49 protein-coding genes and 1 riboswitch (2 of these 50 cut by a window edge) are annotated in these 55,831 nt (G+C 67.7%); of the genes, 33 read left to right on the top strand and 16 right to left on the bottom strand.

Features of this window, described 5'->3' with window-relative positions; translation table 11 throughout:
• Positions 1–2,153 carry the 3' portion of a penicillin-binding protein 1A gene (locus ACT54L_RS11470; protein WP_476085698.1) on the top strand. Its footprint begins 298 nt before the window's first position, so the window shows 2,153 of its 2,451 coding nt (coding positions 299–2,451); its start codon lies beyond the left edge, outside the window; the stop codon is at positions 2,151–2,153.
• A gap of 121 nt (positions 2,154–2,274) precedes the next feature.
• On the top strand, positions 2,275–3,405 hold the full coding sequence (prfB, locus tag ACT54L_RS11475) for a peptide chain release factor 2 (protein WP_476085699.1): 1,131 nt from the start codon (positions 2,275–2,277) through the stop codon (positions 3,403–3,405).
• Positions 3,406–3,621: 216 nt separating this feature from the next.
• Here prfB and ACT54L_RS11480 read toward each other — a convergent pair whose 3' ends face one another.
• Complete coding sequence (locus ACT54L_RS11480; RefSeq protein WP_476085700.1) at positions 3,622–4,092, bottom strand: peroxiredoxin; 471 nt, start codon at positions 4,090–4,092, stop codon at positions 3,622–3,624.
• Positions 4,093–4,256: 164 nt separating this feature from the next.
• Between ACT54L_RS11480 and ACT54L_RS11485 the strand changes: the two genes are divergently transcribed.
• On the top strand, positions 4,257–7,796 hold the full coding sequence (locus tag ACT54L_RS11485; RefSeq protein ID WP_476085701.1) for a YhdP family protein: 3,540 nt from the start codon (positions 4,257–4,259) through the stop codon (positions 7,794–7,796).
• Between the two features lie 240 nt (positions 7,797–8,036).
• A complete protein-coding gene (locus ACT54L_RS11490; RefSeq protein ID WP_476085702.1) occupies positions 8,037–8,435 on the top strand; it encodes a PRC-barrel domain-containing protein in 399 nt (132 codons plus the stop codon).
• Between the two features lie 85 nt (positions 8,436–8,520).
• On the opposite strand, the gene tyrS is transcribed toward ACT54L_RS11490, so the two are convergent.
• A complete protein-coding gene (gene tyrS, locus ACT54L_RS11495) occupies positions 8,521–9,765 on the bottom strand; it encodes a tyrosine--tRNA ligase (RefSeq protein ID WP_476085703.1) in 1,245 nt (414 codons plus the stop codon).
• 87 nt (positions 9,766–9,852) lie between these two features.
• On the opposite strand from tyrS, the gene ACT54L_RS11500 reads away from it, so the two are divergent.
• Both ACT54L_RS11500 and ACT54L_RS11505 read left to right on the top strand, forming a co-directional pair.
• Positions 9,853–10,965 carry an anhydro-N-acetylmuramic acid kinase gene (locus ACT54L_RS11500; RefSeq protein ID WP_476085704.1) on the top strand — a complete coding sequence of 371 codons (1,113 nt, stop codon included), beginning with the start codon at positions 9,853–9,855 and terminating at the stop codon, positions 10,963–10,965.
• 153 nt (positions 10,966–11,118) lie between these two features.
• The gene (locus tag ACT54L_RS11505) at positions 11,119–12,732 is read left to right on the top strand and encodes an APC family permease (RefSeq protein WP_476085705.1); all 1,614 of its coding nucleotides are present in this window, start codon (positions 11,119–11,121) and stop codon (positions 12,730–12,732) included.
• A gap of 104 nt (positions 12,733–12,836) precedes the next feature.
• On the opposite strand, the gene ACT54L_RS11510 is transcribed toward ACT54L_RS11505, so the two are convergent.
• Together ACT54L_RS11510 and ACT54L_RS11515 are read right to left on the bottom strand one after the other, a co-directional pair.
• Positions 12,837–14,162 carry a class I SAM-dependent methyltransferase gene (locus ACT54L_RS11510; protein WP_476085706.1) on the bottom strand — a complete coding sequence of 442 codons (1,326 nt, stop codon included), beginning with the start codon at positions 14,160–14,162 and terminating at the stop codon, positions 12,837–12,839.
• Positions 14,163–14,423: 261 nt separating this feature from the next.
• Positions 14,424–15,086: an alpha/beta hydrolase gene (locus ACT54L_RS11515; protein ID WP_209102391.1), complete on the bottom strand. Its 663-nt coding sequence runs from the start codon at positions 15,084–15,086 to the stop codon at positions 14,424–14,426.
• Between the two features lie 310 nt (positions 15,087–15,396).
• On the opposite strand from ACT54L_RS11515, the gene ACT54L_RS11520 reads away from it, so the two are divergent.
• The 6 genes from ACT54L_RS11520 to ACT54L_RS11545 all read left to right on the top strand — a co-directional run bounded on the left by ACT54L_RS11520 (position 15,397) and on the right by ACT54L_RS11545 (position 22,144).
• Positions 15,397–16,605, top strand: coding sequence for a cysteine desulfurase family protein (locus ACT54L_RS11520; protein ID WP_476085707.1), 1,209 nt, complete (start codon positions 15,397–15,399; stop codon positions 16,603–16,605).
• 48 nt (positions 16,606–16,653) lie between these two features.
• The gene (sufB, locus tag ACT54L_RS11525; protein WP_476085708.1) at positions 16,654–18,123 is read left to right on the top strand and encodes a Fe-S cluster assembly protein SufB; all 1,470 of its coding nucleotides are present in this window, start codon (positions 16,654–16,656) and stop codon (positions 18,121–18,123) included.
• A gap of 115 nt (positions 18,124–18,238) precedes the next feature.
• Positions 18,239–18,994, top strand: a complete 756-nt coding sequence (sufC, locus tag ACT54L_RS11530) for a Fe-S cluster assembly ATPase SufC (protein WP_476085709.1) — start codon at positions 18,239–18,241, stop codon at positions 18,992–18,994.
• Between the two features lie 10 nt (positions 18,995–19,004).
• A complete protein-coding gene (gene sufD / locus ACT54L_RS11535) occupies positions 19,005–20,345 on the top strand; it encodes a Fe-S cluster assembly protein SufD (RefSeq protein ID WP_476085710.1) in 1,341 nt (446 codons plus the stop codon).
• Between the two features lie 174 nt (positions 20,346–20,519).
• Positions 20,520–21,773 (top strand): cysteine desulfurase, encoded by a 1,254-nt coding sequence (locus ACT54L_RS11540; RefSeq protein WP_476085711.1) that lies wholly within the window; start codon positions 20,520–20,522, stop codon positions 21,771–21,773.
• On the top strand, positions 21,770–22,144 hold the full coding sequence (locus ACT54L_RS11545; protein WP_209102379.1) for an SUF system Fe-S cluster assembly protein: 375 nt from the start codon (positions 21,770–21,772) through the stop codon (positions 22,142–22,144). The genes ACT54L_RS11540 and ACT54L_RS11545 overlap by 4 nt, the downstream gene beginning before the upstream one ends.
• Before the next feature lie 1,179 nt (positions 22,145–23,323).
• Here ACT54L_RS11545 and ACT54L_RS11550 read toward each other — a convergent pair.
• Both ACT54L_RS11550 and ACT54L_RS11555 read right to left on the bottom strand, forming a co-directional pair.
• Positions 23,324–23,767: an NUDIX domain-containing protein gene (locus ACT54L_RS11550; RefSeq protein WP_476085712.1), complete on the bottom strand. Its 444-nt coding sequence runs from the start codon at positions 23,765–23,767 to the stop codon at positions 23,324–23,326.
• Between the two features lie 45 nt (positions 23,768–23,812).
• Entirely contained in the window at positions 23,813–24,439 is a 627-nt protein-coding gene (locus ACT54L_RS11555) for a glutathione S-transferase family protein (protein WP_476085713.1), read from the bottom strand.
• A gap of 191 nt (positions 24,440–24,630) precedes the next feature.
• Positions 24,631–24,730: riboswitch (TPP riboswitch) on the top strand.
• On the opposite strand from ACT54L_RS11555, the gene thiO reads away from it, so the two are divergent.
• The 4 genes from thiO (at position 24,719) to ACT54L_RS11575 (ending at position 27,561) form a co-directional block, all read left to right on the top strand.
• Positions 24,719–25,888 carry a glycine oxidase ThiO gene (gene thiO / locus ACT54L_RS11560; RefSeq protein WP_476085714.1) on the top strand — a complete coding sequence of 390 codons (1,170 nt, stop codon included), beginning with the start codon at positions 24,719–24,721 and terminating at the stop codon, positions 25,886–25,888. It overlaps the preceding riboswitch by 12 nt.
• 2 nt (positions 25,889–25,890) lie before the next feature.
• Positions 25,891–26,112, top strand: a complete 222-nt coding sequence (gene thiS / locus ACT54L_RS11565; protein WP_476085715.1) for a sulfur carrier protein ThiS — start codon at positions 25,891–25,893, stop codon at positions 26,110–26,112.
• Between the two features lie 21 nt (positions 26,113–26,133).
• Positions 26,134–26,913 (top strand): thiazole synthase, encoded by a 780-nt coding sequence (gene thiG / locus ACT54L_RS11570; protein ID WP_476085716.1) that lies wholly within the window; start codon positions 26,134–26,136, stop codon positions 26,911–26,913.
• A 3-nt stretch (positions 26,914–26,916) separates the two neighbouring features.
• Positions 26,917–27,561, top strand: coding sequence for a thiamine phosphate synthase (locus ACT54L_RS11575; protein ID WP_476085717.1), 645 nt, complete (start codon positions 26,917–26,919; stop codon positions 27,559–27,561).
• Positions 27,562–27,567: 6 nt separating this feature from the next.
• Here ACT54L_RS11575 and ACT54L_RS11580 read toward each other — a convergent pair whose 3' ends face one another.
• From ACT54L_RS11580 to ACT54L_RS11590, 3 genes are all read right to left on the bottom strand, one after another.
• On the bottom strand, positions 27,568–29,250 hold the full coding sequence (locus tag ACT54L_RS11580; RefSeq protein ID WP_476085718.1) for a thiamine pyrophosphate-binding protein: 1,683 nt from the start codon (positions 29,248–29,250) through the stop codon (positions 27,568–27,570).
• Positions 29,251–29,326: 76 nt separating this feature from the next.
• Positions 29,327–30,502, bottom strand: coding sequence for a CaiB/BaiF CoA transferase family protein (locus ACT54L_RS11585; protein WP_476085719.1), 1,176 nt, complete (start codon positions 30,500–30,502; stop codon positions 29,327–29,329).
• A 71-nt stretch (positions 30,503–30,573) separates the two neighbouring features.
• A complete protein-coding gene (locus tag ACT54L_RS11590) occupies positions 30,574–31,773 on the bottom strand; it encodes an acyl-CoA dehydrogenase (RefSeq protein WP_476085720.1) in 1,200 nt (399 codons plus the stop codon).
• 101 nt (positions 31,774–31,874) lie between these two features.
• Between ACT54L_RS11590 and ACT54L_RS11595 the strand changes: the two genes are divergently transcribed.
• The 3 genes from ACT54L_RS11595 (at position 31,875) to eutC (ending at position 34,808) form a co-directional block, all read left to right on the top strand.
• Positions 31,875–32,555 carry a TetR/AcrR family transcriptional regulator gene (locus tag ACT54L_RS11595; protein ID WP_476085721.1) on the top strand — a complete coding sequence of 227 codons (681 nt, stop codon included), beginning with the start codon at positions 31,875–31,877 and terminating at the stop codon, positions 32,553–32,555.
• Between the two features lie 88 nt (positions 32,556–32,643).
• Positions 32,644–34,032, top strand: a complete 1,389-nt coding sequence (locus tag ACT54L_RS11600) for an ethanolamine ammonia-lyase subunit EutB (protein WP_476085722.1) — start codon at positions 32,644–32,646, stop codon at positions 34,030–34,032.
• On the top strand, positions 34,029–34,808 hold the full coding sequence (eutC, locus tag ACT54L_RS11605) for an ethanolamine ammonia-lyase subunit EutC (RefSeq protein ID WP_476085723.1): 780 nt from the start codon (positions 34,029–34,031) through the stop codon (positions 34,806–34,808). Before ACT54L_RS11600 ends, eutC begins: the two co-directional genes overlap by 4 nt.
• Before the next feature lie 15 nt (positions 34,809–34,823).
• Here eutC and ACT54L_RS11610 read toward each other — a convergent pair whose 3' ends face one another.
• Entirely contained in the window at positions 34,824–35,204 is a 381-nt protein-coding gene (locus ACT54L_RS11610; RefSeq protein ID WP_476085724.1) for a hypothetical protein, read from the bottom strand.
• Positions 35,205–35,420: 216 nt separating this feature from the next.
• Here ACT54L_RS11610 and ACT54L_RS11615 point away from each other — a divergent pair, with 216 nt between their 5' ends.
• Positions 35,421–35,813, top strand: coding sequence for a hypothetical protein (locus tag ACT54L_RS11615; RefSeq protein WP_476085725.1), 393 nt, complete (start codon positions 35,421–35,423; stop codon positions 35,811–35,813).
• A gap of 14 nt (positions 35,814–35,827) precedes the next feature.
• Here the strand turns inward: ACT54L_RS11615 and ACT54L_RS11620 are convergent, their stop codons facing one another.
• The gene (locus ACT54L_RS11620; RefSeq protein ID WP_476085726.1) at positions 35,828–36,709 is read right to left on the bottom strand and encodes an EamA family transporter; all 882 of its coding nucleotides are present in this window, start codon (positions 36,707–36,709) and stop codon (positions 35,828–35,830) included.
• Between the two features lie 121 nt (positions 36,710–36,830).
• Positions 36,831–37,751, bottom strand: coding sequence for a LysR substrate-binding domain-containing protein (locus tag ACT54L_RS11625; protein ID WP_476085727.1), 921 nt, complete (start codon positions 37,749–37,751; stop codon positions 36,831–36,833).
• 203 nt (positions 37,752–37,954) lie between these two features.
• Here ACT54L_RS11625 and ACT54L_RS11630 point away from each other — a divergent pair, with 203 nt between their 5' ends.
• The 6 genes from ACT54L_RS11630 to ACT54L_RS11655 all read left to right on the top strand — a co-directional run bounded on the left by ACT54L_RS11630 (position 37,955) and on the right by ACT54L_RS11655 (position 43,074).
• On the top strand, positions 37,955–38,635 hold the full coding sequence (locus ACT54L_RS11630; RefSeq protein WP_476085728.1) for an orotate phosphoribosyltransferase: 681 nt from the start codon (positions 37,955–37,957) through the stop codon (positions 38,633–38,635).
• Complete coding sequence (locus tag ACT54L_RS11635; RefSeq protein WP_476085729.1) at positions 38,632–39,882, top strand: hydantoinase/carbamoylase family amidase; 1,251 nt, start codon at positions 38,632–38,634, stop codon at positions 39,880–39,882. The genes ACT54L_RS11630 and ACT54L_RS11635 overlap by 4 nt, the downstream gene beginning before the upstream one ends.
• A gap of 146 nt (positions 39,883–40,028) precedes the next feature.
• Positions 40,029–40,820, top strand: a complete 792-nt coding sequence (locus ACT54L_RS11640; protein WP_476085730.1) for a transporter substrate-binding domain-containing protein — start codon at positions 40,029–40,031, stop codon at positions 40,818–40,820.
• A 142-nt stretch (positions 40,821–40,962) separates the two neighbouring features.
• Positions 40,963–41,625, top strand: a complete 663-nt coding sequence (locus ACT54L_RS11645; protein ID WP_476085731.1) for an amino acid ABC transporter permease — start codon at positions 40,963–40,965, stop codon at positions 41,623–41,625.
• An 11-nt stretch (positions 41,626–41,636) separates the two neighbouring features.
• Complete coding sequence (locus ACT54L_RS11650) at positions 41,637–42,290, top strand: amino acid ABC transporter permease (protein WP_476085732.1); 654 nt, start codon at positions 41,637–41,639, stop codon at positions 42,288–42,290.
• Positions 42,274–43,074, top strand: coding sequence for an amino acid ABC transporter ATP-binding protein (locus ACT54L_RS11655; RefSeq protein ID WP_476085733.1), 801 nt, complete (start codon positions 42,274–42,276; stop codon positions 43,072–43,074). Before ACT54L_RS11650 ends, ACT54L_RS11655 begins: the two co-directional genes overlap by 17 nt.
• A 109-nt stretch (positions 43,075–43,183) precedes the next feature.
• Here the strand turns inward: ACT54L_RS11655 and ACT54L_RS11660 are convergent, their stop codons facing one another.
• The 4 genes from ACT54L_RS11660 to ACT54L_RS11675 all read right to left on the bottom strand — a co-directional run bounded on the left by ACT54L_RS11660 (position 43,184) and on the right by ACT54L_RS11675 (position 50,054).
• Complete coding sequence (locus tag ACT54L_RS11660) at positions 43,184–43,444, bottom strand: hypothetical protein (RefSeq protein WP_476085734.1); 261 nt, start codon at positions 43,442–43,444, stop codon at positions 43,184–43,186.
• A gap of 343 nt (positions 43,445–43,787) precedes the next feature.
• Entirely contained in the window at positions 43,788–46,646 is a 2,859-nt protein-coding gene (locus ACT54L_RS11665) for an NHLP bacteriocin export ABC transporter permease/ATPase subunit (RefSeq protein WP_476085735.1), read from the bottom strand.
• Complete coding sequence (locus ACT54L_RS11670) at positions 46,636–48,810, bottom strand: NHLP family bacteriocin export ABC transporter peptidase/permease/ATPase subunit (protein ID WP_476085736.1); 2,175 nt, start codon at positions 48,808–48,810, stop codon at positions 46,636–46,638. Before ACT54L_RS11670 ends, ACT54L_RS11665 begins: the two co-directional genes overlap by 11 nt.
• A complete protein-coding gene (locus tag ACT54L_RS11675) occupies positions 48,807–50,054 on the bottom strand; it encodes an NHLP bacteriocin system secretion protein (RefSeq protein WP_476085737.1) in 1,248 nt (415 codons plus the stop codon). The genes ACT54L_RS11670 and ACT54L_RS11675 overlap by 4 nt, the downstream gene beginning before the upstream one ends.
• 334 nt (positions 50,055–50,388) lie before the next feature.
• Between ACT54L_RS11675 and hydA the strand changes: the two genes are divergently transcribed.
• From hydA to ACT54L_RS11710, 7 genes are all read left to right on the top strand, one after another.
• Positions 50,389–51,816 carry a dihydropyrimidinase gene (hydA, locus tag ACT54L_RS11680; protein ID WP_476085738.1) on the top strand — a complete coding sequence of 476 codons (1,428 nt, stop codon included), beginning with the start codon at positions 50,389–50,391 and terminating at the stop codon, positions 51,814–51,816.
• Positions 51,817–51,831: 15 nt separating this feature from the next.
• Entirely contained in the window at positions 51,832–52,509 is a 678-nt protein-coding gene (locus ACT54L_RS11685; RefSeq protein WP_476085739.1) for a GntR family transcriptional regulator, read from the top strand.
• A 259-nt stretch (positions 52,510–52,768) separates the two neighbouring features.
• Positions 52,769–52,981 carry a cold-shock protein gene (locus ACT54L_RS11690; RefSeq protein WP_476085740.1) on the top strand — a complete coding sequence of 71 codons (213 nt, stop codon included), beginning with the start codon at positions 52,769–52,771 and terminating at the stop codon, positions 52,979–52,981.
• A 302-nt stretch (positions 52,982–53,283) separates the two neighbouring features.
• Positions 53,284–53,574, top strand: coding sequence for a 30S ribosomal protein S21 (rpsU, locus tag ACT54L_RS11695; protein ID WP_476085741.1), 291 nt, complete (start codon positions 53,284–53,286; stop codon positions 53,572–53,574).
• 436 nt (positions 53,575–54,010) lie between these two features.
• Positions 54,011–55,426, top strand: coding sequence for a tyrosine-type recombinase/integrase (locus ACT54L_RS11700; protein ID WP_476085742.1), 1,416 nt, complete (start codon positions 54,011–54,013; stop codon positions 55,424–55,426).
• Positions 55,419–55,721: a helix-turn-helix domain-containing protein gene (locus ACT54L_RS11705; protein ID WP_476085743.1), complete on the top strand. Its 303-nt coding sequence runs from the start codon at positions 55,419–55,421 to the stop codon at positions 55,719–55,721. The genes ACT54L_RS11700 and ACT54L_RS11705 overlap by 8 nt, the downstream gene beginning before the upstream one ends.
• Before the next feature lie 12 nt (positions 55,722–55,733).
• Positions 55,734–55,831 carry the 5' portion of a type II toxin-antitoxin system RelE/ParE family toxin gene (locus tag ACT54L_RS11710; protein ID WP_476085744.1) on the top strand. It continues 271 nt past the right edge of the window, so 98 of the gene's 369 nt are visible here — the first part of the coding sequence; its start codon is at positions 55,734–55,736; its stop codon lies beyond the right edge, outside the window.

Here is a 55,831-nt window from a genome sequence, read left to right on the forward strand (position 1 = left end):
TCGATCCGTCCGGCATTTTCCGCGCGGCCATGCTCTATGCGCAGAATTTCGGCTCCAACCGCCGCCCCCAGGGTGCCTCCACCATCACCCAGCAGGTGGCCAAGAACTTCCTGCTCACCAATGAGGTGTCCTTCGATCGCAAGATCAAGGAGGCGCTCCTGGCCCTGCGCATCGAGCGCGCCTATTCCAAAGACCGCATCCTCGAACTCTATCTGAACGAGATCTATCTCGGCATGGGCGCCTACGGCATCGCCGCCGCCGCCCTGGTCTATTTCGACAAGTCCGTCGACGAATTGACCATTCCCGAGGTGGCGTACCTGGCCGCTTTGCCCAAGGCGCCGTCATCCTACAATCCCTTCCGCGACCGCGAGCGCGCCACCGACCGGCGCAACTGGGTCATCGACCGCATGGCCGAGAACGGCTTCATCACCGCCGCCCAGGCCGAGGCCGCCAAGAAGACCCCCCTGGAGGTCACCCCCCGGCCCACCGGCGCGCAGATCTTCGCCGCCGAATATTTCGCCGAGGAAGTGCGCCGCCAGATCATCGACCGCTATGGCGAGAACAAGCTCTACGAAGGCGGCCTGTCGGTGCGCACCGCCCTCAACCCCAAGCTCCAGCGGTTCGCCAAGAAGGCGCTGACCGACGGTCTGATGCGGTTCGACGAGCAGCGCGGCTGGCGCGGCCCGGTCACCAAGATCGAACTCGGCCCCGACTGGGGCGCCAAGCTGGCCGAGATCAAGGCCTATTCGGACATCCCCTGGAAGCTGGCGGTGGTGCTGGATTCCAGCAAGGACAACGCCCGCATCGGCCTGCAGCCGCCCCGCGAGAAGGGCGGCATCATCTCCACCCAGCGTGACGTGGGCCTCATTACGCTCGATGGCGTCAAATGGGCGCGCTGGATCAAGGGACCGGACGCGGGCCGCGCCGTCACCTCGGTGTCGCAGGTGCTCAAGCCCGGCGACGTGATCTATGTGGAGCCCATCGCCAACAAGGACGGCCAGTACCGCCTGCACCAGATCCCGGACGTGGAAGGCGCCATGGTGGTCATGGAGCCGCTCACCGGGCGCGTGCTCGCCCTGGTCGGTGGCTTCTCCTATGACGAGAGCCAGTTCAACCGCGCCACCCAGGCGCTGCGCCAGCCCGGCTCGTCCTTCAAGCCGTTCGTCTATTCGGCGGCCCTCGACAATGGCTACACGCCCTCCACCGTGGTGCTGGACGCCCCCATCGAGATCGACCAGGGCCCGGGCATGCCGGTCTGGGCGCCGGAAAACTACGCCAAGAAGTTCTACGGCCCGCAGACCCTGCGCTTCGGCCTGGAGCAGTCGCGCAACGTGATGACCGTTCGCCTTGCCCAGGACATCGGCATGCCGCTGGTGGCCGATTACGCCAAGAAGTTCGGCATCTATGACGACATGCTGCCCGTGCTGTCCATGTCGCTGGGCGCGGGCGAAACCACGCTCATGCGCATGGTCAGCGCCTATGCCATGATCGCCAATGGCGGGCGCAAGGTGACGCCCTCGCTCATCGACCGCATCCAGGACCGCTACGGCCACACCATCTATCGCCATGACGAGCGCGAGTGCCGCGGCTGCGAGGCCGACAAGTGGGAGAACCAGTCCGAGCCCTCGCTCATCGACCGGCGGCCGGTGGTGCTCGATCCCATGACCTCCTACCAGATCACCTCCATGATGGAGGGCGTGGTCCAGCGCGGCACCGGCACGGCCCTGAAGGAACTGGGCCGGCCCATCGCCGGCAAGACCGGCACCACCAATGACGAGAAGGACGCCTGGTTCGTGGGCTTCACGCCCCAGCTCGTGGTGGGCGTCTATCTGGGCTATGACCGGCCGCGCGCCATGGGCAAGGGCGCCACCGGCGGCGTCCTGTCCGCGCCCATCGTGCGCGACTTCTTCAAGGATGCGCTGGCCGACCAGCCGGCCATTCCGTTCCGCGTGCCCGCCGGCATGAAGCTGGTGCGCATCAATCCCAAGAGCGGCATGCGCGTCGGCACGGGCGAATCGTCCATCCTGGAAGCCTTCAAGCCGGGCACCGCGCCGCCCGACAGCTATTCCGTGGTGGGGGCGTCCGATTCGAGCGTGGGCGTCACGCCCGAGGCCGACCGGGCGGTTCGCTCCGGCACCGGCGGACTTTATTAGCCGCGATCTGACCTGTTGCGCCCCTGGCGTGCGGGCCGGGCTCCTCCGGGAGGCCGGCCCCGTTTACACCCGGGGCACCCCCCGCTATTTTCCGCGGCCTTTCATCGGAGCTCAGTGAACCATGCGTGCGGAACTCGCCGCGAAAGTCGACGAGGTCAACAAGTCCGTTGAGCTGCTGCGCCAGCACCTCAACGTGGACCGCTCGCGCCGTCGCCTCGCGGAGCTCAATGCCATCGCCGAGGACCCCAAGCTGTGGGACGATCCCGAGCGGGCGCAGAAGATCATGCAGGAGCGCACCTCGCTGGAGGATGCGCTGGGGGCCATCGACCGGGTGACCCAGGACCTGGCTGATAACATCGAGCTGATCGAGCTCGGCGAGATGGAAGGTGACGAGGGCGTCATCACGGAAGCCTCCGCCGCGCTCGACGCGCTGAAGGTGGAGCTGGCCCGCCGCGAACTGGACGCGCTGCTCTCGGGTGAGGCGGATTCCAACGACACCTATCTGGAAGTCCATGCGGGCGCCGGCGGCACCGACAGCCAGGACTGGGCCGAGATGCTGCTGCGCATGTACCGGCGCTGGTGCGAGCGGCATGGCTTCAAGGTGGAACTGGTGGACGAGTCCGCCGGCGAGCAGGCGGGCCTGAAGTCAGCCACCATCATCGTCAAGGGCCACAATGCCTATGGCTGGCTGAAGACGGAGGCCGGGGTGCACCGCCTGGTGCGCATCTCGCCCTTCGATTCCAACGCCCGCCGCCAGACCTCCTTTGCCTCCATCGACGTCTACCCGGTCATCGACGACCGCATCGTGGTGGATATCAACGAGAGCGACGTGCGCGTGGACACCATGCGCTCGGGCGGCGCCGGCGGCCAGCACGTGAACAAGACGGAATCGGCCGTTCGCCTCACCCACATTCCCACCGGCATCGCCGTGGTCTCCCAGGGCGACCGCTCCCAGCACAAGAACCGGGCCACCGCCTGGAACATGCTGCGCGCCAAGCTGTTCGAGATGGAGCTGAAGAAGCGCGAGGAAGCCGCCGCCGCCGAGCAGGCCGCCCGCACCGATATCGGCTGGGGCCACCAGATCCGCTCCTATGTGCTCCAGCCCTATCAGTTGGTGAAGGACCTGCGCACCGGCGTCACCTCCGGCACCCCCCAGGAGGTGTTGGACGGCGACCTCGATCCCTTCATGGAAGCCGCCCTCGCCCAGCGCGCCTATGGCGGCGGCCCGGCGCAGGTGGAGGACGTGGACTAAGCCTCCCGGTCCCGCCGCGATCGTCCCGGCCGTTTTTGCGCGCGCCTGTCCTGTCCATCGCGCGCCCTGGAGCGCCTCAGCCTGTCCATGACACGCTGAAGCGACCCTGGCTGCGGCCCGCCACCCCATTTGAGCCCGGGCCGGCCACCCCGCCGTGTGGGGCGAGAGCGAGGGCGGGAGGGGCTGGACGGGAGGGGGCCTCCCGTCCGCGGCGAATCACAGGGCCTGGGCGGCGGCGAGCACCTCGGCGGCGTGGCCGTCCACTTTCACCTTCGGCCACACCTTCGCGACCGTTCCGTCCCGGTCGATGAGCAGGGTGACGCGCTCTATCCCCATATATTTGCGGCCATACATGCTTTTTTCCGCCCACACCCCATAGTCCGCCAGCATCGTTGTCTGCTCGTCGGAGGCCAGCGGGAATTCGAGGTCATACTTGGCCTTGAACTTGTCTTGGGCGGAAACGGGATCGGCGGAGACTCCGAGGATTGCGGTGTCCGCCTTTTCGAATTCCTGCCTCAAGCCGTTGAATGCAATGGCTTCCTTTGTGCAGCCTGAGGTATTGGCCTTGGGGTAGAAGTAAAGCACCAGCTTGCGACCGGCGAAGTCCTTCAGGGACACTTCGCCGCCGCCGTCGCGCTTGAGGGAAAATGCGGGCGCGGGGGTGCCGGGCGCGGGAATCTTCGACATCTGCCTTCCTTTCGACGTGTCTGCGTCCTACCGGCAGGACATCCAGGCGGACCTCGGTTATGTCCGGGTCTTGCCTGACACCATGGATGGTCCATTCTGCCGCCCTTGGAAAGGCGGTGTGCAGCGCAGCGGGGCACGATGAGGGCGCGGAGCACGACGTGGGGATGAGCGAAGAAAGCGCCGAAAAAGCTGTCGGCGTCCGCCACGTCAGGCGGGGCCATGTCCAAGGACTTGCCGGCGCCCTGGTGCCGCGCGGGCGGGTTGCGCGCATCGTCGTGTGGACGCTGGTGTGGCTGGTGGCTCTGGCGGGGGCGGCGGCTCTCGGCCTGTACGGGCTGATCTCCACTGGCCTGCTCACCGCCAACATGGCCACCCCCTATGTGGAACGCGCCATCGAAGCGCGGCTCGGCGGCGAATATGATGTCCAGATCGGCGGCATCGCCTTCGAGACCATGAAGCAGGGCGCCACCGCCCTGGTGGTGCGCGACATCCGCGTGCTCGGCCCCAAGGGCGAACTCATTGCCTCCGCCCCCTCGGCCGAAGTGGAGATGGAAGGGTCCATCCTCACCCTCTCTCCCAAGGTGGGGCGCGTCGACCTGATCGGCGCGGAAATGTTCATCAAGATCGCGGCCTCCGGCAGCCTGGCGGTCTCCACCGGCAAGGGCGCCAAGCCCATCGTCACCACCCCCGTGGCACCAGCGCCTGCCTCGGCGGCGCCTACGGCCGCGGGCGCGCCCGGCGCGGCCGGCGCGGGAACCACCCTCGCCACCAACGGTGCCGCCGCCATGGACCCCCTGGTCCTGCGGGTGCTCGCCCAATGGATGGAAGACCTGGACAACGGCGTCTTCGACGGCGGGGCGTTCCGGGAGATCGGCATCCGCGACGCCACCGTGGAGGTGGAGAACGAATCCAACGGCCGCCGCGTCACCTTCCAGAACATCTCCATCTCGCTGAACCGCCCCGATGGCGGCGGCGCGGTGCTGACCTTCAGCACCGAAGGGCCGAGCGGCACCGCCAGCCTGACGGCGGGCGTCGGTCCGGTGCAGAACAATGAGCGGGCGCTGACCTTCGACCTGAAGAATGTGGAGACCGAGGACCTGGTCCACGCCTTCACCCAGGACTGGAAGCGCTTCTACATGGACATGCCGCTCAATGCGTCCGTGTCCGCCCGCATCGGCCGTGACGGGCGGGTGCTGGCCGGCGAGGCGCATGTGGACCTGGGCGCCGGCCAGATCGGCAATGGCGAGGACCCGCAGGAGCGGTTCGTCCTGGATTACATGAAGCTGGGTCTGAAGCTCGACCCGGCCCGCCGCATCATCGCCATCGCCCCGCTGGCGGCGGGCAAGAATGCCAATATCATTTCCCTCGCGGGCGAGGTCACCGTGCCCGCCACTGCCGGGGCGGAATGGCCTTATGTGCTGCGGCAGGACAAGGTGGTGTTGGCCGGCCCGGAAATGCCCGATCCGGCGCTGGTCATCGATACCGTCGCCGTCACCGGGCGCTATGTGCCCGCCGACAAGCGCCTGATGTTCGACACCGGCAGTCTCACCGGCGCCACCGGCTCGCTGACCTTTGCCGGCATGGTGGACTTCGGCATCGACGTGCCCACCATCAAGCTGAACGCCACCGGCTCGCGCATGCCCGCCTCCACGGTGCGGCGCTTCTGGCCCGTGAGCATCGCCCCGCCCGCCCGCACCTATGTGCTGGAGAATCTGTCCGGCGGCACGGTGGATGGCACCAAGGTCACGGTGAACATGCCCATCGACCTGATCGGGCAAAAGGAAGTGCCGCTGCCCGAGGATGCCGTGCATCTGGAATTGTCGGGCTCGGGCTTCACCCTGATGGCGCTGAAGGGCCTGCCGCCGCTGCGCGACATGCGCCTGTCGGTGGTGGTCACCGGCCGCTCGGTGCGCGTGAACATTCCCGAAGGCACCGTGGTGACGCCGCAGAACCGCAAGCTGGCGGTTTCCGACGGCGTGTTCTTCATGCCCGATTACTTCCCCCGCGAACCCAAGGCGCAGGTGCGCGTGAAGTTCGCCGGGCCGGCGGATGCGGGCATTGAGATCCTCGGCATGGACGCCCTGAAGGGGCCCACCGGCACCGCCTATGATCCTGCCACCACCCGGGGCAAGGTCTCCGCCCTCGTGCAGATCAACATCTTCTTCCGCAAGGTGGCGGACCCCTCGGACACCGATTATTCGGTGGAGGCGACCCTCACCGATTTCGGCCTCGACAATGTGTTCGCCGGCCAGCGCGTGGAAGGCGCCACCGTCTCCGCCTTCGCCACTCCGGCCGGCATTCTCCTGCGCGGCGACGGCAAGATCGCCGGCGCGCCGATGAATTTTGAATATGAGAAGCGCAAGGACGTCGCCGATTCCGACATCAAGGTGAACGCCACCTTGGATGACGCCTCGCGCGCCAAGCTGGGGGTGAATCTGCCCGCCATCACCGGGCCCATCCTGGTGCGCCTGGTGGGCACCACCAACAACAAGGACACAAGGGCCAATATCGAGCTGGACCTCACCAATGTCCGCATCAACGATCTGGTGCCCGGCCTCACCAAGCCCCCCGGCAAGCCGCTGAAAGCCAAGTTTGCCTCGGTGGACAGCGGCTCGTCGCTGAAGATCAACGACCTGACGCTGGAAGGCTCGGGCACGCTCATCAAGGGCTCGCTGGAATTGTCCAATGCGGGCGAGGTGAACGGGGCCAACTTCCCCATCTTCCAGATCTCCGACGGCGACAAGGCCAGCCTGAAGGCGGACCGGGCCGGCGATGTGCTGAAGGTGAAGATCACCGGCGATGTGATCGATGCCCGCGGCATCATGAAGAGCATCATGAGCACGCCGGCCACCGCCGCCGCCGCCAATTCCGCCAGCGCGGCGGCGCGGCGCGAACAGCGACAGAACCGCGCCGGGCAGGACGTGGACGTGGAGGCCAAGGTCGGTGTCCTCACCGGCAACAATGGCGAGGTGCTGCGCCAGATGGACCTCTCGCTCGGCCGGCGCGGAGTGGAATTGCGCACCTTCCAATTGAGCGCCAAGGTGGGCCGCGACGGCACGGTGGCGGGCGAGATCCGCGCCATGACCAACGGCAAGCGCGCCATGCTGGTCACCACCTCGGATGCCGGCGCGGTGCTGCGCTTCCTGGATGTCTATCCCAAGATCGACGGCGGCGAGATGTGGGTGGTCTTCGATCCCCCGCGCTCGGACGCCTCGCCCCAGGAGGGCACGCTCAATCTGCGCGACTTCGTGGTGCGCGGCGAGCCGGGCCTCGCCATCCTTTCCGATGCGGCCCGCGATTCCTCCGGCAAGGCGGAAGCCGGCACGGCGGTGTTCCAGAAGGCGCAGGCCAAGTTCACCCGCACGCCCGGCGCCGTCGCGGTGCGCGACGCGGCCATCTGGGGGCCGGTGGCGGGCGTGACCCTGGACGGCTCGGTGGACTTCATCGCCGAGCGGATCGCCATTCGCGGCACCTATGTGCCGGCCTATGGCCTCAACAACCTGTTCTCCAAGCTGCCGGTGATCGGTGCCCTGCTGGGCGGTGGGCCCAATGAGGGGCTTCTGGGCGTCACTTTCGAGATCGTCGGCCCCATGAGCGGTCCGCGCCTGACCGTGAACCCGCTCTCCGCCGTGGCGCCGGGCTTCCTGCGCAAGATGTTCGAGTTCCGCGACCAGAACGACGCCCCGCCGGCATCGCCGCGATAGGGGGCCCCCGCCAGATGCGGGGCGCGCTCCGGGCGCGCCCGCGCCGGGGGCGGTCTTTTTCGGCGGATAGCGGAACCAATTGCCCCGCTTGGGAATTTATCCTGCACGAGAACAGGCGCCCGGCCGGTCGCGCGGCGATCCGGCAGAATGGGCCTGTTTTCCGAGACTTGGCGCGCGATGAGCGGCACGGGTGACGGTCATCCGCGCGCATCGCGCTCTGCGGCAGGAGATTATAGTCCCATGAAGACCACTTTGATCGCGCTCGCCACCGCCGCCGCCCTCATCGTGCCCCAGGCGGGCGCCATGGCGCAGAATGCGGTCGCCACCGAGACCTTCACCGCCGCTCGTCCCACCGACGTGCTCAGCTACAATCTCATCGGCCTGAACGTGGTCAACGGCCAGAATGAGAGCGTGGGCGAGATCAAGGATCTCATCCTCTCCCAGGGCGAGCTGGCCGGCTACATCCTGTCCGTGGGCGGCTTCCTGGGCATTGGCGAGCGCTATGTGATCGTGCGCCCCAATGCCATCAAGGTCGCCTATTCGGACAAGGACGCTAAATGGACGGCGGTCATGAACACCACCCGCGACGCCCTCAAGGCCGCACCCGAATTCAAGTATGAGGGCCGCTGGAAGCGCTGATCGGGCGCCCGCGTCTCAATCGGCTGATCTGAAAGCAGAACCGCCCGGCTCATGGCCGGGCGGTTTTGTGTGTGGGCGTCTTGTGTCAGACCGGCTTCAAAAGCACATGCCGCTTCTTGCCCAGCGAGAGCTTCAGCAATCCCTCGGGGGTCAGGTCGCGCGGGGTCAGGACGGCCTTTTCGTCGGCGACGCCGGCATCATTGACCTTCAGGCCGCCGCCCTTGATCTGCCGCCGGGCTTCCGAGGTGGAGGCAACCAGGCCTGCGGTGACGAAGGCGGTGGCGACGGCAAGGCCCGCCTCCAAGGTCGCGGCGGGGACTTCGATGGTGGGCAGGTTCACCGCCAAAGCGCCTTCCTCGAAGGTGGCGCGGGCGGTGGCGCGGGCGTCCTCGGCGGCCTCCCTGCCATGCAGAAGGGCGGTCGCCTCGGTGGCGAGGATTTCCTTCGCCACGTTGATCTCCTGGCCCTCCAGGGCGCCGAGGCGGGCGATCTCGTCCAGCGGCAGCTCGGTGAACAGCTTCAGGAAGCGCACCACGTCCGCATCGCCGGTGTTGCGGAAATATTGCCAATATTCAAACGCGGGCAGCAGCTCGCTATCCAGCCACACCGCGCCGCCCGCCGTCTTGCCCATCTTGGCGCCCGACGAGGTGGTCAAAAGCGGCGTCGTCAGCGCGAACAGGTCCGCGCCGTGCATGCGCCGGCCCAGCTCCATGCCGTTGACGATGTTGCCCCACTGGTCGGAGCCGCCCATCTGCAGCACGCAGCCATGGCGCTTGTTCAGCTCCACGAAGTCATAGGCCTGCAGGATCATATAGTTGAATTCGAGGAAGGTGAGCGGCTGCTCGCGCTCCAGCCGCAGCTTGACCGAATCGAAGGTCAGCATGCGATTGATGGTGAAGTGCGGCCCCACCTCCCGCAGCAGCGGGATATATTTCAGCTCGTCCAGCCAGTTGGCATTGTTCTCCATGATCGCCCCGGCGTCGAAGTCCAGGAAGCGGGAGAAGACGCGACGGATGGAGGCGATGTTGGCATTGATCTGCTCGTCCGTGAGCATCTTGCGCGCCTCGTCCTTGCCGGACGGATCGCCGATCTTGGTGGTGCCGCCGCCCATGAGCGCGATGGGCCGGTGCCCGGTGCGCTGGAGCGTGCGCAGCATCATGATGGACAGCAAATGCCCGGCATGGAGGCTGGAGGCGGTGGCATCGAAGCCGATATAGGCGGTGATGGGCCCTTCGCACGCCTTGGCATCCAGGCGCTCGGCATCGGAGCACTGGTGGACATAGCCGCGCGCCTCAAGGGTGCGCATGAAGTCGGAACGAAAACCAGTCATGGGGGCCCGTGCGAAAAGGCTTCGGAAAGGGGGCTCCTTTAACAGGGTTTGCCGATAATTGCATCGGTCGTGCCGGAGGGAGCTGTCATGCGGGCTTTGGGGCTGATGAGCGGCACGTCCATGGACGGCATCGATGCCGCCCTCATCGACACGGACGGGGAAGGGGTCGGCTGGCTCGGGCCGTCCCTCACCGTGCCCTATGCGGACGCCGACCGCGCCCTGCTGCGCGCGGCGCTGGAGGATGCGCGCGGGCTGAACAGCCGGGAGGGGCGGCCGGGCGCGCTCGCGGCGGCGGAACGGCGGATCACCGACCTCCATGCTCAGGCCGTCCACGCCTTGCTCACCCCCCTGCGCCTGACGCCGGCCGACCTCGACGTGATCGGCTTCCACGGCCAGACCGTCTATCACCGCCCCGAGGCCGGCCTCACCGTGCAGATCGGCGAGGGGGAGCGGCTCGCCCGCCTGCTGGGCACGCGGGTGGTGGCGGATTTCCGGGCGGCGGACGTGGCGGCGGGCGGGCAAGGGGCGCCCCTGGTGCCGGTGTTCCACCAGGCGCTGGTGGCCAAGCTCGACCTTCCCGGCCCGGTGGCGGTGCTCAATGTGGGCGGGGTGGCCAATGTCACCTGGCTCGACGGCACCACCGATCCCATCGCCTGCGACACCGGCCCGGGCAATGCGCTGATCGATGATTTCGTGCACGCCCGGACCGGTCTGGCCTTTGACGATGGCGGGCGCATCGCCGCAGCGGGACGGCTGGACGCGGCCACCCTCGACAGCCTCCTCGATCATCCCTTCTTCCGCGCCGCCCCCCCTAAATCACTTGACCGCAACGATTTTCGCGATTTCGTCGCGGCCCGGGCGGGCCTTGCCGGCCGCGGCACGGAAGATGGCGCGCGGCTGCTGACCGCGCTCACCGCCGCCGCCGTAGCGACCCTGGTGCCCCTTCTGCCCCGCCCGCCGCAGGTGTGGATCGTCGGCGGCGGCGGCGCGCGCAATCCGGTCCTGCTGGCTGAGCTGGAGAACCGCCTCCACCGTCCCGTGCGCGCGGCGGATGCGTTGGGCTGGTCGGCGGACGGGCTGGAGGCCCATGCCTTCGGCTATCTGGCGGTGCGGGCGCTGCGGGGCCTGCCCCTGACCTTCCCCACCACCACAGGCGTGTCACACCCCCTCACAGGAGGCCTGATTTTTCAGCACAATTGATCGCTGGAGGGGGATGCGCGCCGGACCGGATCGGCTAGATTGTGTCGGGACGGTGGTCGTCAGCGGGCAGAAAGGCGACCGACGCAACATGGAGCCGCACCTGAAAAGCTGAACCCAGCGGGGGAAAATATGCAAACGCAGGCATCTCACAAGATGCACCGCGACATCGGGCTCGTGGGCCTGACCTTTGTCGCAGTGAGCGGTATCATCGGATCAGGCTGGCTCTTCGCGCCTCTGCTCGCGGCGCAACATGCCGGGCCGGCAGCATTGATCGCCTGGCTGATCGGCGGCGTGGCCATGCTGATGCTGGCGCTCACCTTCGCGGAAATCTCAGCCATGCTGCCGGTGCCCGGCGGCGTCGCGCGCGTGCCCTTGTTCAGCCACGGCAATTTCGTGTGCACCATGATGGGCTGGAGCGGCTGGGTGGGCTACACCACCCAGGCCCCCATCGAGGTGGAGGCCATGCTGCGCTATGTGGGACCCCACGCCAATTGGCTCTATGTGGCGGGACCTGGCAGCGACCTGTCGCTGATCGGCATCATCCTATCCATGGCGCTTCTGGCCGCCTTCGTGGTCATCAATGCCATCGGCGTGAAGTTCTTCGCTTATGTGAACAGCTCCATCACCTGGGCCAAGATCGCCATTCCGCTGGTGCTGGTGGTGACGCTGCTGATGTCCCGCTTCGAGGTGTCCAACTTCACCGACCATGGCGGCTTTGCCCCGTTCCAATGGGCGGGCGTCATGAGCGCGGTGTCCTCGGGCGGCGTCATCTTCTCCTATATCGGCTTCCGCCACGCGGTGGACATGGCCGGCGAGGTGCGCAATCCCGGCTTCACCATCCCCACCGCTTTGGTCCTGTCGGTCGTCATCTGCTTCCTGATCTATGGCGGCCTGCAACTGGCCTTCATCGGCGCGCTGAAGCCGGAAGAGCTGATCAATGGCTGGGGCACCCTGCACCTGTCCTCCGATTACGGCCCGCTCGGCGCCGTGGCGAGCGCCCTCGGCCTCATGTGGCTGGTGAGCCTGCTGAACGTGGGCGCGGTGGTCGGTCCCATGGGCGGGGCGCTGGTGGCCACGGGTTCGTGCGCCCGCATCAGCTTCGCGCTGGCCGAAAACGGCCTGTTCCCCAAGATCGTGGCCTCCCTGTCGGACCGGGGCGTGCCCCTGGTGGCGCTGCTCATCAACCTGGCCGTGGCGGTGCTCACCTTCGTGCTGCTGCCCTTCGAGGAAGTGGTGAAGCTGAACGAATCCGCCATCATGCTGTCCTTCATCGTCGGCCCGGTGGGGGTGGTGGCCCTGCGCTACATCCTGCCGACGGCGCGTCGGCCCATCGTCCTGCCGGCGGTCAAGGTGCTGGCCTGCGCCGCCTTCGTGGTGTGCGGGCTCATCATCCTGTGGGCGGGCTGGAGCACGGTGTGGCGGCTCGGCCTGTGCCTGGCGGTGGGAGCGGTGCTGTTCTTCACCTATGCCATCCGCCACATCAAGGGCTCGGCGGATCTGGCCGAGGCGGCTTGGCTTGGCCCCTATTTCGTCGGCATGGGCGCCATTTCCGCGCTGAGCACGTTCGGCGGCATGGGGGTGCTCACCCATGGCCTCGACACCGCCCTGGTGGTGGTGCTGTCCATCGGCGTGTTCTTCCACGCGGTCAGCTGCCGGCTGAGCGAGCGGAAATTCCGCTCCTATGTCTCCGAGGAAATCCTGGCCGAGGCCGAGATCGGCGACCATGGCGTGGTGCGCGTGGAAAGCGCCCTGCGCCACCGGCATTAGGGCCGGATCCCCTCACATTGAAGCGCTTCGGCGATTCCATGTGAGGGGGGAATCCGTCTCTATCCAATACGTTGGAGCGCGATCCCGCTGGGCTGCAAATGGCGTCAAGCCCCGGCGGGCTTGGTGCCGACCACGGCGTGATGGGGGAAGGTGACGAAAAGCGCCCCCTCCGCCTCGGCCTTGGAAAGGGCGGCGCGGAACACGTCCAGCTCCCCGGCGGTGAGCCGCGGCTCCAGCCGCCCGACGATGAAGCCCCAGAAGCTGCTTCCGCGCGCGAAGGCGGGCGTGGCCGGGCAGGGCGCCAGGTCCTGGAAGCCGGTCGCGCGCATCCGCCGATAGAGGCTGACATCGGCGACGCCCGCGGGCGACACCATGGGTGGCACCCCTTCCACCTTGGCGCGGATGGCCTCGGGCAGATCGGCGGAAAACTGGTGCCGGCCGTCAATGGCGCGCACGATGACGCCCACCCGGCCGCCGGGCTTCACCACGCGGAACAGCTCGGCAAGGGCGCGGTCGGCGTCGCATTCCTCCAGCACCGTCACGCTATAGGCATGGTCGAAGCTCCCGTCCGCGAACGGCAGATGCTCGGCATCCGCCTCGCGGAAGGTGATCCGGTCGCCGAGGCCCGCCTGGGCGGCAAGGTCCGCCCCCTCCCGCACCATATAGGCGTTGATGTCGCAGGCGGTGACGTGACCGGTTCGCCGGGCCGCCATCCGCGCCAGCGCGCCCGAGCCGGAGCCCACATCGAGGATGTGGTCCGTGGTGGCGGGGTCGATGATGTCCAACAAGGTGGTGAACATGCCGCGATAGCTGGGGCTGCCGGCGCGGTCCTCCAGCAAGGCGACCCCGCCGAGATGGGCGCCGCCCAGCCGGATCACGGTGAAATGCTCCACGAGGTGGGGCAGCGCGGCATCCCACTGCGTGGGGGCGAGGAAGAGCGGGAAGAGAAGGAGGGCCGGCCCCGTTCCCCGGATGTCATAGCTGATGCCGGCATGGAGGCCGCTGGCGGGCGCGCGGGCGAGTGGCGTCGCCGTGCCGGGCAGATCCCTCACCGCGGCGATCACCTCGTCCGTGCGGTCGCGCACATGATCGGCCCATCCCGGCTGGGCATAGCCTTCAAGCGTGCGCCGTCGGCTCTCGGGAAGGGCGGCCGCGATCACGGCCGCGATCTGGGCGGAGGTGCCGCCATCGCCGGCAAGCACCGTCAGGCGGTCGGCGAGCGCCGCGAAGGCGGCGGGCTCGCAGCCCACCGGCTCATGGAACAGGAGGCCGGCGATCCGCTGCGGATGGGCGGCCGCAAAACCGGCGAGGCTGCCCGGCATCTGGGTGGCCACATGGGCGGCCTCAAGCCCCAGATGATCCCACAGGGCCAACAGCCGGTCCGCGAGAGTTCGGACGCGCCCCTCGGCCGGTTCCGTTTCGTGTCCCATCATCCCCCTCCCGCGCACCATAGATGTGGTGAACCGGACCCATGACGACCACGCTAAAGCAGTTGCGTGACAGACTGAAAGGGGCGCGGATCGCGGGAGGGCATGGCCGGCCGGGGCCGACCGGCGACGGCCCGTCCTCACCGGGGCGGAGCAGAGCCCGTCCCCGATCCCACGGGGCCGCCATAAACGCGAAACGCCCGGCCGTGGGGCCGGGCGCTTCAGGTGTCTTGAACGGTCCGCCGCTTCGGCGCCGCCGCAGGCTCAGGCGGCGCTGTCCTTGCGGGTGCCGGGCAGGCGCTTGTCGAGATAAGTGCCCACCACGCTCATCAGCTCGTCATTCTTGCCGTCGAAGAAGTGGTTGGCGCCGGGCACGATCTGTTGCTCGATCACGATGCCCTTCTGGGTCTTCAGCTTCTCCACCAGGGTGGCCACCGCCGAGGTAGGCACCACCGCATCCTTGTCGCCATGCACGAACAGGCCGGACGAGGGGCAGGGGGCGAGGAAGGAGAAGTCATAAAGGCTCGCCGGAGCGGCCACCGAGATGAAGCCTTCCACCTCGGGACGGCGCATCAGGAGCTGCATGCCGATCCAGGCGCCGAAGGAGACGCCGGCGATCCAGCAGGCGCGCGCATCGGGATTGACCGACTGCGCCCAGTCGAGCGCGGCGGCGGCGTCGGAGAGTTCGCCGGTGCCATGGTCGAACGAGCCCTGGCTGCGGCCGACCCCGCGGAAATTGAAGCGCAGCACCGAGAAGCCGCGGTTCACAAACTGATAATACAGATTGTAGACCAGCGGATTGTTCATCGTGCCCCCGAACTGGGGGTGGGGATGAAGAATGATGGCGATCGGGGAATTGCGCGTCTTTGCGGGCTGATAGCGGCCTTCGAGCCGCCCCTTCTCGCCGGTGAAGATGACTTCTGGCATGGAGTCCGCAACCTCTGGGCAGCACGGCGAAGTCGGGGATCTCGCTTCCGGGTCACCCGGAACCGTGCGTCCCGCTCGGACGTCAGCGTTCGACGTCTTGACTCAGCCCGGACGCCACCCTATCTATTTAGAATAATTCTAATTTCTCCCGGCCGGGCGTGCGAGAGTGGTCTCGCGGCAAGGCAGGATCGGATGAAGTTTGAGGTATGACCGAGATCGGGCGCAATTGCAAGCCTTGGCTCGGGCGAGGGGGATGGCTCCCCCAGCGCCGGCGAGCGGCTGCATGGGGTCTTGCCCTGGAGGGCGCGGCATGAGCACGGCGCCCCTCACCGCTCCGCCCCGGGTCGCCTATCTCGACCATAACGCCACCTCGCCTTTGCGTCCGGCGGCCCGCGCGGCCTTCCTGGAGGCGCTGGAGGCGGGCGGCAATGCCTCTTCCGTGCATGCGGACGGGCGCGGCGCGCGCGCGCGTCTGGAGCGGGCGCGCGGCCAGGTGGCAGCCCTTCTGGATGCCGATCCGCGCGGCGTGACCTTCACCTCGGGGGCCACCGAGGCGGCGAGCGCCATCCTTCATCCCGAACTGGAGATTGCCGGCCGGCCGGTGACCTGCGACGTGCTGCTGGTCTCGGCCGTGGAGCACCCTTGCGTCCTGTCCGGCCATCGTTTCCCCACCGACAAGGTGGAAGTGATCCCGGTGGACGGGGACGGCGTAATCGATCTCAAAGCCCTCGAAAACCGGCTCGCCGCCCTTGCTGCCATGGGTCTTCGCCCCTACCTCTCCCTCATGGCCGCCAATAATGAGACGGGCGTCCTCCAGCCGGTGGCGGAGGCGGCGGATCGGGTGCATGCGGCGGATGGCGTCGTCCATTGCGACGCGGTCCAGGCGGCCGGGCGGGTGGATGTCACCCTCGCCGGCCTGAAGGCGGATTTCGTCACCCTGTCTGCCCACAAGCTGGGCGGGCCGCAAGGGGCAGGGGCGCTGGTCGCCCATCCCGACAGCCGCGCCCGCGTGCCCTTGATGGCGGGCGGGGGGCAGGAGCGGGGGCGGCGGGGCGGCACGCAGAATGTGCCGGCCATGGCCGGTTTCGGCGCCGCAGCCGCGGATGCAGCGACCCATTTGGAAGCGGAAGCCATGCGCCTGACGGGCTTGCGCCGTCGGCTCGAAACGGGGATTGTGGACCTGTTCCAGGACGCGTGGATCGCGGGGGCGGGTGCGGCGCGCCTGCCCAATACGGTCTGCGCGGTGTTTCCGGGCCTGAAGGCCGAAACCCTGGTCATTGCGCTCGATCTCGCCCATATCCGCGTGAGCGCCGGTTCGGCCTGCTCCTCGGGCAAGGTCGGCTCTTCCCATGTGCTTGCGGCCATGGGGGCGGCGTCCGGCCTCGGGCCAGAGGCGACGGCGGGCGCCATACGGTTTTCGCTCGGCTGGTCGAGCGGGGAAGAGGATGTGGATCTGGCACTGGCGGCGCTCGGCCGCGCGGTGCCGCGTTTGAGCAGCCGCCCGGCACGGGTGGCATGAGGACTTGACCCGCGGGCCTTGAACCCGCGCGGGAGAGGAGACAGGAAGATGCCTGCGGTCCAGGAGACGATCGACCTCGCAAAGTCGATCGACGTCGATCAGTACAAGTATGGGTTCGTCACCGATATCGAGAGCGAGAAGGCCCCCAAGGGCCTGACGGAAGACACCGTCCGCTACATCTCGGCCAAGAAGAACGAGCCGGAATGGATGCTGGAATGGCGCCTCGACGCCTTCCGCCGCTGGCTGACCATGGAGGAGCCCACCTGGGCCCGGGTCAGCTATCCCAAGATCGATTTCCAGGACTATTATTATTACGCCGCCCCCAAGGCGAAGCCCAAGTCGCTGGACGAGATCGATCCCGAGATCCTCGCCACCTACGACAAGCTCGGCATTCCGCTGCGCGAGCGCGAGGCGCTGCTGGGCATCGAGAGCGGCGCGCCCAAGGTGGCGGTGGACGCGGTGTTCGACAGCGTGTCGGTGGCCACCACCTTCAAGGCGGAGCTGGCCAAGGCCGGCGTCATCTTCTGCTCCATCTCGGAAGCCATCCGCGAGCATCCCGAGCTGGTGAAGCAGTATCTGGGCTCGGTGGTGCCGGTCTCGGACAATTTCTACGCCACGCTGAACACGGCGGTCTTCTCCGACGGCTCCTTCGTCTACATCCCCAAGGGCGTGCGCTGCCCCATGGAGCTGTCGACCTATTTCCGCATCAATGAGCGCAACACCGGCCAGTTCGAGCGCACCCTCATCATTGCCGACGAGGGCGCCTATGTGAGCTATCTGGAAGGCTGCACCGCGCCCCAGCGCGACGAGAACCAGCTCCATGCCGCCGTGGTGGAACTGGTGGCGCTGAAGGACGCGGAGATCAAATATTCCACCGTCCAGAACTGGTATCCCGGCGACAAGGACGGCAAGGGCGGCATCTATAATTTCGTCACCAAGCGGGGCGATTGCCGCGGCGCCAATTCCAAGATCTCCTGGACGCAGGTGGAGACCGGCTCCGCCATCACCTGGAAGTATCCCAGCTGCATCCTGCGCGGCGACGGCAGCCAGGGCGAGTTCTATTCCATCGCCATTTCCAACGGCTACCAGCAGGTGGATTCGGGCACCAAGATGATCCATCTCGGCAAGAACACGTCGAGCCGCATCATCTCCAAGGGCATCGCCGCCGGCCATTCGGACAACACCTATCGCGGCCAGGTGACCGCCCACCGCAAGGCCACCAACGCCCGCAACTTCACCAATTGCGATTCCCTGCTGATCGGCGATCGCTGCGGGGCGCACACCGTGCCCTATATCGAGGCGAAGAATTCCAGCGCCGTCTTCGAGCACGAGGCCACCACCTCGAAAATCTCCGAGGACCAGATGTTCTACTGCCTCCAGCGCGGCCTCTCCGAGGAGGAAGCGGTGGCGCTGATCGTCAACGGCTTCGTCAAGGACGTGCTCCAGCAATTGCCCATGGAGTTCGCCGTGGAGGCCCAGAAGCTCATCGCGGTGAGCCTGGAAGGCTCGGTGGGCTGAGGCCCGACCTATTCGCGGCCGGGGCGTCCGGCCGCATCCCTTGTGATCGCGCGCCCCGCGCGGCCCCCTGAAAGGCGCCGCGGCCGGCGGCAGCGCCAACCAAACGGACACCACCATGGCTCTGCTCGAAATCAAGAACCTGCACGCCCGCATCGAGGACAATGACATCCTGCGCGGCCTCGACCTCACGGTGAATCCCGGCGAGGTTCACGCCATCATGGGGCCGAACGGCTCCGGCAAGTCGACCCTGTCCTATGTGCTCGCCGGCAAGGAAGACTATGAGGTCACCGACGGCGAGGCGCTGCTCGACGGCCAGAACCTCCTGGAGATGGAGGCGGACGCCCGCGCCGCCGCCGGCCTGTTCCTGGCCTTCCAGTATCCCATCGAGATCCCCGGCGTCGCCAACATGACCTTCCTGCGCACGGCGCTGAACGCCCAGCGCAAGGCGCGCGGCGAGGAGGAAATCTCCACGCCCGACTTCCTGCGCCTCGTGAAGCAGAAGGCGGCGCCGCTGGGCATCTCCCAGGAGATGCTGCGGCGCGGCGTCAATGTGGGCTTTTCGGGCGGCGAGAAGAAGCGCAACGAAATCCTCCAGATGACGCTTCTGGAGCCCAAGCTCTGCATCCTCGACGAGACCGATTCCGGCCTCGACATCGACGCGCTGAAAGTGGTGGCCGAGGGCGTGAACGCCCTGCGCGGTCCCGACCGGGGCATGGTGGTCATCACCCACTATCAGCGCCTCCTGAACCACATCGTGCCCGACGTGGTCCATGTGATGCACAAGGGCCGCATCGTGCGCTCCGGCGGCAAGGAGCTGGCGCTGGAGCTGGAAGCCTCCGGCTATGCGGCCTATGGCCAGGACGCGGCGTGAGGATCCGGCCATGAACATCCAGAACCAGCCGCCGCGCACCGCGGCCGAGGAGGCCCTGAAGGGCTTTCTTGAGGCCCGCCTCGTCTCCGATCCGGTGGAGGGCCCACTCGGCGCCCGCATCACCACGCTGCGCCGGGCCGATGCCGACGCCTTCGCCCGCTTCGGCCTGCCCCATCGCCGGGTGGAGGAGTGGAAATATACGGACCTGCGCGCCCTCCTGCGCACCGCGCCGACCCCGGCCGGGGCGCTCTCCGACGCGGATGCTGCGGAAGGCTCGTTCCGGGCCCTGTCCATCCCCGGCGCCCGCCGCATCCTGTTCGTGAACGGCGTGCTCTCCCGCGCCCATTCGGACCTGCACGGCCTGGAGGCCGGGCTCTCCGTGCTGCCGCTCGCCAGCGCGCTGGCCGGGGGCCGGGGCGCGGTGGAAAAGCTCGGCACATTGGCCCCCGAGCGCTATGACGGGCCCTATGCCCTCAACACCGCCTATCTGGGCGAGGGTCTGGTGATCCATGTGGCCGAGGGCGCGAAGATCGAGCGCCCCCTTCACGTCGCTCACATCTTCACCGGCGATGAGCCCGCGACCCTCTTCTCCCGCCGCCTGGTGGATGTCGCCGCCGGCGCCAAGCTGACGCTGGTGGAGAGCTTCCAGGGGCCGGACGGCCGGGCCTATGTGACCAATGACGCGGTCGAGCTGTTCGTGGGCGATCACACCCATGTGGACTATGTGCGGGTGCAGGAAGAGGGCGATGCCGCCCTGCATCTGGGCACCTTCCTGACGCGCCTCGGCAAGGACGCGAAGTTCCACTCCTTCGCGCTCACCTCGGGGGCGGCGGCCTCCCGCCTGTCCGTCTATGGCCGCTTCGCCGGCGCCCATACGCAGGGCGCGCTGCGTGGGGCCACCCTGGCGCGGGGCCGGCAGCATGCGGACATCACGCTGCTGCTCGACCATGTGGTGCCCCATTGCGAAAGCCGGGAGCTGTTCAAGACCGTGCTCGCGGACGAGGCCAAGGGCGTGTTCCAGGGCAAGATCATCGTGCGCCGTGAGGCCCAGAAGACCGACGGGCGCATGATGAGCCAGGCGCTTCTGCTGGGCGAGGCGGCGGAGATGGACAACAAGCCGGAGCTGGAAATCTTCGCCGACGACGTCCAGTGCGGCCACGGCGCCACCGCCGGCGCCATCAATGAGGACCTGCTCTTCTATCTCATGGCCCGCGGCATCCCCGCCAAGGAAGCGGAGGCGCTGCTGATCCAGGCCTTCGTGGGCGAGGCCATCGAGTTCGTGGAGCATGACGAACTGCGCGAGGCCCTCATGACCCGCGCCGTCACCTGGTTGAAGAAGCGGGCCGGCTGAACGGTCGCGCGACAGTCCGGCGGGTTCGCGCCGCCGGACTGCGGTCCTAATATGAGGCGTCGGGCGGGCATAAGGCCCGCACCGCGCCCGGAGGGCACCGGAAGGTGATCGTCAACGCAGCGCCGGCCGCGCCGTGATCGCGCGCGGCGGCCCAACGCGCATCGGACCTGTTTCATGACCGCCATTTTGTCCGCTCCTTCATCCGCCACCCGCCCCTTCGACGTGGAGGCGGTGCGCGCCGATTTTCCCGCCCTCTCTTTGGTGGTGAACGGCCACCCGCTCACCTATCTGGACAATGCCGCCTCGGCCCAGAAGCCCCGCCAGGTGCTGGACCGCATGCGGCAGGCCTATGAGAGCGAATATTCCAACGTTCATCGCGGCCTGCACTATCTCGCCAATGCCGCCACCGAGGCCTTCGAGGCGGCGCGCGAGAGCGTGCGTGTGTTCCTGAACGCGGCCTCCCCTGACGAGATCATCTTCACCCGCTCGGGCACCGGCTCCATCAATCTCGTCGCTTCCAGCCTTGGCCAGGAGATCGGGCCGGGGGATGAGATCATCCTGTCCATCATGGAGCACCATTCCAACATCGTGCCCTGGCACTTCCTGCGGGAGCGCAAGGGCGCGGTGATCCGCTGGGCGCCGGTGCAGGAGGATGGCAGCTTCGACCTGGACGCCTTCAAAGCGCTGCTCTCGCCGCGCACCCGCATCGTCGCCATCACCCAGATGTCCAACGTGCTGGGCACGGTGACGCCGGTGAAGGAGATCGCGCGCGCCGCCCATGCGGTGGGCGCCAAGGTGCTGGTGGATGGCTGCCAGGGCGCCGTGCACATGCCGGTGGACGTGCGCGACCTGGACGTGGATTTCTACGTGGTCACCGGCCACAAGCTCTATGGGCCCACGGGCATCGGCGCGCTCTATGGCAAGCGGGAGCTGCTGGCCGAAATGGCGCCCTATGAGGGCGGTGGCGAGATGATCCGCGAGGTGAGCGAGGACCGCGTCACCTATGCCGCCCCGCCCCACCGCTTCGAGGCCGGCACGCCGCCCATCGTCCAGGCCATCGGCCTTGGCGCGGCGCTGGACTATATGGAAGTGGTGGGCCGCCCGGCCATCGCCGCCTATGAGGCCGAGCTGTCCGACTATGCCCACGAAAAGCTGGGGGCGCTCAATTCCGTGCGCATCTTCGGCACCGCCGCGGGCAAGGGGGCGATCCTCTCCTTCGAGCTGAAGGGCGCCCATCCCCATGACGTGGCGACCGTGCTGGATCGCTATGGGGTGGCGGTGCGCGCCGGCACCCATTGCGCCCAGCCTTTGCTCGCCCGATATGGGGTGACAGCCACCTGTCGCGCATCATTATCATTCTATAATACGCGTGCCGACGTGGATCGCCTTGCCGAGGCGCTCGTGAAGGCGCAGGATTTGTTCGCATGACCGATACGCTGACCAACGAAACGCCCCACGTTCCGCAGTTCCAGTCCGGCATCCCGGAAGAGGAATTGACGCGCCTGACCGACGACATCGTCGGCGCGCTCAAGACCGTCTATGATCCCGAGATCCCGGTGGACATCTACGAGCTGGGCCTCATCTACAAGGTGGACATCGCCGACGACCGCACCGTGGCCGTGGAGATGACCCTGACCACCCCCAATTGCCCCTCCGCGGCGGAACTGCCCGGCATGGTGGAAGGAGCGGTGAATACGGTCCCCGGCGTCGCCGGCGTCACCGTGGACATCACCTTCGACCCGCCGTGGGACCAGGGCCGCATGTCCGAAGAGGCCCGCGCCACGCTCAATCTGTGGTGACCTGCGCCGGTTGAGCCGGGGCAAGCCCGATGGTTTCGACGCCCGCCCTGCCTACGCAGCGGCGGGCGTCGTGCGTTTTGGGGGAGGGCGGCCGGCCTGGTCTTGGCCCTATTTCCCCTTGCCCGCCTTTCCCTGCATTCCCCCTCCCCAGCCCTCCCCCGCTTTGCGGGAGAGGGGGCCTGTGGCGCTGGGGGAGAGGTCGGGATCACCGACGCCGGTGACGGGCAGAACCACCACCCTGACTGGGCGCCCCGCAGTCCCCTCTCCCGCAAAGCGGGGGAGGGTTAGGGAGGGGGTAGGGCGAGAGCCGCAATGACCGAATTAAGAAAATATCCTAGATAATATTCCTATTTGTGGTCGCCTCTGCTAGGGTAGTCCCACCTGGCACCAAGGAGGGGCGCGTCCGGAGCGGCCTGACGGGTGGTGTCGGGGGCGGGTGTCCGACGGGACGGGGCTTAACGCACCTCGCGCCCGTTAGCAGAGGAGGCTGAAGGCCCAGGCGCACTGATCCGGCAGTGGTTCGGCCGGTGCTGATGGGAGAACCTGTTGCCCACGCGGCGCAGGGCCGAGGCCATAAATCCCCGCGCGGGAGCGGACGGAGCGCGGCTCCACCTCATCCCACACTTCTACGGCGCGCCGCCGCGCGCCGGCCGCTCCCGCATCCCTCCACCTCGCCTTTGGCGGGGGTGTTGGCGCTGGGGGCGTCAGAGGGGCGGGCAGGATTGCGGCGTTGTGTCCTTGCCCCCTCCCCCACCCTCCCCCACCCTCCCCCACCCTCCCCCGCTTTGCGGGAGAGGGGGCCGGTTCCGCCGGGGGAGAGGTCCAGATAACAGACGCCCATCACGCCCAGAGCCACCGCTCCGCCCAAGCGCACGAAAGTCCCCTCTCCCGCAAGGCGGGGGAGGGATAGGGAGGGGGCAGAGGGCCGGGGCAGGACGCAGCTTTGGGGGAGGGGAACGCTTCACCGTCCGCAATTCCCCCTCCCCAACCCTCCCCCGCTTCGCGGGAGAGGGGGCCGGCTCCGCCGGGGGAGAGGTTGGGATGACAGACGCTGAGGCAGAGCAGAGCCAGCGTCCCGCCAAGCGCACCAAAATCCCCTCTCCCGCAAGGCGGGGGAGGGATAGGGAGGGGGCGAGAGGGAACAGGGAGGGCGCGCGGGCGCCGCAAGATCAGGCCCCCTCACCACCGATCCGTCCGCTCCATTTCGCCCCGCACTTCCGCAAGGCGCCGGGCGGTGCCGGGGGAGGTGTCGGCGGGCGGCGCGTCGAGGGGGAAGAAGGCGATCTCGCGGATTTCCGCATTGGGCTTGGGCGTCGGGCCACGGGAGAAGGCGGGCACGAGGAAGCAGGCCACATGGTCGCGGCCGCCGAAGCGGGCATTGAAATAGAGGCCGTGCAGCACAAGCGGCGCGGTGGCGGAGACATTGGTCTCCTCCAGCAATTCCCGCCGCGCGGCGGCCTCGGCGCTCTCGCCCGCATCCACGCCGCCGCCCGGCAGATGCCAGCCGGGCGCATAGCCGTGGCGGACCAGCAGCACATGGCCGTCCTCGTCCCGCACGATGGTGCGGACGCCGAGGGTGAGGCCATGGGTGATGCGGCGCAGGAGCGGGCGGAAGGGCAGCATGGTCAGACTCTAAACGCCTTCCGGCCCCGCGCCGCAAGGCCCGGCTCAGGCGCTGGCGGCCTTCTCCAGCTCGCCGAGGCCTTCCGCCTCGATGGCCTCGGCGCGCTGGAAGGCGGGGCGGGCGACGCAGCGGGCCACATAGGCCTCCAGCACCGGCCGGTCCTTCACCAGCTTGAGCAGGTGCATGCCGTACCACAGGCTCATGCCCAGCATGATGTCGGCGGCGGAAAAGCGCTCGCCCAGCACCCACGGCCCGGTGGCCAACTGGTCCTCCAGCACGCCCATCACCTGGTCGAAGCTGCCCCAGCCGGCCGAGCGGGAGGGAATGGCGACGCCCGCCATGCGCTCCACGAAGGCGGCTTCCATGCAGGCCGTATCGAAGAACATCCAATGCAGATAGGCGCCGCGGGCGGGATCGCCGATGCCAGGCGCGAGGCGTCCGTCGGGGGCGAGGTCCGCCACATAGGCGCAGATGGCGCCGCTCTCGGCGAGCCGGGTCGGGCCGTCCTCCAAGGCGGGCACCTTCATCATGGGATTGATGGCCCGGTATTCCGCGCTCTTGAGGCGCGCACTGCCCAGCGGCACCAGCTCGCGTTCATAGGGCAGGCCGGATTCCTCCAGCAGCCAGAGGGTGCGGAAGGCGCGGCTGTGGGGGGCCCAATAAAGCTTCATGGCGAATCCTCCTGTGGGCGAGAACATAGGGGGAACGATTGCCTCTGTCGATCCGCACCGCCGCCATTGCCCTTCCGCCCGGCCCAAGCTAGAGCGGGCAGGTGGGAAGGGGCGCCGGGCTGGTGCGGCCTCACCGCGCGGGCCGCCCGGTCGGTTTCCCTTGCCGTCGAAGGGTCATCGCGCGATACTGTCCGAACGGCCTGGGGTGCCGCGCATCATGTGCGGCTGAGATCATACCCATCGAACCTGTCTGGGTCATTCCAGCGTAGGGAGGAGCCGATGAGCCAAGGCTTGTCGTCCTTTAATTCTGTCCCCGCCGACCGCCCCCGCATCGCCATCATCGGCGCGGGCGTGATCGGCCTTGCCATCGGCTGGCGCCTTGCGGAAGCGGGCGCCAGCGTCGATCTCTTCGATGCCGGAGTGGCCGGCCAGGGCGCCAGCCATGCCGCCGCCGGCATGCTCGCCGCCTGCGCCGAGCTGGAGCCGGGCGAGGAAGACCTGCTCGCCCTCAACCGGGAGAGCCAGCTTTTGTGGCCCGGCTTCGCCGCCGATCTGGAAGCCGCCAGCGGCCAGGACGTGGGCTATCGGGAAAGCGGCACCCTGGTGGTGGCGCTGAACGCCGACGATGCCGGCAAGCTGCGCCACCAACTGACGCTTCACCGCAAGCATGACTTGCCGGTGGAATGGCTCTCCGCCGCCGAGGCGCGGCGCCGCGAGCCCCATCTCAACACCCGCCTCGCCGGTGCACTGTGGTGCCCGGAAGACCACCAAGCCGACAACCGCCAGGTGGCGGCGGCGCTGAAGGTGGCGGCGGAACAGGCCGGCGCCCGCATTCACGAGCACACGCCGGTGGACGCCGTGGAGAGCGCCGGCGGCGTGGCGCGCGGGGTGCGCATCGGTGGCCGGCTGCATGCGGCTGATGTGGTCATCCTCGCCGCCGGGGCCTGGTCGCGCAGCATCACCATCGCACCCGCCTCGCCCTTGCCGGTGCGTCCGGTGAAGGGGCAGATGCTGTCCCTCCAGATGGACCCGGCCAATCCCGTGCTCACCCATGTGGTGTGGGGGCCGGGCATCTATATGGTGCCCCGCAAGGATGGCCGGCTGATCCTGGGCGCCACGGTGGAGGAGAAGGGCTTCGACACCACCATCACAGCCGGCGGCCAATTGGCGCTGCTCACCCATGCCTGGCGGGCGGTGCCCACCATCGAGGAATTGCCCATCCTGGAGCAATGGGTGGGCTTCCGCCCCGGCAGCCGGGACGATGCCCCCATCCTAGGCGCCTCCGGCGTGCCGGGCCTCATCCACGCCACCGGCCACCACCGCAACGGCATCCTGCTGCTGCCCGTCACCACCAAGGTCATTGTGGACCTGGTGCTGGAGGGCCGGGCCGATCCGCTGGCGGCGCCGTTCGGCGTCGACCGTTTCACCCCTCGCGCCGCGGCGGAGTAGCCATGCCTGCGACGAACCCCATCAGCCTGAAGATCAACGGCGCGGCCGAGGCCCTGCCGGTGGACACCGTCTCCGCCCTCCTCGACGCCAAGGGCGTCGACCCGGCCCGCAAGGGCATCGCGGTGGCTGTGAACGGGTCCGTGGTGCCCCGCACCCGCTGGGCCGCCCATCCGCTCGCCGCCGGCGACGCGGTCGAGATCATCCAGGCCAAGCAGGGTGGCTGATCGCTGCCCGGGATAAAAAATATGAGCACCCTATCCGATCCCCTCGTTATTGCCGACCGCACCTTCAATTCGCGCCTGTTCCTGGGCACGGCGGGCTATCCCAACCAGAAGGTGTTCCTGGACGCGCTCGCCGCCTCGGGTTCCGAGATGGCCACCGCCTCCATCCGGCGCATGAGCCTGTCCGGCTATGAGGAAAGCCTCACCGACCTCCTCACCGGCCGCGTCCATATCCTGCCCAACACCGCCGGCTGCCAGACCGCCAAGGACGCCGTGCTCACCGCCGAGCTGGCCCGCGAGGCGCTGGAGACCAATTGGGTCAAGCTGGAAGTGATCGGCGACCGGGAGCTGCTCTATCCCAATGTGGAGGAGCTGCTCAAAGCCACCGAGCAATTGGTCCAGTCCGGCTTCGTGGTGCTGCCTTATTGCAATGACGACCCGGTCACCTGCCAGAAGCTGGCGGATCTGGGCGCGGCCACCGTCATGCCCTTGGGGTCCATGATCGGCACGGGGCTCGGCATCGCCAACCCGCACATGATCGAACTGATCTGCGCCCGCTCGCCGGTTCCGGTGGTGCTGGATGCGGGCATCGGCACCGCCTCGGATGCCGCGCAGGCCATGGAACTGGGCTGCTCCGCCGTGCTGCTGAATACGGCGGTGTCCAAGGCCCATGATCCCGTGCGCATGGCCGCCGCCTTCCGGCATGCGGTGGAAGGCGGGCGCCTCGCCCGGCTCTCGGGCCGCATCCCCAAGAAGACCCACGCGGAAGCCTCCAGCCCCGAATTCGGCTTGGTGGGCTCCTGATCCATGGCGCCTGCGCGCCTGCCCGATCCGCCGGTGCTGCTCATCACCGACCGGACCCAGGCGCGGTCGCCGCTGGCCGAGATCGTGGCCGCCGCCTGCGCCGGCGGGGTGCGGTGGATCAGCCTGCGGGAAAAGGACTTGGGCTCGGCCGAGCAGATCGACCTGCTCGCCGCCCTCAAGCAGACCGCCGCGCCCTTCGGCGGCCGCGTACTGCTCCACGGTTCGGCTGAACTGGCGAAGGCGGCCGGCGCGGATGGCGTCCATCTGCCGGGGGATGGCGATGCCGCCGCCGCCCGTGCCCTGCTGGGACCGGAGGCGCTCATCGGCCAGTCCGTCCACGGTGCCGACGAGGCGTCGCGGGTTCTGCCCGGCGTGGTCGATTATGTGGTGGCGGGGCCGGCCTTCCTGACAAAGTCCAAGCCCGGCTATGGCCCGGCCCTTGAGGCGGCGGGCCTCGCCCGGCTGGCGGGGCTCTGTCCGGTGCCGCTGCTGGCATTGGGCGGCATCGAACCGTCCAATGTGGCCATGTGCCGCTCGGCGGGCGTTGCTGGCTTCGCGGTCATGGGTGGCGTCATGCGGGCCGCGCGACCGGACGCGGAGGCGCGCCACCTCCTCGCCGCCTGGGCGGGCGCAGCGCCCGCCGGGTAGGACGTCTCAGCCCTTGGCCGCCAAAGCCTGCTCGCGAATGGCGGTCAGGCTGCGGGCGGGGGTGATGGCCTCGGGATCGAGCCGGCAATGCAGGATGGTGGGCAGCCCGCTCTCCTGCGCCCTCTTGAAGGCGGGGGCGAAATCCTCGGTGCGCTCCACCAATTCGCCATGGCCGCCGAAGGCGCGGGCATAGGCCACGAAATCGGGATTGACGAGGCGGGTGGCCGAGACGCGGCCGGGATATTCCCGCTCCTGGTGCATGCGGATGGTGCCGAACATGCCATTGTCCAGCACCACCACGATGAGCGGAATGCCATATTGGACGGCGGTGGCGAATTCCTGGCCGTTCATCAGGAAGCAGCCGTCGCCGGCAAAGGCCACCACGGTGCGCTCCGGGAAATGCCGCTTGGCCATCACCGCCGCCGGCACGCCATAGCCCATGGAGCCGGAGGTGGGCGCCAGCAGCGACGCGCCGGACCGGAAGCGGAAGAAGCGGTGAATCCAGGTGGCGTAATTGCCGGCGCCATTGCAGATGATGGCATCGGCCGGCAGGGTGTCCCGCAGCCACACCATGGCCTCGCCATATTGGAACGGGCCAGGCAGAGCGGGCGCCTTCTCGGTCCAGGCCAGATACTCCGCCCGGGCGACCTGCGTCTGCGCTTCCCACGGGCCGGGCAGGGCCGGGGCGAGGCGCTCCAGGGCCCGCACGAAGCTCGCCGGCGTCGCCTCGATGGCGAGCTCCGGCTGGTAGACGCGGCCCAGTTCCTCGGCACCGGGATGCACATGGACGAGCCGCTGGCCGGGCACGGGAATGTCGATGAGCGTGTAGGAGGAAGAGGGCATCTCCGACATGCGGGCGCCCACCAGCACCAGGAGGTCGGCGGTCTTCACCCGCTCGGCGAGCTTGGGGTTGGGCGAGATGCCCACGTCGCCCACATAGCAGGGATGCTCGGCGGGGAAGAGGTCCGCGCGGCGGAAGGAGGTGGTCACCGGCAGGCCACGGGCCGCCGCGAAAGCGGCGAATGCCGCCTTGGCTTCCGGCGTCCAGCGGGTGCCGCCGAGGATGAAGAGCGGGCGCTGGGCATTGGCCAGCATCTGCTCGAAGCGGGCCATGTCGGCGGGCTCGGGCGCGGGGGCGACCGGCTCCACATAGGGCGCATCCACCACGGCCGCCATGTCGGTGAGCACATCTTCCGGCAGGGCGATCACCACCGGGCCGGGGCGGCCCTGCATGGCGATGCGGAAGGCGCGGGCCACCAGTTCGGGAATGCGGGCGGCATCCTCGATCTCCACCACCCATTTGGCGATGGAGCCGAACACGGCACGATAGTCCAGCTCCTGGAACGCCTCGCGCTGCTTCATGCCGCGCTCCACCTGGCCCACGAACAGGATGAGGGGCGTGGAATCCTGGGCGGCGATGTGAAGGCCGGGGCTGGCATTGGTGGCGCCGGGACCGCGGGTGACGAAGCAGATGCCGGGCCGGCCGGTGAGCTTGCCATAGGCTTCCGCCATCATGGCCGCGCCGCCTTCATTGCGGCAGACCATGACATCGATGGACGCATCGTGCAGCGCGTCCAGCACCGCCAGATAGCTCTCGCCGGGCACGCAGGTGATGTGCTCGACGCCCTGGGCGAGAAGCTGGTCGACGATCAATTGGCCGCCGGTGCGGGGGGCGGGCTGGGTGGTCATGGGCAACTCCCTGTTCGGCGCCGGGCGCCGCCTGGATCCTATGGCAAGGCCGGCCGCTCCGGGCCGGCCGGGAACATCACGACTTGGAGGGCGCGGCGAGGGTCGCGAGCACCTCGGCCGTATGGGCGCCGAGGCGCGGGCTGGCGATGGGGGCCACCATGCGTGCCCCGTCGAGGACGATGGGGCTCGCCACCGCCGGAACCGTGCCGCCGCCGGCCTCCGCCAGCGCCGCCTGGAGGCCGCGGTGGATCACCTGTGGATCGTCGAAGACCTGGGCGACGGTGTTGATGGGTCCGCCGGGCACGCCCACCTTCTCCAGCTTCGCCAGGAGGTCGTCGCGGGCAAAGGTGGCGGTGAGGCGGGCGAGGTGGGCGGTCAGGTCGGCCCTGTTCGCCACGCGGTCGGCGTTGGTGAGATAACGCGGGTCGATGGCCAGTTCCGGCGCGCCGAGCACGGTGCAGAAGCGGGCATATTGGCCGTCATTGCCCACCGCCACGATCAGATGGCCATCGGCGGCGGGGAAGACCTGGTAGGGCACGATATTGGGATGGGCATTGCCCATGCGGCGGGGCGCCTTGCCGGAGGCGAGATAGTTCATGGCCTGGTTGGCCAGCACGCTCACCTGCGTGTCCAATAGCGCCATGTCCACATGGCCGCCGACGCCCGTGGTCTCGCGGCGGCGCAAGGCGGCGAGGATGCCGATGGTGGCATAGAGGCCGGTGAAGATGTCGGCGAAAGCGACCCCCACCTTCTGCGGCTCGCCATCGGGCGCGCCGGTCAGGTCCATGATGCCGCCCATGCCCTGCACCAGGAAGTCGTAGCCGGCCCGGGGCGCATAGGGGCCGTCCTGGCCGAACCCGGTGATGGAGCAATAGACGAGGCGCGGATTGATCGCCTTCAGGCTTTCATAATCGAGCCCATACTTCTTGAGGCCGCCCAGCTTGAAATTTTCGATCACCACGTCGGAGCGGGCAGCAAGCGCGCGGATGGCGGCCTGTCCTTCCGGCGTGTCGAAATCGAGGGCCACCGATTTCTTGCCCCGGTTGGTGGCATGGAAATAGGCGGCGCCGAGATCGGCACCATCGGCGCCGGTCAGGAAGGGCGGACCCCAGGTGCGGGTGTCGTCGCCGGCACCCGGCCGCTCCACCTTCACCACCTCGGCCCCAAGATCCGCCAGCGCCTGGCCCGCCCAGGGACCGGCGAGGATACGGGCAAGCTCCAGCACGCGGATGCCGGCGAGGGGGAGGGTCATGATCGGGTCTCGGTGAGGTCGGAACGGGCGGGAAATTCCCTCCGGCGCCGGTGCGCCGGAGGGAGAGGAGATCAAAAGAAGGCCTGGATGCCGGTGATGGCGCGGCCGATGATGAGGGCGTGGATGTCGTGCGTGCCCTCATAGGTGTTGACGGTCTCCAGGTTCACCGCATGGCGGATCACATGGAACTCGGCGGAGATGCCGTTGCCGCCATGCATGTCGCGGGCGACCCGTGCGATGTCCAGCGCCTTCCCGCAATTGTTGCGCTTGATGTAGGAGATGGTCTCCGCCGGCAGGCGACCCTCGTCGAACAGGCGCCCGGCGCGCAGGCAGGCCTGGAGGCCGAAGGCGATGTCGGTGGACATGTCGGCGAGCTTCTTCTGCACCAGCTGGGTGGCGGCCAGCGGCTTGCCGAACTGCTTGCGGTCCAGCGTGTACTGGCGGGCGGCGGCAAGGCAGGCCTCGGCCGCGCCCATGGCGCCCCAGCCGATGCCGTAGCGGGCGCGGTTGAGGCAGCCGAACGGACCCTTCAGGCCGGACACGTTGGGCAGCAGGTTCTCCTCCGGGATCTCGGCACCTTCGAGCACGATCTCGCCGGTGACGGAGGCGCGCAGTGAGAGCTTCTTCTCGATCTTGGGGGTCGAGAAGCCCTTGGTTCCCCGCTCAACGATGAAGCCACGAATGGCATCCCCATGGGCGGCGGACTTGGCCCACACCACCGCGAGGTCGGCGATGGGCGAATTGGTGATCCACATCTTGCCGCCGGTGAGGCGGTAGCCGCCGTCGATCTTCTCGGCGCGGGTGCGCATGCCGGCGGGGTCGGAGCCGGCGTCCGGCTCAGTCAGGCCGAAGCAGCCCACCCATTCGCCGGTGGCGAGCTTGGGCAGGTACTTCTTGCGCTGCGCCTCGTCGCCATAGGCATAGATGGGGTGCATGACGAGGGAGGACTGCACGCTCATGGCCGAGCGATAGCCGCTATCCACCCGTTCCACCTCGCGGGCGGCAAGGCCGTAGGAGACATAGCCGAGGCCGGCGCCGCCGTAAGCCTCGGGGATGGTGGGGCCGAGAAGGCCCAACTCGCCCATCTCGTTCATGATCTCGCGGTCGAAGCGCTCGTCCAGGAAGGCCGAGGTGACGCGGGGAAGCAGCTTCTCCTGGGCGTAATCGCGCGCCGTGTCGCGGACGAGCCGCTCTTCCTCGGTGAGCTGCCCGTTCAGGTCGAAGGGATCGGCCCAGTCGAAGGCGGCCTTGGTGGCGGTGTCGGCGGACATGCGGGGTCTCCTCGGCTTCCCGGCCCTCCCGGCTGGGAGGCTTTACATTCCGACCAGTCGGAATATAATTCAAGGGCGTTGTCAAGATGGGTGGAGCAAGCGTGGCAAAAAAGGCTGAGGCGCGGATCGAGGATGCGGGACGCGAAACGCCGTCGCCGCCCGCGGATGCCGCCCGCGCGGACCGTCGCCTGGGTCGCCCGCCGCTGCTGAACGACCCGCGCGCTGAGATCCTCCAGCAGGCGGCCCGGCTGTTCGCCGCGCAAGGCTATGCGGAGAGTTCGCTCGCCCAGGTGGCGGCGGCCATGAACTATTCCAAGGGCGCTATCTACAATTACTTCGCCTCCAAGCAGGAGATCTACGACGCCATCATCGTGGCCACCCTGAAGGGGCTCCACGAGGTCGGCCTTGCCGCTGCCGACGCGCAGGTGCCCCCGCCCGAGCGGCTGAAGCGCTTCATGATCGCCCATGCCTGCTACCTGGCCGAGAATTCGGACGCCTTCCTGACCATGCTGGTGGGCTTTTCCGGCATGTCGGACGCCCATCGCGCCGACGCCCTGCGGCTGCGCGATGCCCACGAGGGCGTGCTGCGCGCCATCATCGCGGCGGGGGTGGCGGACGGCTCGTTCCGGGGGGTGGAGCCGGCCATCGTGGGCCGCGCCGTGCTGTCCATGCTCAGCTGGATGGCCCGCTGGTTCCGCGCCGACGGCGAGAAGAGCGCGGAAGACGTGGCGCTGGACTATTACGACCTCATCGTCCGGGGCATGTTGCCTTCCGGGGCATGAGGGCGGGGCGGGCGGGTCTTCAATTTTTCTCTTGAGGAACGCAGATTTCCCGAGCGTAATTGGTGCCTCCGTCTGGGCGAGGTGCCACATGCCGTTCTCCCACCGCGTCGGCCCCAAGAGCTACGTCTTTGCCGATCTCAAGGACCTGATGGCCAAGGCGACCCCGCCGCGCTCCGGCGACATGCTGGCGGGTCTAGCGGCGGCGAGTGCGGAAGAGAATGTGGCGGCCAAGATGTGCCTCGCCGAGGTGCCCCTGAAGGCCTTCCTGTCCGAAGCGCTCATCCCCTATGAAGCCGACGAGGTGACGCGGCTCATCCTGGATGGCCATGACACCGCAGCCTTCGCGCCCGTCTCCGGGCTGACCGTTGGCGACTTCCGCGACTTCCTCCTGTCGGAGGCCGCCACGCCTGCCGTGCTGGCGGCGCTCGCGCCCGGCCTCACGCCGGAGATGGCAGCGGCGGTGTCCAAGATCATGCGCAACCAGGACCTCATCCTGGTGGCCCGCAAGTGCCGCGTGGTGACGCGCTTCCGCAATACGATCGGCCTGCCCGGCACCATGGCGGTGCGGCTTCAGCCCAATCATCCCACGGATGATCTGGCGGGCGTATCGGCCACCATCCTGGACGGGCTGCTCTATGGCTGCGGCGATGCGGTGATCGGCATCAACCCGGCATCCGACAGCCTGCCGGTGATCGACAAGCTGCTGCGGCTCATGGACCAGGTGATTACGCGGTTCGACATTCCGACCCAGAGCTGCGTCCTCACCCACGTCACCACCTCCATCGAGCTGATGAACCGGGGCGCGCCGGTGGATCTGGTGTTCCAGTCCATCGCCGGGACAGAGGCAGCAAACCGCTCCTTCGGGGTCGATCTGGCGGTGCTGAAGGAAGGCCATGAGGCGGCCAAATCCCTCAAGCGCGGCACGCTCGGCCAGAACGCCATGTATTTTGAGACCGGCCAGGGTTCGGCCCTGTCAGCCAATGCCCATCACGGCGTCGACCAGCAGACCTGCGAGGCGCGCGCCTATGCGGTGGCGCGGGTGTTCGAGCCGCTGCTGGTGAATACGGTGGTGGGCTTCATCGGCCCGGAATATCTCTATGACGGCAAGCAGATCATCCGCGCCGGCCTGGAGGATCATTTCTGCGGCAAGCTGCTCGGTGTGCCGCTCGGCTGCGATGTTTGCTACACCAACCATGCCGAGGCCGACCAGGACGACATGGATACGCTGCTCACCCTTCTGGCGGCAGCGGGCATCACCTACATCATGGGCATTCCCGGCGCCGATGACGTGATGCTGAACTATCAGTCCACCTCGTTCCACGACGCCCTCTATGTGCGCGAGGTGTTCGGGCTGAAGCGGGCGCCGGAATTCGAGGCGTGGCTGGAGCGCATGGGCATTGCCGGGCCGGACGGTCGTCTCCTGCCGGCGAGCGGCTCCCATCCCCTGGTGGGCTTCGTGGCGGAGCGCGCGGCATGATCGACCGCGATCCCTGGCTCGCCTTCGCCCGCCACACGCCGGCCCGCATCGCGCTGGGGCGCACCGGCGCCAGCTTGCCCACGCAGGAAGTGCTGCGCTTTGCCCTCGCCCATGCCATGGCGCGGGACGCGGTTCACACGCCCTTTGACGCCGATGCCGTGGCCTCGGCCATCAAGGGCCTCGGTTTTCCCGTGATGGAGGTGGCCAGCGCTGCTCCCTCTCGGGATGTCTATCTGCGCCGGCCGGATCTGGGGCGGCGGCTGTCGGATGAGAGCAGGCTCCTGCTGGCGCAAGCCGGCACGGCAGGTGCGCCGGTGGATCTCGCGCTGGTGGTGGCCGATGGCCTGTCCTCGGCCGCCGTGCATGCCCAGGCGGTGCCGTTCCTGGCCGCGCTGAAGCCCTGGATCGCCGCCGAAGGCTGGCGCCTCGCGCCCGTCGTGGTGGCCCGGCAGGCGCGGGTGGCGCTGGGCGACGACGTGGGGGCGCTGTTGAAGGCGCGGGCCGTGGTGGTGCTGGTGGGGGAGCGGCCGGGCCTGTCCTCGCCGGACAGCCTCGGCCTTTATCTGACCTTCGATCCGAAGGCCGGGCGCTCCGATGCCGAGCGCAACTGCATCTCCAATGTGCGGGCGGAAGGCCTCCCGCATGCGGCCGCCGCCTTCAAGCTGGCCTGGCTCATCAAGGAAGCCTTCCGTCGCGGCCTCACCGGCGTCGACCTGAAGGATGAGAGCGACATGCTGCTCTCGGACGGCCGCCCGCCGGCCCGCTTGCCGGGCTGACGGGCTGGCCGGGTCTCACACGGGGTCGACGGACACCACGCGATAGGTGTGCATCTGCTCATCCTCGCGGATGGACACATATTCGCCCACCGTGAAGCGCTCGTCGCCGAAGCGATAGCCCGCCTCGTCGTCATCGGTTCCGGCCACGTCATAATGGAAGGCCCAGCTGCCGCCGGGGCGGCGCAGCAGGTGGCCGATCTCATCGGCCTCGTTGGGGCGGAACCGCACCACGCGGCAGGCGTCGCGATGCTTGGACCACAGGGCCGGCTCGATGCGTCCGCTCTCATCAAGGGGAGCGACGAAGGAATAGCCGAAATCGCGGGCGCCCTGCGGGTGATCCTTCTCGCGGGCAAGCTCCAGGCGGATCTCGCGGAAATCGTCGGGCAACGGGCTCATGGCGCGGCTTCTCCTCGGCTTTGGCCCGCTTTCGCTGCGGGGCCCATCCCATATGGGCATCCGGCGCGGGGGAGGCAGGGGGCATCTGCAACCTTCCGTACCGTCCCGGGACCATGCCGGAGATGGACCGTGGGAGAAAGTGGGGCCTTGATCTGTCGCAATGCCGCGATGCGGCGCCTTTATGATACACTGCCATCTTACCCAGGGAGATCGACCATGAGTGACTCTCCGCTGTTCCAGCCCTTCCCCGGCTGGGGAACGGGCAAAATGCCCCAGCTTCCCTTCAAGTTGCCCGATGCCACGGCCGGAGCGGCTTGGCCCATGACCTTCGCCCGGACCTATTGGGTCGACCTGCCTGTGGCGCTCGCCAGTCATTGGCAGCGGTTCGTCGCCACACAGGTGCAGGAACAGGGGCGCCTCTTCGCCGAGCTGGCCAAGGTGGAAAATCCCGGCGTCGCCTTCTCGAAGGAGATGGCCTTCCTCCAGCAATCCACCCTCGCGGTCGGCGCCGAGATGATGGAATTGGCGGAGCTGTGCCAGGAGAAGCTGCTCAATCCGGCCCATGTGGAAAGCACCCCAGAGGTGCCGTCTTTCCAGCAGGCCGCCTGATCCCCCGCGCCCGCTCAGACGGGCGCGGCTGGCGGCGTGCGCTTGCGCGCGGACAGGCTGGAGCCGATGGACGCAGCCATCACGCAGGCGATGGCGATCCATTGGCTGACGCTGAGCCGCTCGCCCAGGATCAGGAAGCCTGACAGGGCGGCGCACGCCGGTTCGCCGCTCATGAGGATGGAGAAGGTCTGCGCCGGCAGCCGCTTCAGCGCGAGCATTTCCAGCGAATAAGGAATGGCGCTGGACAGGAGCGCGATGCCCACCGCCACCGGCAGGATGTGCGGCGTCAGCAGTGCCGCGCCCGACTGGGCGATGCCCACTGGCAGCACCACAGCGCACGCCACGATCATGCCGATGGACGTGGCCGTGCCCGTCGGCACCACCGCGCTCGTGCGTTGGCCGAAGACAATGTAAAGCCCCCAGCAGGCCCCCGCGAGCACGGCGAGGACGACGCCGAGGCCGTCCAGCGGACCGGCACCCTCGTGAATGGGCAGGAGGATGGCGACCCCCGTCACCGCCAGCGCCACATAAAGCCAATCGGACGGGCGGCGGGAATTGAAGACCGCCACCGCCAGCGGCCCGAGGAACTCCAGCGCCACCGCGACGCCCAGCGGAATGCGCGCGATGGCAAGGTAGTAGAACAGATTCATGAGGCCCAGCGTCACGCCGTAGAGTAGGAGCGGGCGCCAGGCCTTGCCCTCCGGCAGGGCGCGCCAGGGGCGGAAGACAACCAGCAGGATGAGGCTGGCGAAGACGAGGCGCAGGGCCGACGCGCCGGCGGCGCCCACCACGGGGAAGATCAGCTTTCCGAGGGCGGCGCCGATCTGCATGCAGCAGACGGCCACGAACACGGCCAGAAGCGCAAGCCAGACGCCGCGCTGGGTGGATGCAGGCATGGAACGACTCGAAGGTCGGGCCCGGCGGCCCGAAGGGAAGGCCGGCGAACAATGACGCGCCCGGCCGGGGACGCAAGTCTCATGTGTAATCGTGCCGCTGCTCCCTGTTCCCCCGCTCGGATCAGGCCATTACGTCCGCGAGCGCATCCGCCAGACGCAGGGCGGGCGCGGGCAGGCGCGCGAAGTCCGCCGCATAGAGGTTCAGGGCCCGGAGCGCCCAGGGATCTGTGAGGGGTATGGTGGCAAGCCCGGTCTTGCCCAGCGCCGCGAAGGCCCCGCTCGCCATGACGCCGATGCCCATGCCGCACTCGATCATGCGGCACATGGCCGACAGGCTGTTCACCTCCACCCTCTGCCGCAAGGCGCGCCGGGCTTCCCGCGCCTCGCGGTTGAGGCTGATCTGCACCGTGCTCGAGCCGCGCATGCCCACCTGCTCGAAGTCCAGCGTCTCCACGAAGGCGATGTGGGGGCGGGCGGCAAGGGGATGATCGGGGCGGGTGACCAGCACGAGGCGCTCGGTGCGGTAGGGGCGCGATTGGAGATGAGCGGCGGGCTCGCATTCCCCGCATATGCCAAGTTCGGCCTCCCCTGCCAGAACCGCCCGCGCCACCTCCTGGCTGCTGCTCTGGTGGAGGTCGATCCGGATGTCCGGGTGTTGGGCGGTGAAGGCGGCTAGGTCCGAGGGGAGGAATTGTTCCACCGCCGAGGCACTGGCGGACAACCGCACCCGCCCGCGCACGCCCTGGGAGAATTCATCCAGTGCGCTGCGCAGGCGCTCCACTTCCACCAGAATGTCGAGGCCGTGCTCCACCACCTGCGCGCCCAAGGTGGTGGGCCGCACCCCGCGGGCGTGGCGCACCAGAAGGGGCCCCCCCAGAAGGCGCTCCAAATCGGCAATGCGCCGGCTGAGCGCGGAGGGGGCGATGTGCCCGCGCGCGGCGGCGCCAGCAATGCTGCCGGTCTCGCAGACCAGGACGAACAGGTCGAGGGTGCCGAGGTCGATCTGCCGCAAAAATGTGCGATAAGGAGTGGTCGAGGGCATTTTGTGTGCAACCGGGTCTGGGTGATGTCGCCTTGGGCGGTGCGGCTGGGCTTCTCCCGGCCGACGCAAGCCGCGGGCCGCGGCGCGCCGGGGATGCGCAGCCATCGCAGAATGCGACGGCTCCCCGGCAGATTTTGAACTTCTCGGCGCCGGCGCCGCGTTCCTAGGGTGCTCCCCCCGCATCTGCTGCGATGTCTCTCAGAATGTCCGAGCGTTCGAGCCCCTCTTCCGCCGCTGCCCGCGTAGCCTCGATCCTGGTGGGCATCGGCGCCGTGCGCATCACCACGGGCCAGCCTTTTGTCTACACGTCCGGCTGGGCGAGCCCGGTCTATGTGGATACGCGCCTCATCATGTCCGACGTGGGGCTGCGCACCCACGTCATGGACCTGGCGGCCATCGCCATGTCGCCCGTTGTGGCGCAGGGGTCCATCAACGCCATAGTGGGCGCGGAGAGCTCCGGCATCGCCTTTGCGGCCTGGCTGGCCGAGCGTCTCGCCTTGCCGCTGCTCTATCTGCGCAAGCGTCCCATGGGCTGGGGCCAGACGGCCCGCCTGGAGGGCCGCCTGCCGCCGGCGGCGCGGCTGCTCTATGTGGACGATGTGACCACCGACGGCCGTTCCAAGCTCGCCGCCGCCGCCGCCTTGCGCCAGGGGGATGCGGTGGTGGACGATGTGCTCGTCATTCTCGACTATGCCATCTATCCCCGCATCGCGGGCGCCGCAGACGCAAAGGCGCCCCGCATCCATGCCCTGACCCATTGGCCGGACCTCTTGGCTGCCTTGCGCGCCGAAGGTGGTCTCAGCTTGGAGGCCTTGGGTACGCTTTCCGCTTTCGATGCCGACCCGGTGCGCTGGTCGCTGGAGCATGGTGGGGTGGGCGCATGAGCGGGCGGGCGCAATTGGCGGCCGACCTCTTCGAGGAGGTGCGGGCACTCTCTGATGACGGGGTCAGCGTGACCCGCGAGGCCTATGGCTCCGGTGAGGAGCGGGCCATGCAGGCGGTGGAACGGTGGGCGGGCATGTTCGGCGTCACGGCCGCCCGCGACCGGTTCCAAAACCTTTGGTTGCGCCTGCCGGAAGACAATCGGGATGAGCCGCCGGTGGTGGTGGGCTCCCACCTGGATTCGGTGCCCCAGGGTGGAAATTTCGACGGACTGGCCGGCGTGGTGGCGGGCCTGCTGGTGCTCCATGACCTCAAGGGCCGGGCGCGGCAGGCGCCTCCGGTGCGGGTGCTGGCGCTGCGCGGCGAGGAAAGCGCCTGGTATGGCAAGGCCTATACGGGCTCCCTCGCGCTCACCGGCCGGCTTCCCGCCAGCGCCCTGGCGCTGCGCCATCGCAGTGGCACGGGGACGCTTGGGGAAGCCATGGCGCGCAGCGGCGTGGACGTGGACGCGGTGGCCCGGGGCGAGGCGCTGGTGGGGCCGGGCGACATGGCAGCCTGGCTTGAACTCCATATCGAGCAAGGCCCGGTGATGATCGCCCGCCAATGGCCGGCGGCGGTGGTGACGGGCATTCGCGGCAATATCCGCCACACGACGGTCACCTGCCGGGGCGAGGCGGGGCATTCCGGCGCCGTGCCGCGCTGGCTGCGCAAGGACGCGGTGCTGGCGGTGGCGGACCTGCTCTCTCGGCTCGACGAGCATTGGCGCGTGCTGCTGCAGATGGGCATGGACCTGGTGATGACCGTGGGCATCCTCGGCACGTCGCCCCAGTCCCACGCGGTCTCTGTCATCCCGGGGGAGGCGCATTTCAGTTTCGAGGTCCGCAGCCAGGACAAGGACACGCTGGAGCGCTTCTATGAGCTGATGCTGCAGGAGTGCCAGGCGGTGGGGCAGGGCCGGGGCGTTTCCTTCTCGTTCGACGAGCGCCTGGTTTCCGCACCGGCCACCATGGACTTGGGCTGGATCGAGCGTCTCGAAGCCGCTGGCCGCGCCTTGGGCCAACCGGTGGAGCGCATGGCCAGCGGCGCGGGGCACGACGCCGCCGTTTTCGCCAATGCCGGCATTCCCGCCGCCATGGTGTTCGTGCGCAACGCCAACGGGTCCCACAATCCAAACGAAGCCATGGAGATCGGGGATTTCCTGGCCGGCGTCGATCTCCTCAGTGCCGCGCTGGGCGCGGTACCCCGGTGAAGGGGGGAGGGCGAGCGGAAGGGCACGCGTGCGGTTCGCGGCCGATTTTGTTTCTGAGTGCAAAACTGGCCCGCGGATTGCTTCTGCTTTGGGCAGCAACCATGGGTGCAAAGCCCGTCAACGGTGCAGAAGGGGTCCAATTCACCATGCTGTCGAAGCGCAGTTTCCTCGTTGCCCTCAGCCTGTCCCTCGCCACGCTGTCCGCCGGTGGCGCCATGGCGCAGAGCCAGCTGGACGACATCCTGAAGGCCAAGGTGCTGAAGATCGGCGTGCCCACCGATTATCCCCCCTACGGCTTCGTGGGCCCGGACCTTCAGCCCATGGGCCTCGACATCGACGTGGCCAAGCTGATTGCCGATAAGATGGGCGTGAAGGCGGAACTGGTGCCGGTGGTCAGCGGCAACCGCATTCCCTACCTTCAGACCAAGAAGGTGGACCTCGTCGTCTCCACCCTCGGCCGCAATGAAGAGCGGATGAAGATCATTGATTTCTCGGTGGCCTATGCGCCCTTCTACCAGGGCGTGTTCGCCCTGAAGACCACCAATATCAAGAGCTTCGACGATCTGGCCGGAAAGACCGTCGCGGTGACCCGGGGCGCCATGGAAGATGAGATGCTGGCCAAGGTGGCGCCGCCCTCCACCAATGTGAAGCGCTTCGAGGACCAGGCCGCCACCACCGCCGCCTTCGCCGCCGGCCAGACCGACGTGATCGCCACCAGCGTGTCCAACATCGGCGTGCTCTCCCAGAAGAACCCGAACCTCGGCGTCGAATACAAGCTCCTGCTGCGCGACAGCCCCTGCTTCGTGGGCATCGCCAAGGGCGAAGACGCCCTGCGCACCAAGGTCAACGACATCCTGCTGGCCGCCAAGGCCGACGGGACGCTGGAGAAGCTGTCCCAGAAGTGGCTGAAGCGCGGGACCGGGGACCTGCCGCTCTGAGGCACCCCGGACGGGGAGCCGGGTCCCGCGATCCGGCTCCCGCGCGGGCCGCCGCCCCATCCGCCGGCGTCATCGGGCCGTGCGGCCCGGCGGCGTGACCGCGGCACGACCTTCTTGACCTTCGGCCTTTCGGATTCCGCACATGCGCGTCGCATTGGATTTCTGGCCCCTGTTCGCCCAATGGCCCCTGCTTGTGGTGGGGGCGGCCTGGACGTTGGGGCTCACCGCCATCGCCACCGCCTTGGGCTCAGTGATCGGCGTCGCCTGCGCCTGGGCCCGCGCGAAGGGGCCGCGCCCGCTGGCGCTGGTCACCGCCGCCTATGTGGAGGTGATCCGCAACACCCCCTTCATCGTGCAATTGTTCTTCATCTTCTTCGGCTTGCCGGCGGCGGGCGTGAAGCTGTCCCCGCTCACCGCCTCCATCCTGGCCATGACCATCAATCTGGGGGCCTATGCCACCGAGATCATCCGCGCCGGCATCATCTCGACGCCGCGCGGGCAGATCGAGGCGGGGGAGAGCCTGGCGCTGAGCCGGGTGCAGGTCTTTACCCATGTGATCCTGCCGCCGGCCCTGAAGCGGGTGTGGCCGGCGCTGGTGAGCCAGATCATCATCGTCATGCTGGGATCGGCGGTTTGCGGGCAGATCTCCATGGAAGAGCTGAGCCATGCGGCCAACCTCATCCAGAGCCGCAACTTCCGGGCCTTCGAGGCCTATATCGTGGCGACCGTGATCTATCTCGGCCTCGCCATCGCCGTGCGCCGCCTGCTGAATTGGGTGGGCCCGCGTTTCGTGTTCGGACGCTGAAGGAGGCGCGGATGGTCGATTTCACCTTCTGGGACATCCTGCGCAACCTGCTCCTGGCGGCCCGCTGGACGGTGGTCCTCTCGGTCATCGCCTTCGTGGGCGGCGGCATCGTCGGGCTGGCGCTCCTGGTGGTGCGGCTCACCAAGAACAAGGTCGCCGAAAGGCTTATCTCCGGCTATGTGCAGCTCTTTCAGGGCACGCCGCTGCTGATGCAGCTCTTCCTGCTCTATTTCGGCATTGCCCTGTTCGGCATCGATACATCGCCCTGGGTCGCGGCGTCCGTGGCGCTGACACTTTATACATCGGCCTATCTGGCCGAAATCTGGCGGGGCTGCGTGGAGGCGATCCCGAAAGGCCAGTGGGAGGCGTCCTCGTCTCTGGCTTTGTCGTTCGGCCAGCAATTGAGCCACATCATCCTGCCGCAGGCGCTGAAAATCGCCGTGCCGCCCACCGTGGGCTTCCTGGTGCAGGTCATCAAGGGAACGGCGCTGGCCTCGGTCATCGGTTTCGTGGAACTGACTAAGGCCGGCGGCATGATCGCCAATGTCACCTACCAGCCCTTGCTGGTCTATGGCTGCGTGGCGGCGATCTATTTCGTGCTGTGCTTCCCCATCAGCCTTTACGCCGGATCGCTCGAAAGGAAACTCCATGTCGGCCGCCACTGATCCGTCCGCGGCGGGCTCCGTGCTCGTCGCCCCCCATACAGAGGTGGGCGCGCCCATCGTGCGCATCACGGCGCTGCGCAAGTCCTATGGCGACCACGAGGTGCTGAAGGGCATCGACCTCGACGTGAAGCGGGGCGAGGTGGTGGCCATCATCGGCAAGTCGGGCTCCGGCAAGAGCACGCTCCTGCGCTGCATCAACGGGCTGGAGGTGTTCCAGGAGGGCTCGCTGATCGTGGACGGCAAGCCGTTGCTGCACGACAGCGCACTGGCCATGCGCGACCTGCGCCAGCGGGTGGGTATGATTTTCCAGAGCTTCAACCTCTTCCCGCACCTGTCCGTGGGCCGCAACGTGATGCTGGCTCCTCGGCTGGTGAAGAAGCGCAAGGGGGAGGAGAACGAGGCCCGCGCTCGGCAGTTGCTGGCGCGCGTCGGCCTGGCCGAGAAGTTCGACGCCATGCCCGAGCAGCTCTCCGGCGGCCAGCAGCAGCGGGTCGCCATTGCCCGGGCGCTCGCCATGGATCCGGCCGTCATGCTCTGCGACGAGATCACCAGCGCGCTTGATCCCGAACTGGTGGGCGAGGTGCTGCGTGTGGTGGAAAGCCTGGCCGACGAGGGCATGACGCTGCTCATGGTCACCCACGAGATGAACTTCGCCCGCAAGGTGGCGGACCGCGTCATCTTCATGCACCAGGGGCGCGTCCACGAAGCCGGCCCGCCAGCGGAGGTGTTCGGCACGCCGCAGACGGCGGAGCTGAAGCAGTTCCTCTCGTCCATCCACGATTGAGCTTCGCCCTTCCAGGAGGGCAAACAGCATGCGGCCCGGACGACGCCCCATGGGCGCGCCGGGCCGCAAGACGTTCAGGCGTCAGCGCCACGCCGCAAAGCGGTGGCGGTCAGCGGGTGCCCTTCAGGAATTCCTTCCCGTCGGCGCCCATGCCCCAGTAATTGGTCCGGCCATCGGCCAGCGGCTCGGGCCGCACGGAGCCCGAGGTAACGGTGCGCGCGCCGCCCGCGTCCACTTCCCACCGCGTATAGACGGGGTGTCCGGAGGCGCCGACGCCCCAGCTTCCGCCGGAGGACACGGCCGTGCCGCCGCTCACCGGCAGAAGTTCGTCGTCGGACAACATCTGGTTCTCATTGGGTACGTTGGACATTGTCGTCTCTCCTCGACTTGGCTGCTTGCTGATGGAAGCGCAGCTTTGCAGGCGTGCCGGCCGGCGCGCAGGCTATCCGCTGCGGTACGAATTCTTTTCCAGGGCAAGATGATATTTGGGAAATATCAGGTCTTTTTCTGGAATGTCTTGCACTTCAAGCCGGCGTGGAGGCGATATCCGATCTCTGTTGTCGGCTTGCGAGGCGTTTATGTCTTCATGAGGATGTATATAGCGCGGAAGCCTCATGAAGTGAATGTTGGAATTGTGAATATTTGCGTCAGAACGAAGGTGTTTTTGAAAGAATACGTATCAATAGGGTGAAGCTTAAGGTCGGGATGCTCGTTTACGAAATGTGCCGCCGCGCCAGCTCGGTGAAGACCCCGTCCCGTTCCATCAGTTCCTCATAGGTGCCTTCCTCCACCACGCGCCCGGCCTCCAGCACATAGATGCGGTCGGCGGCCATGATGGTGGAGAGCCGATGGGCCACCACGATGCGGGTGGCTTTGAGGTCGGCGAGGCGGTCCGTGACGATCTGCTGGCTGCGATTGTCCAGCGCGCTGGTGGCCTCGTCGAACAAGAGCAGGTTCGGCCGCCGGACCACCGCCCGGGCGATCATCAGGCGTTGGCGCTGGCCGCCGGACAGCAGCGCCCCGTTCTCGCCGGCAAAAGTGTGCATGCGCATGGGCATCTGGAGAATGTCCTCGTCCAGGCCCGCCAGATGGGCGGCGGCCCAGGCATCGGCTTCCGTGAGCGGGGCGCCGCCCAGGATGTTGTCGAGAATGGAGCCAGTCGCGGCGTGGCCATTCTGCAGCACGACGCCCATCTGGCGGCGCACTGCGCGCATGTCGATGGAGGCGGCGTCCTGGTGATCGAAGAAGATGGCGCCGCTCGCCGGCTTGTCGAAGCCTAGCAGGAGCCGCAGCACCGAGGACTTGCCGGCGCCGGAGGGGCCGACAAGGGCGATGAACTCGCCGGGACGCGCGCGCAGGCTCACCCCGTCCAGAACCAGCGGGCCGTCCGCGTCATAGCGGAAGGTCACATTGTGGAATTCCACGTCCCCTCGCAGCACTCCGAAGCCGGAGGGGCGACCGCCATCTTCCGGCGTGGTGCGCAGGAGCGGGCTGGCCCGCTCATAGAGCGTACCGAGGGTCAGGAGAGCGGGCACGACGCCGGTCAGCGAAAGCGCCGCCGACAGGAATTGCCCGAACGCCGCGTTGAAGGCCACGAACTGGGCGATGCCGATCTGCACCAGGCCGAAGCCCACCGCGGCGATCAGGACGCCGGTGGAGAGCACCCCCAGCACGGCGCCGACCGTCTCGACCCCCACGGAGAGCCGCCGCTTGCGGAAGTCGAGGCTCCGCCGCTCCAGGAAGATGCTCGCCCAGCGTCCAAACGCCCGGGACTCGGCGCCGGCCACCCGCAGCTTGCCGATGGCGGTGAGGATCTGAAGCGACAAGGCCTGCAAGCGGCCATCGGTGGCGAGCGCCTGCCGGTTCATGGAAATCATGATGATGCTGGAGACGATGGTGACCGCCACTTGCAGCGCCACCAGCACCGCCGAGATGGCCGCCAGTTTCCAACTGTAATAGATCAGCAGGCACAGGCTCGTCACCGAGAAGACCGAGGACAGCAGCGTATTGAGCACCGTGCCGCCGATCGTGTCGCGCATCTGGTTGATGGCCGCCGCCCGCAGCGCCAGATCGCCGGCGGTATAGCTGCGGAAGAAGGTGGCCGGCAGGCGCAGCAGGCGGTCCCAGATGGCCCCCTCCAGGTCGGCATTCACGAGCGTGGTCATGCGCAGCAGCAGGAAGCCGCGCACCAGCTCGAACACCGTCATGCCAACGCCAAGGGCCGCAAGGCCGCCCACCAGTTGGAGCAATTGGGGCACGGAACTGGATGGGATGACGGTGTCGAACAAAATCTCGGTGCCGATGGGCGTGACAAGGCCCAGCAGTCCGGCGAACAGCGCCACCATCAGCACGGGAATGGCGAGGGGACCCGCCAGGGGCAAGGCAAAGCGCAGCATGGCCTTGCCGTCCACCGGCCCCTCCGGCAGGGGGCGCTGGATCGCATAGGCGATCTCCGACACGTCTTCCATCCGGCCGGTCCAAGGCCGGCCGTCGGCTTCGCGGATGTCGTAGCCGCTCCGCCAGCCGGAGCGGGCCAGGGCCGCCAGAGGTCGGCCTTCCGCACGGGTGAACAGGATGAGGCTCTGGCCGCCCTGCTGCCAGCCTTTGGTCAAGCGCAAGGGCCGCACCCGCAGCCGCGCCGCCAGCGCCAGCGCGGCGAGGCGGTCGTCTGGCGTGTCCGCCTCGACGGCTATGGCGGCGGAAAGCGCGTCCGCCGAAACACGCACCGCATTCGCCTCGGCCACCAGGAGGAAGGCTTGCGAGAGAGGATCGTCCTCCATGTCGGCGGCGGAGGAGCGTTCTCCCCCAAGGCCGGCAAAGGGGCGCGCGGCGGCGGCCCGGTCGCGGGCCGGGGCGGCGCGCACGCGCTCGGCAGAGCGTCCGGCTTCCACCGCAAGGCTCGCGGCGACGGCGCCCGCGAGCCGTTCCAGATGGGCCTGGAAGGCGGCGGCGATGCGGCCCTCCTTCACCAGCATGGCGGTGTCCCGGCAGATCACGGCGGCCGTTTCCTGGACCGCGTGCGCGGCGCCCGGGGAGGCCGCGGAGAGCGGCAAAGGCGGCGCGCCCGCCTCCAGCACGCGGTCGGGATCGAGGTCCGGTGAAAGGCGGCCCTGGAGAAGCTCGATCCATAACAGGCCACGATGGGGACGCACGGCGATGTCTGGCGGGAGGCTTTCGGTCTCCGCCGCGATGCCGACCACCCGTCCGCTCTCGGGCCGGGCAAAGGCCCGCGCCATGCGCTCGATGAACGCGTCCATGCTCGCCAGGGCGGCCGGTTCGCCCGCCGCCAGACGCGCAAGAAAGCCATCCATATCCAGCGGCCGCACGGCCGTTTCCTGGGCCAAGGCAAAGCCGGCCAGCGCGATGTCGGGATGGGGAGGAAGGGAAAAGACGATCTCGCCGGCCGGGAAGGTCTCCGCGAGCCGCCGGCTGCCGGCGCGGCCGGGGGCGGAGGCATAGAGGCCAAGCGTGCCCGTCACCACCTCATAGGCGGTGGTGCCGAGGGGAACCGGGGCCTCGTCGAGCCGCAGCACGGCGGGTGAGTCGAGGGGAGAGGAAAAATCAGCCGGCACGGATCAACTCCGCATAGGCGCCGTTGGCGGCCCACAAGTGCGCGTGCGTGCCGCGCTCGATCACCTGTCCCTGGTCGAGCACCAGGATTTCGTCGCAATCCCGGATTGCGCTCAGGCGGTGCGTCACCAGGATCAGCGAGCAGCCACGCCGGCGCAGGTTCTCCAGGATGCGCGCTTCCGTGCTCGCATCCAGCGCCGAGGTCGCCTCGTCGAACACCAGGATGCTGGGCTGGCGGGTCAAGGCGCGGGCGATCTCCAGGCGCTGCGCCTGGCCGCCGGACCAGTTGGAGGCGCCCTCTCGCACCGGGGCGTCATAGCCGCCGGGCCGCGTGGCGATCACGTCGTGAATTTCCGCGTCCTTGGCCGCGCGCACCATCTCCGCCTCCGGCACGCTGGGGTCCCACAAGGTGAGGTTCTGCCGCACGGTGCCGTCCATCAGGACGATGTTCTGGTCCACAAAGCCGAGCGAGAAGGACAGCACGGCCGGCTGGATGCGGCGCATGTCCGTTCCGTCGAAGCGCACGTCGCCGCCCCAGGGTTCCGCAAGGCCCACCACCATGCGGGCCAGGGTGGACTTGCCGCTGCCCGAGCGCCCCACCAGCGCCACGCGCCCGCCCGGCGGGATGGTCAGGTTGAAGTCCCGCACCAGAGGCGGGGTGAGGGGGCTGTAGCCGAAGGACAGGTCCTTCAGTTCCACCGCGCCCGCCAGACGGCCTTCCGGGGGCGCGGGGGCCAGGTCGGCCGCGGGCGAGGTCCAGCGTTCATCCAGGGGATAGCGCATCACGTCATTGATGCGCTCCAGGTTGCCGCGCAGCTCGCGCCGGGAGGAGGCAAGGCGCACCAGAGCGGACACATGCCCGGAAAAGGTGGACAGGATGCTCTGGAAAGCCGCCAGCGTGCCCACCGTGATGATGCCGTCCATTACCTGGAGACCGCCGACGCCCAGGATCAGGGCCAGCACCACGGCGCCCAGGATGCCCGGGATCATGCCGAGCACGAGGCTCGGCACCTGCATGGCCTGGACCGCATTCAGGAGGCGGGTCTGGTGGCTGGCCCAGCGGGCGAAGAAGTCGTCCTCGGAGGCGTTGGCCTTCAGCGTCTCAATGGACTGAATGCCGTTGACCACCACGGATGAGAGGGCGGCATCTTCCCGCAGCAGCCCACGCACCGCGTTTTCCTGCCAGCGGGCGACCATCTGTGCGAACACCGCGTTCAGCGCCGACATGGCGATGCCGATGGTGGCGAGCAGCGGGTCGTAGAGCATCATCAGCCAGGCATAGAAGATGGCGGCAAGCCCGGAGACGAAGAGGGTGGAGACCTGCCCGGAAATGAGGGCGCAGATCTGCTCGGCCGAATGCAGCCGCGCCGCCACATCGCCCGTATAGCGCTGGGCGAAAAAACGGGGCGGCAGGCGCAGAATGTGCCAGGTCAGGTCGGCGCCCACCACCGTGCCCAGCTTCCATTGCAGGCGGGCGAGGAAATAGCCCTCCAGCCAACTGAGGATCGCCCGCAAGGCCGCGGCGAAGGCAAGGCCCAAGAGGAGGGGACGCAGCCAGTCCTTGAGATTGTTGAGCAGGATTTCGTCGACGAAGATCTTGGTGGCTGCGGGCACGAAGATGCCCGGCAGCAGGGCGGCCACGCCGGCAATGGCCAGGAAGGCGATGGCGCCCTTGGAGCCAGACAAGAGGTCCAGCACCGGGCCCCACACGCGGGGCTTCTGGCCACCTTGCGCAAAGTCCGGCCCGGGCTCCATCACCAGGGCGACGCCGGTGAAGGCGGCGTTGAACTCCTCATGGCTGACGGTGCGGGGACCGCTCGCGGGGTCGTTGAGATAGACCTTGTTGCGGCCGATGCCTTCCAGCACGACGAAGTGGTTGAATTCCCAGAACAGGATGATGGGCAGTGTCTTGCCCTGGAGGCCGGTGGGCTCCAGGCGCCAGCCTTGCGCCACCAGGCCGTGGGCCCGGGCCGCCTGAAGCAGGCTCTTGGCATTGCTGCCATTGCGCGAGACGCCGCAGGCGACGCGCATGTCCTCCAGCGGCACCCAGCGCCCGTAGTGGGCGAGCACCATGGCAAGGCACGCGGCGCCGCATTCCACCGCCTCCATCTGGAGCACGGTGGGCACCGAGACCCGGCGGGTCGGCTTGAAATGCGCCTCGCTCATAGGCCGAGCCAGTGGCGGATGGCGGGGATCACCAGGGCGATGGGCCGCCCTGTGCGGATGGTGACCTGGCCATCCAGCAGCGTGCCCGAGGTCAGCTCCACTTCATTGCCGCGCGAGGAGGTCCAGTCATAGCTCAGCGGACCGTCATCGCCCTTGTCGAGCAGGATCTCCACCTGGAGGGGCGGGCCGGCCTTGGTGAACTGGCGGGCGAGATCGCGGTTGCTGAGCCGTTCCGCAAGCGCCGTTTCGGTCTCGGGGACGGGGTCCACGCGCACCACGCGGCCAAGGAGGGTGCCGTATTCCTCCTTCTTGGCAATGGTCGGGGAGAGCTGAACTTCCATGCCCGGCCGCACCTGCTTGCCCTGTTCGGCGGGCACATAGAGGAGGGCTTCCAGCCGCTTGTCGCCGGTCTCTATGACCAGGATGCGCTGGCCGGCGGAGACCAGGGCATGGCTCGTCACCTCGTCCAGCACCACGGTTCCGGTGACACGGGAATAGATGGACGTAGCCAGATCCTGGGACAGGCTCACCTGAGTGAGTTGGCCTTCGCTGTCGCGGATCTGGCGGTCCAGGGTGTCCAGCTCCTGCGCATGTTGGGCGCGCAGCGTAATCATCTGGGCGTCGATGGTGAGGATGTCCGCCCGCGCCCTGGAAATGGCCTCGCGTGCCGCAAACAGCCGCTCGCGCACCTCCAGTACCCGGTCATTGGTCATCAGGCCCTTGGACTGGAGCCCCTCGCGGACATCCAGCATGGCCTGGAGTTCCTTCACCCGGGCTTCGCCCAGGCTGATGGCCTCGGTGAGCGCCTCCCGGCGGCGGGCGGCGGCGCGTTCTTCATTGGCGATGCGGTCGTCGAAGCGGGAGATCAGCTCGACCCGCTGCCGCTTCAACTGTTCAAGCCGGCTGTCCGCATCCGCGAGCCGCTCCTGCCCTTCCGGGGAGGAGAGTCGGGCGATCAGCTGGCCCTGCTTCACGCTGTCTCCGCGGTCGGGATAGCTTTCGAGCCAACCGGACTTGGGGGCATAGACCTGGACGAAGGCGCCATTCTCCGGCACCAGCAGGCCGATCCCGGAGACCGTGACGCGATAGGTCCCGAAAACGGACCACAAGGTGCACCCGGCGATGAGCGCCAGAGTCGTGCCCAGGGCGACCCAGCCGAGTGGCGAGACCACACGCAGATTCTGGCCGAGGCCGCTGGCGCCGGACAGGCTTTCCAATGCTTCTCGCCTGAATAGGTCCGACACGTCCGTCTCCCCGGCGGTACCACTGCAATGGTTCCGGTTTAGCGCGAAAGAACGTCCGGGGAAACCTGAAGAATACGTAACTCTTTCAGGTGGCTGGGAGATTGTGTTTGCTTGTCGCAAGGATCGGGTTGCGTTCTGTTTGAACGATACAGAAAAGCCTGTACCCGTCTATGTAATTCGATGGGCGACATGCCCGTTGGCTGGAGAGGAGGGAATTGCGGCGAGGCGGACCATCGCATGCCCTCCAGCTTGGCTGTTTTTCCTCGCCGGCGGGATGCATTTTGCGCACGCTTTGTATACGTTTGGTCGAAACCCTGACCAAAGACGAAGTGCCATGGCCTCTTTCGATACGATCATTTCCGGCGGGACCGTCGTCACCGCCTCCGACCGCTTCGTGTGCGATGTGGGCATCAAGGACGGGCGGATCGTCGCCCTGGCCGCCGGTCTCACCGGTGCAGACGAGGTGATTGATGCCACCGGCAAGCTGGTCCTGCCCGGCGGTGTGGATGCCCACGTGCACATCGCCCAGCCCTCCGGCGAGGGCATCGTGATGGCCGATGATTTCGAGAGCGGCACCCGTTCGGCGGCGCTCGGCGGCACCACCACGCTGATGCCTTTCTGCCTCCAGGAGAAGGGGCAGAGCCTGCGCCAGGCCCTCACCGACTATCACGCCAAGGCCGATGGCGCGTGCCATGTGGACGTGTCCTTCCACCTCATCATTTCCGACCCCACCGACCAGGTGCTGGGCCAGGAGCTGCCGGCCTTGGTGGCCGATGGCTACACCTCCTTCAAGGTGTTCATGACCTATGAAGGCCTCGCGCTGAATGACCGCGAGATCCTGGACGTGATGTCTGTCGCCCGCGACACTGGCGCGCTCGTGATGGTGCACGCGGAGAATTACGACGCCATCCGCTATCTCACCGAGATGCTGGAAAAGCGCGGCCAGACCGCGCCGCGCTTCCATGCCACCTCCCGTCCCATCGCGGTGGAGCGGGAGGCGACCCACCGGGCCATCTCGCTGGCCGAACTGGTGGATGTGCCGGTGATGATCGTCCATGTGTCCAACCGCGAGGCCATGGAGCAGATCCGCTGGGCGCAGCAGAAGGGCCTCACCGTCCTCGGCGAGACCTGCACCCAGTATCTCGTCCTCACCGAGAAGGACCTGGATGGCCTCGGCATGGAGGGGGCCAAATATGTCTGCTCGCCCCCGCCCCGCGACACCGCCAGCCAGGAGGCGTGCTGGGAAGGCCTGCGCTCCGGCGTCTTCACTGTCTTTTCCTCGGACCATTGCCCGTTCCGCTATGACGACCCGCAGGGCAAGCTCGTCCCCAAGGGGCGCACCTCGTTCCGCTGGGTGCCCAACGGCATTCCCGGCGTGGGGGCGCGCTTGCCGGTCCTGTTCTCCGAAGGGGTGATGAAGGGGCGGATCGCCCTTGAGCAATTCGTGGCGGTCACCGCCACCAACCCCGCCAAGACCTATGGCCTTTATCCGCGCAAGGGCACCATCGCGGTGGGCGCCGACGCGGACATTGCCATCTGGGATCCGACGGTCAAGCAGACCCTGACCCATGACCTCATCCGCGACGGGGCGGACTATACGCCCTATGAGGGCATCCAGCTGACCGGATGGCCGGTGCATACGCTGCTGCGGGGCAAGAGCGTGGCGCGGAATGGCGAACTGGTGGGGGCCAAGGGCGCGGGTCAGCATCTGTCCCGGGCCAAGTCGCCGTACGCCACCACCCGCGATCCCCTCCTGCCCTGACGACGAGACCGGCGGATGAACGACATTGAAGGCGAGGAGGGGCAGGGCCGCGATACCGCGCGCAGCGGCGGCATCAATTTGTCCAACCTCGCCTATAATGCGGTGTCGGAGATGATCCGCCATCGTCGCCTGCACGGTGGCGAGGTCATTGTCGAGCAGCGCCTCGCCGAAACGCTGGGCATCTCCCGCACCCCGCTGCGGGAGGCGCTTCAGCGCCTGGAGGGGGAGGGGCTGGTGGTCAAGGGCGCCGGGCGCTCCTTTCTGGTGCGGCATGTGGACCTGAAGGAATATCTCCAGAGCCTGAAGGTGCGCGAAATCCTGGAGCCGGAAGCAGCGGCGCTCGCGGCCGGGCGGATTCCCCCCGCCGAGCTGGCGCGCGTGCGGGCGGAGATCGACACCCTGCGCACGGCTGTGCCCTATCACACCGACGCCCATTGGCGCTCCGACGACAATCTGCACGAGCTGTTCGCCCGCAACTGCGGAAACCAGGTGCTGGCGGGCATGATCCGCACCTTGCGCGTCACCACCCGCCTGTTCGAGATCTCAAATCTCGCCGATCGGCTGGAGGCCGATTCCGCCGAGCACCTCCAGATCGTGGAGGCGCTGGGACAGGACGATGCCAAGGCCGCCCGCCGCGCGGTGACCCATCATCTGCGTAGCCTGAACAAGCACACGCTCGACACCATCAGGTGAATCGGGAGGTCTCGCAAATACGCGAGGAATGCAAAGGACATGCGCCGCAGCGGGGCGCGCCGACGCAGCAGCCTGAGCGATTAAATTTGACTTCCTCCCCTATCGCGTCCATCATGTCCTCGTCGATAAACGGTCAGACGACTTGGCTTTGCGCCCGAATAAGTGGCGCGTCGCTGACGATATCCCTCCGAAAAACAGCTTTCGACGGTGCCGTGTGACCCACGGTGCGACATCTATTTCTATCTGGAAAGGGTTTCCCATGACTACGGGAACCGTCAAGTGGTTCAATCCCGACAAGGGTTTCGGCTTCATTGCCCCCGATGATGGCGGCGCCGATGCCTTCGTCCATGTGAGCGCGGTCGAGCGCGCCGGCCTGCCGCCCCTGCGCGAAGGCCAGAAGGTCAATTATGACCTCGTGGCCGACAAGCGCAGCGGCAAGAGCTCCGCAGCCAATCTGTCTCTCGTCTCCTGACGGGGTGTCCGCTCGGCTCGGCCGGTCGGACCTTACATTTCTGTCTTAGCCTTGGGGGCCAATGGGCCAGCCGGTCCTGAACCGGAGGGGCCTGGGTCTCCAGCCGATGCCGGGCCTCAACACCCGGCAGCTTCACGGCGCCTCAAACCGATCACGGATGTACTGACGGCGAAAAGAGCGCGGTGGACCGGACAGAGAACCCCGCTCCCTTTGGGGGAAGCGGGGTTTTTCTTTGAAGCCGGGCGGCCATTTCCAAATGGCCAATTCCCAACGGCCCTGGGCCGGAAAGAGGTCATCTGCTTATGCAAGTTCTGGTGCGAGACAATAACATCGACCAAGCCCTGCGCGTTCTGAAGAAGAAGATGCAGCGCGAAGGCATTTTCCGCGAGATGAAGCAGCGCAAGGCTTATGAGAAGCCGTCCGAGCGCCGCGCCCGCGAAGGGGCCGAAGCCGTGCGCCGCGCCCGCAAGGCCGCCCGCAAGGCTGCCCAGCGCGAAGGCCTGCTGCCCAAGCCCCGTGCCAAGCCCCGCACGGCGGGCGGTCGCCCCGGTGCGCCGCGTCCTGCGGCTGCGGACGGCGCTGCCAAGATCTGACCGGCCTTCTGCCTGGTCCCATCACCCGCGCGGCACCGCCTGGTTGCCGCGCTTTTTTTGTTTTGGGGCCAGTCTTGTTTTGGCGCCGGTTTTGTCTTGGAGCCGGTTTTGTCTTGGAACCAGGACGGCGCGTCCGCGCACGGCCGCGCTCCCCGCCTTCCGTGCCCTGGGGCGGCTCCGGCTTTCCGGCGGGCGAAAAGGGGCGTGGTACGGGCGACCGGACTCGAACCGGCATTCTTTGCAGAGACGGATTTTAAGAGACGGGATATCCCCTATCCTTTGTGCCGCCGGGGGTATCCGTTTTCCCGATAACCGACTGTCAGCACTAGCTTTTTTCGGTTCTCGAAACACACATACCTAACCGGCTGTACGCTACGGTTGGCTTTCTAGGTGCACCTATTCTGCACCTGAAATCCGACCTCAACGGAGGTTAGGAATGCCCAAAATCAAACTCACAAAGACCGCTGTAGACGCCGCAACCCCGCAGGAGCGCGATTACGAACTCCGGGATACGACGATACCCGGCTTCCTTGTCAAGGTCACCCCGACCGGTCGCAAGATTTTCATGGTGGCCTACGTCGCCCACAACGGACAGCGGCGTAAGCCGGCGATCGGCCGGTACGGCGAGATCACAGTCGAGCAGGCGCGCAACATCGCGCAGGACTGGCTTGCCGAGGTGCGCCGGGGCGTCGACCCGAGTGCCGAGCGCGCGGCTGCTCGGCAGGCCCTCACCGTGAAGGAGTTATTCGACCGGTTCATCACCGACTATTCGGAGAGCCGCAACAAGCCAGCGACGGTCGAGTCGAACCGCGGATACGGCAAGCGCTACATCATCCCGATCCTGGGCCAGCTCAAGGTTCCGGATGTCACCCGTGCCGACATCGCCCACCTGATGAAGAAGATGGCGAGGAGCCCGACCAACGCCAATCGCGTACTGGCCGCCGTGCGGAAGATGTTCAACATGGCCGAGGTCTGGGGCCTGCGTCCCGATGGCTCCAATCCGTGCCGGCACGTCCCCAAATACCCCGAGCGCGGCAAGACGCGCCTCATCACGGACGCTGAGCTGCGCAGGCTGTTCGAGTATCTTGACCGCGCCGAGGCCGAGGGCTTGGAGCACCCCTTCATCCTTCTTGCCATCCGGCTCCAGTTCGAATTCGCGGCGCGCATGTCCGAGATCCTGAATCTCGAATGGGAGTGGATCGATTTCGACAATCACCGCGTCGTCTGGCCCGACAGCAAGACCGGTGGCATGTCCAAGCCAATGAGCGCCGAGGCGCTCCGGCTCTTCGAAGCCGCGCCCCGGTTGGAAGAGTCGGCGTTTGTCTGCCCGTCGGTCTTCGACCCCAACCTGCCGATGTCGAAGCACACCTATTACCAGGGCTGGCGTCGCATCCTGCAGCGCGCCGGGCTGCCGCATATCGGCACCCACGGCATTCGCCATCGCTCGGCTACGGACATCGCCAATTCCGGCGTCCCGGTGAAGGTCGGGATGGCGCTGACGGCGCATAAGACCGTCACCATGTTCATGAAGTACGTGCATACCGAGGACGACCCGGTACGGGCGGCGGCCGAGGCGGTGGCTCAGCGGCGTCTGTCTGTGGTGGGTGGCAGGCCTGCCCCGACTCCAGCGCCGATTGTCGTGGCGCCCGAGCCGCCGACCATCGCACCAGCAACCCCGATCGAACCGGCGCCGACCGGGCCGGACGGGAAGCCGCTTGGCTTCGACGACGGGGCCTATTCCTCGCGCACACGCGTCGGAAACTATCGACCTTACCGTCACCGCAGCGGCGAGAACCGCGGCGTTCCTCCTGGCACGAAGCGCGCCGAAGCGAAGGAGGCGACCCATGGCTGAGAAGGCACAATCTCAACGCCGGTGGCCGACGCCAGATATCCTGAAGCGCGCAAAGTTCGTCGACGACGCCGGGCCGATCCGGTTTGTCGATACGGAAGCGGCTGCCCGCTACCTGGCGCTCGAGGCTCACACCCTCGAATGCTATCGCTCGCTGGGTGGCGGACCCGCCTACCACAAGTTCGGGAAATGGGTGCGCTATGCGGTCGATGATCTCGACGCGTGGGCGGAGAGCTGCCGGCGGGCGACGACGGCTTCGCCCGCCACCCCGCGTGTCCTCCCCATTGACCGAATATAGGTTCCAACCTATATGGAATGGGAGGTCGAATTCCACCCAGCCTTCGAGGCGGAGGTTCTGATTTTTGAGCGTGATGTCCGCGTCGCGTTGATCGCCGCCGCCAAGCTGTT

It is taken from the genome of Aquabacter sp. DMC10, from assembly GCF_056314145.1.

What these genes read in the sequence shown, in the direction of transcription:
- prfB (WP_476085699.1), top strand. Translation starts at nt 2,275, where the DNA reads ATGCGTGCGGAACTCGCCGCGAAAGTCGACGAGGTCAACAAGTCCGTT.
- ACT54L_RS11480 (WP_476085700.1), bottom strand. Translation starts at nt 4,092, where the DNA reads ATGTCGAAGATTCCCGCGCCCGGCACCCCCGCGCCCGCATTTTCCCTC.
- ACT54L_RS11485 (WP_476085701.1), top strand. Translation starts at nt 4,257, where the DNA reads ATGAGCGAAGAAAGCGCCGAAAAAGCTGTCGGCGTCCGCCACGTCAGG.
- ACT54L_RS11490 (WP_476085702.1), top strand. Translation starts at nt 8,037, where the DNA reads ATGAAGACCACTTTGATCGCGCTCGCCACCGCCGCCGCCCTCATCGTG.
- tyrS (WP_476085703.1), bottom strand. Translation starts at nt 9,765, where the DNA reads ATGACTGGTTTTCGTTCCGACTTCATGCGCACCCTTGAGGCGCGCGGC.
- ACT54L_RS11500 (WP_476085704.1), top strand. Translation starts at nt 9,853, where the DNA reads ATGCGGGCTTTGGGGCTGATGAGCGGCACGTCCATGGACGGCATCGAT.
- ACT54L_RS11505 (WP_476085705.1), top strand. Translation starts at nt 11,119, where the DNA reads ATGCACCGCGACATCGGGCTCGTGGGCCTGACCTTTGTCGCAGTGAGC.
- ACT54L_RS11510 (WP_476085706.1), bottom strand. Translation starts at nt 14,162, where the DNA reads ATGGGACACGAAACGGAACCGGCCGAGGGGCGCGTCCGAACTCTCGCG.
- ACT54L_RS11515 (WP_209102391.1), bottom strand. Translation starts at nt 15,086, where the DNA reads ATGCCAGAAGTCATCTTCACCGGCGAGAAGGGGCGGCTCGAAGGCCGC.
- ACT54L_RS11520 (WP_476085707.1), top strand. Translation starts at nt 15,397, where the DNA reads ATGAGCACGGCGCCCCTCACCGCTCCGCCCCGGGTCGCCTATCTCGAC.
- sufB (WP_476085708.1), top strand. Translation starts at nt 16,654, where the DNA reads ATGCCTGCGGTCCAGGAGACGATCGACCTCGCAAAGTCGATCGACGTC.
- sufC (WP_476085709.1), top strand. Translation starts at nt 18,239, where the DNA reads ATGGCTCTGCTCGAAATCAAGAACCTGCACGCCCGCATCGAGGACAAT.
- sufD (WP_476085710.1), top strand. Translation starts at nt 19,005, where the DNA reads ATGAACATCCAGAACCAGCCGCCGCGCACCGCGGCCGAGGAGGCCCTG.
- ACT54L_RS11540 (WP_476085711.1), top strand. Translation starts at nt 20,520, where the DNA reads ATGACCGCCATTTTGTCCGCTCCTTCATCCGCCACCCGCCCCTTCGAC.
- ACT54L_RS11545 (WP_209102379.1), top strand. Translation starts at nt 21,770, where the DNA reads ATGACCGATACGCTGACCAACGAAACGCCCCACGTTCCGCAGTTCCAG.
- ACT54L_RS11550 (WP_476085712.1), bottom strand. Translation starts at nt 23,767, where the DNA reads ATGCTGCCCTTCCGCCCGCTCCTGCGCCGCATCACCCATGGCCTCACC.
- ACT54L_RS11555 (WP_476085713.1), bottom strand. Translation starts at nt 24,439, where the DNA reads ATGAAGCTTTATTGGGCCCCCCACAGCCGCGCCTTCCGCACCCTCTGG.
- thiO (WP_476085714.1), top strand. Translation starts at nt 24,719, where the DNA reads ATGAGCCAAGGCTTGTCGTCCTTTAATTCTGTCCCCGCCGACCGCCCC.
- thiS (WP_476085715.1), top strand. Translation starts at nt 25,891, where the DNA reads ATGCCTGCGACGAACCCCATCAGCCTGAAGATCAACGGCGCGGCCGAG.
- thiG (WP_476085716.1), top strand. Translation starts at nt 26,134, where the DNA reads ATGAGCACCCTATCCGATCCCCTCGTTATTGCCGACCGCACCTTCAAT.
- ACT54L_RS11575 (WP_476085717.1), top strand. Translation starts at nt 26,917, where the DNA reads ATGGCGCCTGCGCGCCTGCCCGATCCGCCGGTGCTGCTCATCACCGAC.
- ACT54L_RS11580 (WP_476085718.1), bottom strand. Translation starts at nt 29,250, where the DNA reads ATGACCACCCAGCCCGCCCCCCGCACCGGCGGCCAATTGATCGTCGAC.
- ACT54L_RS11585 (WP_476085719.1), bottom strand. Translation starts at nt 30,502, where the DNA reads ATGACCCTCCCCCTCGCCGGCATCCGCGTGCTGGAGCTTGCCCGTATC.
- ACT54L_RS11590 (WP_476085720.1), bottom strand. Translation starts at nt 31,773, where the DNA reads ATGTCCGCCGACACCGCCACCAAGGCCGCCTTCGACTGGGCCGATCCC.
- ACT54L_RS11600 (WP_476085722.1), top strand. Translation starts at nt 32,644, where the DNA reads ATGCCGTTCTCCCACCGCGTCGGCCCCAAGAGCTACGTCTTTGCCGAT.
- eutC (WP_476085723.1), top strand. Translation starts at nt 34,029, where the DNA reads ATGATCGACCGCGATCCCTGGCTCGCCTTCGCCCGCCACACGCCGGCC.
- ACT54L_RS11610 (WP_476085724.1), bottom strand. Translation starts at nt 35,204, where the DNA reads ATGAGCCCGTTGCCCGACGATTTCCGCGAGATCCGCCTGGAGCTTGCC.
- ACT54L_RS11615 (WP_476085725.1), top strand. Translation starts at nt 35,421, where the DNA reads ATGAGTGACTCTCCGCTGTTCCAGCCCTTCCCCGGCTGGGGAACGGGC.
- ACT54L_RS11620 (WP_476085726.1), bottom strand. Translation starts at nt 36,709, where the DNA reads ATGCCTGCATCCACCCAGCGCGGCGTCTGGCTTGCGCTTCTGGCCGTG.
- ACT54L_RS11625 (WP_476085727.1), bottom strand. Translation starts at nt 37,751, where the DNA reads ATGCCCTCGACCACTCCTTATCGCACATTTTTGCGGCAGATCGACCTC.
- ACT54L_RS11630 (WP_476085728.1), top strand. Translation starts at nt 37,955, where the DNA reads ATGTCCGAGCGTTCGAGCCCCTCTTCCGCCGCTGCCCGCGTAGCCTCG.
- ACT54L_RS11635 (WP_476085729.1), top strand. Translation starts at nt 38,632, where the DNA reads ATGAGCGGGCGGGCGCAATTGGCGGCCGACCTCTTCGAGGAGGTGCGG.
- ACT54L_RS11640 (WP_476085730.1), top strand. Translation starts at nt 40,029, where the DNA reads ATGCTGTCGAAGCGCAGTTTCCTCGTTGCCCTCAGCCTGTCCCTCGCC.
- ACT54L_RS11645 (WP_476085731.1), top strand. Translation starts at nt 40,963, where the DNA reads ATGCGCGTCGCATTGGATTTCTGGCCCCTGTTCGCCCAATGGCCCCTG.
- ACT54L_RS11650 (WP_476085732.1), top strand. Translation starts at nt 41,637, where the DNA reads ATGGTCGATTTCACCTTCTGGGACATCCTGCGCAACCTGCTCCTGGCG.
- ACT54L_RS11655 (WP_476085733.1), top strand. Translation starts at nt 42,274, where the DNA reads ATGTCGGCCGCCACTGATCCGTCCGCGGCGGGCTCCGTGCTCGTCGCC.
- ACT54L_RS11660 (WP_476085734.1), bottom strand. Translation starts at nt 43,444, where the DNA reads ATGTCCAACGTACCCAATGAGAACCAGATGTTGTCCGACGACGAACTT.
- ACT54L_RS11670 (WP_476085736.1), bottom strand. Translation starts at nt 48,810, where the DNA reads ATGAGCGAGGCGCATTTCAAGCCGACCCGCCGGGTCTCGGTGCCCACC.
- hydA (WP_476085738.1), top strand. Translation starts at nt 50,389, where the DNA reads ATGGCCTCTTTCGATACGATCATTTCCGGCGGGACCGTCGTCACCGCC.
- ACT54L_RS11685 (WP_476085739.1), top strand. Translation starts at nt 51,832, where the DNA reads ATGAACGACATTGAAGGCGAGGAGGGGCAGGGCCGCGATACCGCGCGC.
- ACT54L_RS11690 (WP_476085740.1), top strand. Translation starts at nt 52,769, where the DNA reads ATGACTACGGGAACCGTCAAGTGGTTCAATCCCGACAAGGGTTTCGGC.
- rpsU (WP_476085741.1), top strand. Translation starts at nt 53,284, where the DNA reads ATGCAAGTTCTGGTGCGAGACAATAACATCGACCAAGCCCTGCGCGTT.
- ACT54L_RS11700 (WP_476085742.1), top strand. Translation starts at nt 54,011, where the DNA reads ATGCCCAAAATCAAACTCACAAAGACCGCTGTAGACGCCGCAACCCCG.
- ACT54L_RS11705 (WP_476085743.1), top strand. Translation starts at nt 55,419, where the DNA reads ATGGCTGAGAAGGCACAATCTCAACGCCGGTGGCCGACGCCAGATATC.